This is a genomic window from Micromonospora sp. NPDC002296 (assembly GCF_040296145.1).
Lineage (GTDB): Bacteria > Actinomycetota > Actinomycetes > Mycobacteriales > Micromonosporaceae > Micromonospora.
The window spans coordinates 1-57671 of the sequence record NZ_JBEOWQ010000017.1 but is presented as its reverse complement, the minus strand read 5'-3'; the positions used below and the strand labels follow the sequence as shown (position 1 = coordinate 57671).

The following is a 57671-nucleotide window of genomic DNA, read 5'->3' as shown; positions in this document are numbered from 1 at the left end:
CCCCGACCCACTCCGGCCGCTCATCCCGCCGACGACGGACGTTGCGGAGGTCGCCCGCCGGGTGCGCGCCGACTGCACCGCCGTCGGGGCGCAGGCCGTCTGGCGGGACGGCCGCTGGTGGCACACCGCCCTGCGTGCCGGCGAGCCGGTGGAGACGCTGGTCGAGCAGCCCACGGGGCAGGTGGTGCGCCGGGCCCGGGTGCCGCTGCGCCGGGCGGCCGAGCCGCCGGACCCGCCGTGGCTCGGCGAGCCGGCGCCCTGGCGGCCCTGCCCGGACTGCCGCCCGGCGCGGCCGTCGGCGCTGACCTGCGCCACCTGCGGCGGCACCCGCCGATTGCACCAGGCGGCCCTGGTCACCCTGACCGACCTGCGGCACCGGGTGGTGCACCTGACCTGGCGGGCCGGCACGCCGGAGGCGGTGCCGGCGGTCAGCGTCCGTCCGGGCGGCCGGGCCGTCGTCCGGCTCCCCGAGCGCTACCGGCTGGGTGCCTGGGCGGCCGTGTTCGGCGTACGCCCGGAGGACCTCGCCGAGGCCGACGGCGGCCACGACATCCCACCGGACGTACGCGAGGGCTACGTCGCCCTGCCCTGGGTGGGCGCGGACCCGGTGGGGGAGCAGGTGCGCGCCGTCGGCCCCGCGCTGCCCGCCGCGCGCCTGCTGGTGACCGCGGTACGCCCCGAGCCGCCGCCGCTGGCCGTGCTGCTCCGGCTCGCCCTCGGCCTGGACCTGGCCCTGGTGGTGAACGTGCTCGACCTGCGCCGGCATCCGGCGGCGCCGATGCGGGCACACGGCGTGCTCTGGTCGGTCGAGCTGCGCCCGCCGGCCGCCCCGGTGCACCCTGACGACCTGCCGTGCCGGCCCAGCCTGGAGGCGGCCGTGGCGTACTGCCTCGACGGCCTCGACGTGGCCCTCCCTGAGACCGTGCCGGAGGACCCCGGGGTGGCGGTGCCGGTGCCCCGGTCGGCTCCCCGCCCGCTGCCGCCCGACCCGGTTCCAGGGCTGCGGCGGCTGGCGGGGTGGCACGCAGGCAGCCCACTCAGCGTCCGATTCAACCGGTCCGGCTGCGCCGTCTACCGCCACGACGACGACGGCCCTTTGTTGCTGGCCGAGGGCGGCGACCTGCGCGATCTCCGGTTGACGTGAGTTACGGGGAACAGATGGACCGGGCAACACTCCCTGCTCAACCCGCCGGCCGCCGAGCCATGGACCTGCCCGATCTGCCGGGGCCCTGCCTCACCCCCCACCAAATGTCCGAAGAGCCCCGATAACGAATAGCGGTGACTATCTGGGCAAGGACTACGGTCTGCGCCCCGAGGTTGTTGTAGGTGTCGCTACCACCGCCTATGGTGAACGTCAGTTTGGGGAGGGACAAGGCGTGACCACTGATAACAAGGCACCCGTGCCGGTATGGACACTCGCTACGGAGGCCGTCAGCGTGCCGGACGTGCTAGGCGATGAGGGCATGACACCGGCCCGACTCGCAGAGCTGAGAACAGTCCTGGCAACGCTTGCGGATTCCCCCATCGCCACGCTGGAAGCCCATCCGGTGTCCACCAGGCGCGATCGGAACGGCGGGATTCCGCTTCACGCAGCCAGTCCGCTCGCCCAGCAGTTGTCGCAGCTCGTGGCTCAGACAGCGAAATCAGCGACTCCGACGCTGAACATCGCCGCTACGGGTGACGTGCTCTACCGAATGGTGGTGCCGGCAAAGGTTGCCGCAGAGTTCGGTAAAGGGCTTGTACGGCCCATGGTCGCGAGGGCATCTGCAGGAGGTATTCACAGCGCGCTGGTCAGCTCCACCGGCATCGCAGCCCATGCCACGTTCGTGCCCGTTGCTGGCAAGACCGCTGTCGCAGGTGCCGCAACCGGCTCGGCCGCCACAGCTGGTGTGGCCGTGGCCAGCGCCGGAGCGTTGACAGTGGCCGCGCCACTTGTGCTGATGGCCGTCGCGGTCGGCGTCAGCGCCTACGCCGATCACCAACGCCAGAAAGCAATCGAGCGAATCACCGATCTCCTGGAGCAGTTACACGAAAACAGCCTCGAGAGCGAACGCGGCGAGCTGGACGGTTGCCGTGACGCGATCGATAAGGCCACGTCGATTCTCCTCGACCAGGGCCGAATTGGCCTGTCGTTAGGACTGGACTCCTCGTCGTACGCGATCAGTACGGCGATCGAACGAACCAAGCGCCGGCTCGCAAAATGGCAAGGCGCGCTAGCGGCGCTGCCCGACGGCCCGGTTGAGGTCGGTGCACTGACGAAATCATTCCCCGGCATCAACGAGGAAGGCGGCGAATTCCGCGCGCACTTGGAGCTTGCGCGACTCGCCATTGCTCTCAAGCGCCGAGTGCTCGTGCTTCAAGCAGTTGAACACGCTCAACTGGTGGAGGCGAGCAATCCGTTCAAGAGATTTATCGGTGCGTTGCGCGACGATGAGCGTCGCGTCGACGAGTTGGAGTCAGGCCTCAACTCAGTCCTACTTCGACTGTCGACTCTTGAGTTGAGGCGTTACGGCGGTTTCCGGAGCATTATGTTCACGCAGGGCGAGGTCGACGATCTACTCAAAGCCGCATATCGCCTTCGCGCCTTGGGTGACGGCCTGAACGTGGGAATCCACCAGGGTGACGTTGCGATTGAGATCGAACGAGGCAGCGACGGATCGCTCGTAGTTTTCCCTGCAGTCGCTGCCTGACCGGACCCCGCGCGCGTCCAGCGCCCGTCACGCGGCTGAGCTGGGGCTCCTCCGACGAACGGAGGAAACGCCCGCCGTTGGTCCACTATGGTCCCGTCGGCCGGACCGCAAAATGGCCAACCAGTGCGGTACCCGAGCAATCGGGTCGATGGGTAGCGTGTCGGGCACCTGGGGAGCTGGAGGAACATTGGCGACGCTGCTGCGCGACCTGATCGACATCCCGACGTCCGTGGGCGAGGGCGACTTCGTGGTGAAGGCGGCCGAGGGTGCCGACCTGAGCCGGTACGTCGTCACCGACCAGCTTCGGGAGAGCTTCGCCAAGGCGCTGGGGCGGATCGGCCACGCCGTCACCACCGGCCGCTCCCAGGCGCTGTTCCTGCACGGCTCGTTCGGCTCCGGCAAGTCGCACTTCATGTCGGTGCTGCGGGAGATCCTCGCGCACAACCCCGGGGCCCGGAAGATCCCCGGGCTGGACGGTGCGGTCGTCGCCGCCGGCGACTGGCTGCCGGACCGGAAGTTCCTCACCCTCACCCTGCACATGCTCGACGCGCGCTCCGTGGAGCAGGCGATCCTTGAGGGATACCTGCGTCACGTCACCGTCGCCCACCCGGACGCGCCGCTTCCCGCCGTACACCGGTCGGACGCGCTGCTGGAGAACGCCGCCGGCCTGCGCCGGACGCTCGGTGACGACAAGTTTTTCGAGGCCCTGGGCGGCGGCACCGTCACGGGCGGCGGCCTGGCGGCGATGCGGGCCCAGGCCGAGGGCTGGACCCCGCAGCGGTACGCCGAGGCCGCCGCGCAGCCGCCCGGCACCAAGGAGCGCGATGCGCTGGTCAGCGCCCTCACCCAGGCGTTCTTCAGCGGCGCGGTGCACAGCGCCGAATACCTCGACCTCGACACCGGCCTCGCCGTCATCACCCGGCACGCCAAGTCCCTCGGGTACGACGCGATCGTGCTCTTCCTCGACGAGCTGATCCTCTGGCTCTCCGGCCGGATCGCCGACCACACCTTCGTCAACACCGAGGGCGCCAAGCTCAACAAGCTGGTCGAGTCCGCCGACGCCACCCGCCCGCTGCCCCTGGTCTCCTTCGTGGCCCGCCAGCGCAACCTGGAGGAGTTCCTCGGCCCGCAGGTCGGCGGCACCGAGCGGGAGGCGCTGGCGCAGGTGATGCGCAGCGTCCAGGGGCGGTTCGGGGAGATCGTCCTCGCCGACACCAACCTGCCCGAGATCACCGAGGGGCGGCTGCTCAAGCCGAACGACGAGACGGCCCGCGCGGTCATCGACAACGCCTTCGCCGCGGTCCGGCACAACCGCGAGGTGTGGGACACCCTGCTGCTCGGCGCGCAGTACGGCGACGCCGGCATCGGCTCCGACGCCACCGCCTTCCGGCAGCTCTACCCCTTCTCGCCGGCCCTCGTGGCCACCCTCGTCGCACTCTCCCAGGCGTTGCAGCGGGAGCGGACGGCGCTGAAGGTGATGACGGAGCTGCTGGTCGAGCGGCGGGACACCCTGCGGGTCAACGACCTGATCGGGGTCGCGGCCCTGTTCGACCCGCTGGTGCTGCACGGCGAGCTGCCCGACCGCCCGGAGCTGCGCCAGAAGTTCGAGGCCGCCCGCACACTCTACCTGCGCAAGCTGCGCCCGATCCTGCTCGCCCTCAGCGGCATCGACGAGGAGAAGACCGCCTCGCACACCCAGTTCCAGCTCGACGACAAGCTGGTCAAGACCATCCTGCTCGGCGCGCTGGTGCCCGAGGTGCCGGCCCTGCACAACCTGACCGCCGCCAAGCTGCACGCGCTGAACTTCGGCTCCATCGCCGCGCCGATCCCCGGCTACGAGAACACGATGGTGCTCAACCGGCTGACGAAGATCCAGCAGGACGCCGGCGAGCTGCACCTGACCGACGACCACGACAAGGTCGTGTCCCTCAAGCTGCACACCGTCGACTTCGACAAGTTGCTCGACCTGGTGCCGCACAACGAGACCTCGGCCGGCGTGCGGCAGCAGTTGCTCCGGGAGCTGATCAGCGCCGAGATGGGTCTCGCCGGCAGCGAGGGCAGCCACGGCGAGCTGCAGCAGCCGCGCGACTGGCGGGGTCGGCGGCACGTCGTCCAGGTCAAGTTCGGCAACGTCCGGGACCCCGACACGATGCCGATCGCCGCGCTGCTCGCCCCCGACGAGTCCTGGCGGATCGTCGTCGACTACCCGTTCGACCCGCAGGACTACCCGCGCAGCGCCGACCGGGCCCGGATCGAGGAGCTGCCTCGGGGCTCCAACACGGTGTTCTGGCTGCCGCTCTACCTCACCGACGACCTGATGGGCCGGGTCGCCCAACTCGCAAAGATCAACTACCTGCTCGGCCTCGGCGGTGCGGGGGAGCGGATCAACACCCTCGCCGCAGATTGGCCCAAGGCCGACCGGCAGCAGGGCCGGGTCTACCTGCTGCAGCGGCAGACCCAGCTCCGCGAGGGCCTGATCACCGCGCTCAAGCAGGCGTACGGCGCGGCCAACGCGCTGCCCTCCGACGTGCACGACGACACCGTCGGGGTGCTGCACACCCTGGCCGAAGGACTGCGCATCGGCGACCCCCGGGGCGGGACCCTCGCCGACGCGTTCAAGAACCTCACCGCCGAGCTGCTGGAGTGGTCGTACCCGGGCACGCCGGCCCTGCCGGTGGAGGAGAAGCCGCTCACCCGCGGCGACCTGGCCAAGGTCTTCGAGTACGCGAAGCTGGCCGCCGCCGACCCCACCGGTGGCGTCTCCGTCGCAACCCCCGCCGACCAGCGGGTGCTCCGCCGGATCTGCAATCCGCTGCAGCTCGGCGAGCTGATCGACAACCGTTACGTGCTCACCATGGGCACCTGCTACTGGAGCCGGCACCTGCTGCAGGAGGCGGCCAAGGAGGACTACCGGGACCACTTCCCCGTGCACCGGCTCCGGGGCTGGCTGGACGTGCCGAAGCGGCGCGGCTTCGACCGCGACCTGCAGAACCTGATCATCGCCGTCTTCGCACTCGAACAGCAGTTGAGCTGGTACGACGGCGTTCGGAAGGTCAACGTCGGCGTGGTGAACGGCGTGGAGGACCGCTTCGAGCTGCGGCACCCGCCGATGCCGACGGAGGAGGCGTGGAAGGCGGCCGTCCAGTTCGGGCAGCCCTTCTTCGGCGAGGTGCTGCCCCGGTTCCGCAACCCGGCCAACCTCGTGGACCTGGCCGGGAAGATGCGGAACGTCGCCACCACGTACGCCGAGACCTCCGGGAAACTCGTGGCCAGTCTGAAGGAGCACGCCGCGCTGCTCGGCCTCAAGCCGGACGCGCAGGCCGGCCGGCTCGCCACCGCCCGGCGGGTCGCCGAACTGCTCGCCCAGGTCAAGGACGAACAGGACGACGTGGTGCTCGTCGGCGTGGTCGCCGAAGGGGAGAAGCGCCTCGGCGGCCTGGACGGCCTGGCCGCGAGCAGCGTCTACAAGCAGGCCGGGAAGCTCGGCACGGCGCTGGCCGCCACGCAGTGGCCGCTGATCAGGGCCGTGGAGCAGCGGGCCACGTCCGACTCGCGTGCCCAGTCCATCCTCGACCGACTTCGGGCCGCAGCCCAGGACGAGCAGCACGGCTCCGACCTGGCCAGGACGTTGCAGGAGGCTGTCGACGCCGCAGCCGCCCTGCTGGCCGAGAACAACCAGCCGGTCGTACCCCCGAGGCTGCCGGTCGTCGATCCGCCGCCGGTCATCTCGAACCCGCCGGTCGTCGACCCGCCGCCCGTCATCTCGAACCCGCCGGTCGACATCCCGAAGCCGCGCGATCCCAGGGATCCGGTTCCTCCGCCGCCCGCCGCCCGCCAGGCGATCGTGACCGGCACCGAGGAACTGGACCGGCTCGTCGGCGCGCTGCGGGTCGAGGTCGACGCCGGCAGGCGGGTCACCGTCACCTGGCAGGTCGAGGAGTCGGAGCGGCAACCGTGAGCCTCACCCGGGCCGCCGTCCGCCCGGCGGCCGTACGGCGCAAGGTCGAGGCGTGGCTCGCCGAGCGGGACGACAGCGACGCCATCGTGCTGCACGCCCGCCCCGAGTGGACCGACGAGCCGGTGCTCACCGTGGGGGACACCCCGGTGCGGATCGTGCCCTGCCCGACACCGATCGCCGCGCGGGCCGCGCTCGCCGACCGGGCCGCGAACGAGAAGCTCGTCCTGCTGACCGACCTGACCGACATGGAACTGGGCGACGGCCTGCTGACCCACGTCAGCATGCAGAAGGGGCGCAGCGTCGACCCGTGGGACGTGGTCACCCAGGTGTTCGGCGGCCAGGTGCGGCTCGACTCGACCCTGGTGCGCACCGGCCGCTGGGTCGCCGACGCCCTCACCGATCTCGCCCCGGTCGCGGGCTGGGCCCCACCCGCAGGCCTCATCCTCACCAGGGATCACGCCCTGCGGCACCTCGCCGGGGCGGTGCTCGGCCTCGACCCTGACGAGCTGGACGGAGCCGGCCTCCTCCAGTGGAGCACCGACGCACGCACCCAACTGCGCTTCGTCGACCTGCCCACCGAGTGGACCGACGGGATCGCCGCGTTCCTCGCCGAGGTGGCCGGCCCGGTCGCCGTGCCGGTCCTCGCCGCCGTCCGGGCCGGGCACGGCATCGACGCCATCCCGCTCGGCCTGCTCGCCGGGGTGCTCCGGCCCCGGGGTGCCGAGCAGCGGCCCGACGTGGAGCTGGTGGTCGCCCGGACCCGGCTCGAACCGCGCTTCGGCGGTGCCCGGCTGACGGAGGCGCAGGCGACCGCGTTCGGGGAGGCCACGGAGGCATGGATCTACCGGGCCCTTGACGGCGACGACGCCGTACGCCACGACGCGCATCGGATGCTGCGCCGGGCGGAGGGGATCGCGGCCGAGATCGACGTCGCCGGGCGGCTCGCCGCGTCGGCCCTGCTGCCGGCCGGCTTCACCCAGCGGATGCGCGCGTTCGGGGCCGCGGTGCGGCTCGCCGTCCCGATGGCCGGGCCGGGGCCAGCCGCTGAGCTGATCGAGCGGGTGCAGGACCGGCTCGCCGAGGTCGAGGCACACCGGTCGGCCGACCGGTCCCGGGTGGAGACCGCCAGGATGGGCGTCCGGCTGCTGCGGTGGCTGGCCGTGCCCGAGGGAGCCGCCCCCGCCACCATCCTCGACGCCGTGCACCGCCAGGTCCGCGACGACGGGTGGGTCGACCGCGCCCGGCTGGACGTCTTCGCCGGCGACGTCGACCAGCAGGTCGCGCAGGCGTACCGGCTGCTGCATGCGGCCGTCGATGCCCGTCGCGCCCGACACGACCGCCAGTTCGCCGAGCTTCTGCAGGACATGACCGGTGCAGAGCGGGAACCCGGTGCCCTGTTGCGGGTGGAGGATGTGCTGGACCGCGTCGTCCGTCCCGTCCTGGACGGCGGGCGCCGGGTCCTGATGCTCGTCCTCGACGGCATGGGTACCGCGGCGGGCATCGAGATCGCCGACTCACTCGGCCGCAGCGGCGTCTGGACCGAACTGACCCCCGGCGGTGGTCCTCGGACCGGGGTCCTCGCCGCGCTGCCGACGGTCACGCAGGTCAACCGGTGCAGCCTGTTCAGCGGGCGGATCGCCGTCGGCGACCGTAGCGCCGAGTTGCGTGTCTTCCGCGAGCAGTTCCCGGGCAGCGTGCTGCTGCACAAGTCCGACCTGCGCACCCCGGCCGGGCAGGCCGTCGACCCCGAGGTGGCCGCCGCCATCGCTGACCCCGCCGTCCCGCTGGTCGCCGCCGTCATCAACACCATCGACGACGCCCTGGACCGCAGTGACCCCGGAACCACGGAGTGGAGCACGGACACCGTCAACGGGCTGCGGGACCTGCTCGCGGTCGCGCAGGACCGGGTCGTGGTGCTGGTCTCCGACCACGGCCACGTCGTCGACCGGGGCACCGAAGCGGTCCTCCTGCCCTCCGACTCCAGCGAGAACCGGTGGCGCCCGGCGACGGGCGACCCCGGTGACGGCGAGCTGCTCTTCCGGGGCAGCCGGGTGGCGCTCGCCGGTGGGAAGGCGATCCTGCCCTGGCGGGAAGAGCTTCGGTACGGCCCGCGCAAGGCCGGCTACCACGGGGGTGCCGCTCCAGCCGAGGCCGTGATCCCACTGCTGCTCTTCGCGGTGCACGACGAGAACGCCGTCCCAGGGTGGGCGGGAGCGCCGGTGTCCAGCCCCGAGTGGTGGCGCGAGCCGCTGCGGCCGGCGGCGGGAGAGGCAACCACCAGCGAGGCCGCCCAACCGGAAAGCAGGCGTTCCATTCGCCGCCCCGCCCGGCCCGCCGTCCAGGACGAGGGCCTGTTCGACCTGCCCGCCCCGACTGCCGCGCCGGCCCCGCCCGAACCGCCGGCCGCAGCCGACCCCGCGACGGTCCTCGTCGATGCCCTGCTGGCCAGCCCGATGTACGCCGACCGCCGGGGCACCCGGGCACCCCTGCCCGACGAGCGGGTGGCCGCCATGGTCGTCACCCTCATCGCCGGCAACGGGCGGGCGACCCTGGAGACGCTGGCAACCAGGGCCGGCATACCCGTGCACCGGGTCACCGGCACGTTCACCGTGCTGCGCCGCCTGCTGCAGGTCGAGGGGTACCCCGTGCTCAGCCTTGACCCGGACGGGCAGACCGCCAAGCTCGACATCGCCCTGATGATCGAGCAGTTCGGGCTGGAGACCCCGTGGCGGTAGAGGTCAGCGCCCGGCGGCGCAGGGACATCGTCGACGCCCTCCGCCGGGGCGCGGTGCCCGGCAACGGTCTGGACGCCCTCGCCGTCGGACTGGACCGCTTCACCTCCACCCTCGACGAGGAACTGGACCGGGTCGCCGGTGGCGGCAGCGTGTTCAAGGCCGTGCGGGGCGAGTACGGTGCCGGGAAGACCTTCCTCACCCGGTGGCTGGGGGAGCGGGCGAAGCGCCGGGGATTCGCGGTGGCCGAGGTGCAGGTCTCGGAGCTGGAGACGCCGCTGCACCGGATGGAGACCGTCTACCGCCGGCTCGTCGAACAGTTGACGACCGAGCAGTTCGCCCCGAGCGCGCTGCGTCCGGTCCTCGACGGGTGGATCTTCGCTCTTGAGGAGGACGTGCTGGCCGCCGGCACGGCCGCCGAAGCCGACGCGGACGGGCTCGACCGGGCAGTCGGCGAGTTGCTCGAGCGCCGGCTGGCGGACATCTCCCGGAGCACACCCGGCTTCGCCGCCGCGCTGCGCGGCTACCGGGCGGCCATCGCCTCCGGCGACCAGGTGACCGCCGGAGGGCTGGCCGCCTGGCTGGGCGGTCAGCCCCACGTCGCAGCCTCGGTGCGACGGGCTGCCGGGGTCAAGGGGGATCTCGACCACTTCGGGGCGCTCAGCTTCCTGCAGGGCCTGCTGACGGTGCTCCGCGACAGCGGGCATCCCGGCCTGCTCCTGGTCCTCGACGAGGTCGAGACCCTGCAGCGGGTGCGGTCGGACGCCCGCGACAAGGCGCTCAACGCGCTGCGGCAACTGGTCGACGACATCTACGCCGGGCGCTTCCCGGGCCTGTTCCTGCTGATCACCGGCACCCCGGCGTTCTTCGACGGCCAGCAGGGCGTGCAGCGGCTCGCGCCGCTGGCCCAGCGACTCGCCACCGACTTCGGCCCGGAACCGCGTTGGGACAACCCCCGCGCCACCCAGCTCCGCCTCCCCGGGTTCACCGAGGCCGCCCTGGTCCAACTCGGGATACGGGTACGCGAGATATACGGCAGCGACCGGGTCACCGGGGTGGTCGGCGACGACTATCTCGCTGAACTCGCCCGGGCCGTCGCCGGCCGGCTGGGTGGTCAGGTCGGGGTTGCTCCGCGCGTCTATCTCAAGAAGCTCGTCGCCGATGTCTTCGACCGGGTGGACCAGTTCGCCGACTGGAGTCCCCGGGAGCACTACGCGCTGACGCTGCGCTCCGACGAACTGACGGAGGTCGAGCGGAACGCCGCCTCAGCCGACGACGTCGACCTGACCCTGTGAACGAAGAGGGCCTGCTCGACCCGGTGGTGCTGCACCACGTCGTCAACAGCCTCGGCTGGCCGGAACTGCGCCCGCTGCAGCGGGCCGCGATCGGGCCGCTGCTCGACGGGAACGACGCGCTGTTGCTTGCCCCCACGGCGGGCGGGAAGACCGAGGCGGCCACGTTTCCCCTGCTGTCGCGGATGGCGCGGGATGGCTGGACCGGCACCTCTGTGCTCTACCTGTGCCCGCTCAAGGCGCTGCTCAACAACCTGCACCCCCGACTCGAGCGGTATGCCGGCTGGCTGGGCCGCACCGTCGCGCTCTGGCACGGCGACGTCCACACCGCAGCCCGACGCGCGGTGCTCTGGCAGCGTCCCGACATCCTGCTCACCACGCCCGAGTCCCTGGAAGCCATGCTGGTGAGCGTCAACGTCGACCACCGGGACTTTTTCGCCGGGCTGCGGGCGGTGGTGGTCGACGAGGTCCACGCCTTCGCCGGGGACGACCGCGGCTGGCACCTGCTCGCGGTGCTGGAGAGGCTGACCCGGGTCGCCGGCCGGACCCTGCAACGGGTGGGGCTCTCCGCGACCGTCGGGAACCCGGCGGAACTACTGACCTGGCTGCAGGGCTCGGCGGCGGGCAGCCGGCCGGGGCGGGTGATCGCTCCCGACGTGCCCGCTTCCGCTTCCGCAAAGACTGCCGGCCCGTTGCCCGGCGAGGTCGAACTCGACTACGTCGGGTCGCTGTTCAACGCGGCGAAGGTGATCGCCGCCCTGCACTCCGGCGAGAAACGCCTGGTCTTCTGCGAATCTCGGCAGACCGTCGAGGAACTCGGCCAGTTGCTGCGGGAACGCGGAGTGACCACCTTCCTGTCACACGCCTCGCTCTCCGCCGACGAGCGACGCCGCTCCGAGCAGGCGTTCGCGGAGGCGAGGGACTGCGTCATCGTCTCCACCAGCACACTTGAGCTCGGCATCGACGTCGGCGACCTGGACCGGGTCATCCAGATCGACGCGCCCACCACCGTGGCGTCGTTCCTGCAGCGACTCGGCCGCACCGGCCGCCGCTCGGGCAGCACCCGGAACTGTCTGTTCCTGTGCCGTACCGGGCAGGAACTGACCCGGGCAGCGGCCCTTCTGTCGCTCTGGGGGCGTGGCTGGGTGGAACCGGTCGTCCCACCGCCCGAGCCCCGGCACATCGTCGCCCAGCAGATGCTCGCGCTCTGCCTGCAGGAGCACCGGGTCGGTGACCGCCTCTGGCCGCAGGCTTGGAACGCCCTCCCACCCTTCGGCCCTGGTGCCGAGCCGATCGTCCGTCACCTTCTCAACCACGGCTACCTCGACAGCGACGGGGGGATGCTGTTCATCGGGCCGGAGGCGGAGCGACGATTCGGCCGGCGGCACTTCATGGACATGACGGCGGTCTTCACCGGACCGCCCGAGTTCACCGTCCTGCACGGCCGCCAGGAACTGGGCCGGATCGACCCCAGCCTCCTCACCGAGGAGGCGCGGGGAGAGCGTCGTCTGCTGCTCGGCGGGCGGAGCTGGCAGGTCACGTATGTCGACTGGCGTAGACGGCGCTGTTTCGTGGAACCGGCCGATGGCGGTGGCCGGGCCAGGTGGACCTCGGCGGGCTGGCTCGGATCGAGCCACTCGCTCACCCGCGCGATGCGGGACGTCCTCCTCGGGGCGGACCCGCCGGTCCGGCTGACCAGCAGGGCGACGGACCGGTTGGCGGCCGAACGCGCCGACCGGGCCGCCGTGGTCCACCCTGGGGGGAGCCTCGTCGTCCGGGCACCGAACGGCGACCTGACCTGGTGGACCTGGGCGGGCCTGCGGGCGAACGCGACCCTGACGGCGACCCTGAGCGAGGTCGTCGATCCGATGCACCGGTTCGACGACCACACGATCCGGCTCCGCGCGGACCTGACCCGGGCGGAGTGGCGATCCCTGGTCGCCGACGCGGCACAGCGGATCTGCCTGCCCGAGGTCAGTGCCCGCGCCCTGGCCGGGCTGAAGTTCAGCGTCGCGCTCCCGGAGCGGCTCGCCCGCGCGACCCTCGCGGCACGCCTCACGGACGTGTCCGCAGCGGTGGGCGTCCTGGAGGAACCGGTCCGGTTCGTCGCCCTGACAAGTTGATCGCTTCCCGCAACTGCCGGACGTCGGCTGATGCGCCCTGAGCAGTTCGTGTCCGGCACCCCGAGGCCCGCCCGCCCCCGATCGTCGGCAAGGATCTACCAAGATCAGGCGGGCCGTCGTGCCGGGAGACCGGTCTGCGGAAGGCGCCGCACACCGAGGGGGAGCCATGATCGCGGAGCACGTGCGGGACGCGTCGGCCACAGCAGTCGTGTTCGGCTTCTTCGCATCGAGCTGGTTCGGCTGGGCCCAGGAGGCACCGCCCCGGAGTTGGCGTCCGGTGCTCGCCGTCGGATCGGTGCTCTCGCTGCTCACCGCCGTTGCCGGCGGGATTCTCACCTGGCGTCGCTGGTCCGACCCGACGGCCTTCGACGCCGACACCAGCCGCACCTTCGGCCTGGTCGTCGGCATCGAGTTCGGCGTCGCGGCGCTCGGTGCCGGGCTACTCGCCCTGCGAGGCCGCCGGGAGCTGATCCCCGTCTGGGTCGCGCTCGTGGTGGGGGTGCACCTGTTCCCGGTCGCGGCGCTGCTCGACTATCCGCTGATCCACGTGGTCGCCGCCCTGGTGACGGCGGCGGCGCTGGCGGCGGTTCCGGTCGCCCGGGCCCGCGCCGTGCCGGCGAGCGCGGCGGTCGGGATCGGCGCGGGCGGGGTGCTGCTCGCCGCCGCGGTGTCGTCGCTCGTCATCGCCCTGGTCGGGTACTGACCCGGTCAGCCACCGTGAGCATTGGCGTAAACGACTCAGCTCCATAGGTGCCGCCCCACGGCATCGACCGCCGCGCCCACAGCTCCGCCCCGGGCCATGGTCCCCGAGCCGACCAGGGACCGTGGCCGCGACAACGCAACGACCCTGCCTCTTACTCCGGGACGCGGCGGTAGGCGCCGTCGCTGGCCGAGGTGGCCATCGAGGCGTACGCGCGCAGCGCCGCCGACACCGGCCGCTCGCGGTCGACCGGCGTGTACGGCTTGGCGCGCTTCTCCTGGGCGATCCGGCGGGCCTCCAGAGCGTCCTCGGCGACGTTGAGTGAGATCGACCGGGCCGGGATGTCGATGACGATCTCGTCGCCGGGCTCGACCAGGGCGATCAGGCCGCCGGAGGCCGCCTCGGGGGAGGCGTGCCCGATGGACAGCCCCGAGGTGCCGCCGGAGAACCGGCCGTCGGTGAGCAGCGCGCAGGCCTTGCCCAGGCCCCGGCCCTTGAGGAACGAGGTGGGGTAGAGCATCTCCTGCATGCCGGGGCCGCCCTTCGGGCCCTCGTACCGGATCACCACCACGTCCCCGGCCACGATCTCCTTCGCCAGGATCGCCGTGACCGCGTCGTCCTGCGACTCGTACACCTTTGCCGGCCCGCGGAAGGTCAGGCACTCCTCGGGCACCCCGGCGGTCTTCACCACGCAGCCCTCCGGGGCGATGTTGCCGTGCAGGATGGCCAGCCCGCCGTCGGCGCTGTAGGCGTGGGCGAGGTCCCGCACGCAGCCGCCGGCCGCGTCGGTGTCCAGCGACGACCAGCGGTTGGTGGTGGAGAAAGGCTCGGTGGTGCGCACCCCGCCGGGGGCGGCGTGGAACAGCTCGACCGCCTCGGAGGTGGCCGAGCCGCCCCGCACGTCCCAGTCGGCGAGCCACCGCGCAAGGCTGGGGGAGTGCACGGCGTGCACGTCCCGGTGCAGCAGGCCGGCGCGGTCCAGTTCGCCGAGGATGGCCGGGATTCCGCCGGCCCGGTGCACGTCCTCCATGTGGTACTGCGGCGAGTTCGGGGCGACCTTGGCCAGGCACGGCACCCGGCGGGAGATCGCGTCGATGTCGGCCACCGAGAAGTCCATCTCGGCCTCCCGGGCGGCGGCGAGCAGGTGCAGGATCGTGTTGGTCGACCCGCCCATCGCCACGTCCAGGGCGACCGCGTTCTCGAACGCGGCCCGGTTGGCGACCCGCCGGGGCAGCACCGAGGCGTCGTCGCTGTCGTACCAGCGCTTGGCGATCTCCACGACGGTGCGGCCGGCCTCGACGAAGAGCGACCGGCGCGCGGCGTGGGTGGCCAGCGTCGAGCCGTTGCCGGGCAGGGCCAGGCCGATCGCCTCGGCGAGGCAGTTCATCGAGTTCGCGGTGAACATGCCGGAGCAGGATCCGCAGGTCGGGCAGGCGGACCGCTCGATCTCGCCGAGCTGGTCGTCGGTGACCGCGTCGTTGGACGAGGCGACCATCGCGTCGATCAGGTCGATCTTGGAGTGCACGATCCCCTCGATCGCCATCGTCTTGCCGGCCTCCATCGGGCCGCCGGAGACGAAGACGGTGGGGATGTTCAGCCGCAGCGCGGCCAGCAGCATGCCGGGGGTGATCTTGTCGCAGTTCGAGATGCAGACCAGGGCGTCCGCGCAGTGCGCGTTGACCATGTACTCCACCGCGTCGGCGATCAACTCCCGGCTGGGCAGGGAGTAGAGCATTCCGCCGTGACCCATGGCGATGCCGTCGTCGACCGCGATCGTGTTGAACTCCCGGCCCACCCCGCCGGCCTCGGCCACCGCGTCGGCGACGAGGCCGCCCATGTCCTTGAGATGCACGTGGCCGGGCACGAACTGGGTGAAACTGTTGGCGATGGCGACGATCGGCTTGCCGAAGTCGTCGTCGGTCATCCCGGTGGCCCGCCACAGGGCCCGGGCGCCGGCCATCGTCCGGCCGTGCGTGGAGGTTCTCGACCGCAGCTCAGGCATGCGTACCAGTCTTGCACCGTCGGCCGGGGTGCTCCCAGGGGTGCCGCGCCGTGTCCCAACAGTTGCGCACCCGGCCCCCCACGCCGAGCGGGCATCCGGCACAGTTGAGGACGTGCGCTTCCCCCCGGGCATGATCGCTGTGGCGGTGCTGAGCGGCCTCGTGGCCGCCTGCGCCACCGCGCTGCTGGTCGTCCTCGCCCCCCGGGCGGGGCGAGGGTGCGGGCAGGCCGTCGTGCTGGTCGCCGCCGCCGGGGTGTTCGCGCTGTTCAGCCTGCTGATCGGGTGGGCGGTGCCGCTCGGCGGCGGCGCCCACCTGGCCGATCAGCAGGGGCTGCGCGTCGGCTGGGCCACCCTGGTCTCCGTCGGCACCGCGGTGAGCGCGTTCGCCTTCGGCGCGGGCCTGCTCCGGCTGACCTGCGCGGGGCCCACCCGGGCGGCGACGGCCCGGCTGGTGCTCGACGGCCTGATCATGGCGACCGCGCTCTGGTTCGTCGGCTGGGTGCTCCTCTCCGAGCCGACCCGGCTGCTCGCCACCGCCATCCCGGCGGCCTGCGCGCCGATCCTGCTGGCCAGCGTCAGCGTGGCGTTCACCGCCGGGCTCACCCTGATCGTGCTCATGCGGGCCGCCGCGCCCCGCCGCCGGCTGGCCTGGCTCGGCGCCGGCATCACGGCGGTCACCTGCGGCGGGTTGGGCATCGCCGGCGGGCTCTGCCAGGCCGTGCCCGGCATGCTGCTGGCCGGCACGGTCCTGCTCGCGGCCGGGCTGCTGACCGCCGCGCTGGCCGTGCACCGGGCCGTGCACCGGGCCGCCCCGCCCGGGCAGCTCGACGTCGACCTGATCCGCCGGGACGGCGAGTACGCCTTCGTCCCGATGGTCGCGATGGCCGCCTCCGCGATGTACCACCTGCTCCAGGGCGGCCGGTTCGACGCGCTGGGCATCGTCGCCGGCAGCGTCGAGGGGTTCGCGCTGGTGGCCCGGCAGTACCTCGCCCTGCACGACGTGCGCCGGTACGCGAGCCGGCTCGCCGAGCGCGAGGCGCACTTCCGGGAGCTGGCCCACACCGACCCGCTGACCGGCCTGGCCAACCGGCGGGGGCTGCTGCGCGCCCTGCAGGACAGCACCGGCTCCGGCGTCCCGTGCGTGCTGCTCGGCCTCGACCTGGACGGCTTCAAGAACGTCAACGACATGCGCGGGCACGACGTGGGCGACGAGGTGCTGGCCGAGGTGGGCCGGCGGTTGCGCGGCAACCTGCGCCCCGGCGACCTGGCCGCCCGGCTGGGCGGTGACGAGTTCGCGGTGCTCATGCCCGGCCGCCCGCCCGACGCCGGCCGGGTCGCCGAGCGGCTGCTCGGGCTGCTCGGCCGCCCGTACGAGCAGCCGGGCGGGCCGGTCTTCCTCTCGGTCAGCATCGGGGTGGCCGGGCAGCCCGACGAGCCGGACACCGAGCTGCTGCTGCGCCACGCCGACCTGGCCCTGCGCTACGCCAAGCAGCGCGGCAAGAACCGGATCGAGCACTACGACGCCACCTACGACGAGTTGCTGCGCCGCCGCACGACGCTGGAGCACGAGCTGCGCGGCGCGATCGAGCGCGACGAGCTGCGGTTGGTGTTCCAGCCGGTGGCGTCGCTGCCGTCGGTGCGCCCGGTGGGCGCGGAGGCGCTGCTGCGCTGGCGCCACCCGGAGCTGGGCAACGTCCGCCCGGACGAGTTCATCCCGCTGGCCGAGGAGTGCGGGATGATCGCCAAGCTCGGGGCGTGGGTGCTGCACCAGGCGTGTCACCAGCTCTCCCGCTGGCTGGCCGACGGGCACGACGTGTGGGTCTCGGTGAACGTCTCCCCCCGGGAGCTGCACGCCCCCGAGTACGTGGTCCAGGTCGCCGAGGCGCTGCGCGCCCACCACGTGCCGCCGCAGCGGCTGGTGCTGGAGGTCACCGAGCACGCCGTGGCGACCGACCTCGACGAACTCGTCCGGCGGCTGACCGCGCTGCGGCGCACCGGCGTCCGGATCGCCCTGGACGACTTCGGTGCCGGGTACTCGTCGCTCGGGCAGCTACGCCGGCTGCCGATCGACATTCTCAAGATCGACCACAGCCTGGTCGCCGAGCACGAGCCGGTCCGCCCGGTGGGCACCGACGGCCCGGCCTTCGCCCCGATGGTCGACATCGTCATGCGGCTTGGCCATCAGCTCGGGATGGAGGTGATCGCCGAGGGGGTGACCACCCCCACCGAGCTGGCCGCGGTGGTCGCCGCCGGTTGCCGGTGGGGCCAGGGCGCGCTCTTCGGCTGGGGGGTGCCGGGCGAGCACCTGGAGGCGATGCTGGAGGCCGCCACGTCCGGCGGCGCGCGTCCCGCCCCGGTGTCGGCGCCGCCCGCCGGGCCCCCCGCCGCCGTGCCGGCCCCACCCGCGGCGGCGCGTCCACGGCGCCTGCCGACGATGCCCGCCCAACGCCCGGACGGGGGCGCGTCCGCGCAGCTAGGGGCGGTCGGAGGCGGTGTGTCGGAGAGCACGTCACCGACTCCCGTGAACCAAAATGTGGGATCAGTTGACTCATCGCGTGAGATGCGGCAGGCTTGACCGCATGCCGTCGACCTCTCCGCGAGTACTTACCTGAGCGCACTCTCCGTCGTCGAGAGTGCGCTGGCCCCGTGCATCTGCACGAGGGCCGTTTTTATTGCCGTCGGATCCATCCGGGTGGACCCCGCCCGCGTTGCACCGCCTGAAGAGCATCAGCCACTCCAGCCGAAGGCCTGAACCGCCATGACGAGACCCACGCCAGAGACCCTCGCCCACTCCGCCCGCCGGACCCGTGCCGGCGCCGAGCCGGCGACCGCCGACCAGGTCGCGCCGTCCGCCCCGGCGGTACGGCAGCCCGCGCCCGCGCAGATCTCCGGAGCCGGGTCGCTCGTGCGGTCCCTGGAGGCGCTCGACGTCGACGTCGTCTTCGGCATCCCGGGCGGGGCGATCCTCCCGGCGTACGACCCCCTCTACGACTCCACCGTCCGGCACATCCTGGTCCGGCACGAGCAGGGCGCCGGACACGCGGCCACCGGGTATGCCCAGGCCACCGGCAAGGTCGGAGTCTGCATGGCCACCTCCGGCCCGGGCGCGACGAACCTGGTCACCCCGATCGCCGACGCGTACATGGACTCGGTGGCCATGGTGGCGATCACCGGTCAGGTGGCCCGGCCGTCGATCGGCACGGATGCCTTCCAGGAGGCCGACATCCAGGGCATCACCCTGCCGATCACCAAGCACAACTTCCTGGTGCAGACGCCGGAGGAGATCCCGCAGGTGCTCGCCGAGGCGTTCCACCTGGCCTCGACCGGCCGCCCCGGCCCGGTGCTGGTGGACATCCCGAAGGACGTGCTCCAGGCGCAGACCACCTTCTCCTGGCCGCCGACGCTGGACCTGCCCGGGTACCGGCCGACCCTGCACCCGCACGGCAAGCAGATCCGGGAGGCCGCCCGGCTGATGACCTCGGCCCGCCGGCCGGTGCTCTACGTCGGCGGCGGGGTCCTCAAGGCCGGCGCCACGGACGGGCTGCGTCGGCTGGCCGAGCTGACCGGCATCCCGGTGGTCACCACGCTGATGGCGCTCGGGGCGTTCCCCGACTCGCACCCGCAGCACCTGGGCATGCCGGGCATGCACGGCACCGTGTCGGCGGTCTACGGCCTGCAGAAGTCGGACCTGATCGTGGCGCTCGGCGCCCGGTTCGACGACCGCGTCACCGGCCAGCTGGACTCGTTCGCCCCGGATGCGACCGTCGTGCACGCCGACATCGACCCGGCCGAGATCGGCAAGAACCGGCACGCGGACGTGCCGATCGTCGGCGATGCCCGGCACGTGATCGACGAGCTGATCGCCGCGGTCACCACCGAGCGGTCCGCCAGCAGTCCGGCCGATCTCGGCGACTGGTGGGCCCAGCTCGACGAGCTGCGCAAGCGGTACCCGCTGGGCTACGAGGAGTCGGCCGACGGCTCCCTCTCCCCGCAGTACGTGATCGAGCGGCTCGGGAAGATCGCCGGGCCGGAGGCCGTCTACGTCGCCGGCGTCGGCCAGCACCAGATGTGGGCGTCGCAGTTCATCTCGTACGAGCGGCCGGGCACCTGGCTCAACTCCGGCGGCCTCGGCACCATGGGCTACGCGGTCCCGGCCGCCATGGGGGCCAAGGTGGGCAGGCCGGACACGGTGGTCTGGGCGGTGGACGGCGACGGCTGCTTCCAGATGACCAACCAGGAACTGGCCACCTGTGCGCTGGAGGGCATCCCGGTCAAGATCGCCGTGATCAACAACGGCAACCTCGGCATGGTTCGGCAGTGGCAGACGCTGTTCTACAACGAGCGGTACTCGAACACCGAGCTGGGCACCCACAAGCACCGCATCCCGGACTTCGTCAAGCTCGCCGAGGCGCTCGGCTGCGTCGGCCTGCGCTGCGAGAGCGCGGCCGACGTCGACAAGACGATCGAGGCGGCGATGGCGATCAACGACGCCCCCGTCGTGATCGACTTCGTGGTCGGCAAGGACGCGATGGTCTGGCCGATGGTGGCCGCCGGCACCAGCAACGACGAGATCATGTTCGCCCGCGGCGTCCGCCCGAACTTCGACGAGGACGATATCTAATGAACCTGCACACCCTGTCCGTGCTCGTGGAGAACAAGCCGGGCGTCCTGGCCCGGGTCTCCGGGCTGTTCTCCCGGCGTGGCTTCAACATCGACAGCCTCGCCGTCGGCGAGACCGAGAACCCGGACGTCTCCCGGATCACCATCGTGGTCAACGCCGAGTCTTCCCCCCTGGAGCAGGTCACCAAGCAGCTCAACAAGCTGGTCAACGTGCTCAAGATCGTCGAGCTGGACCCGCAGGTCTCGGTCGCCCGGGAACTGCTGCTGGTCAAGGTCCGCGCCGACCGGGCCACCCGTGGCCAGGTGCTCGAGACGGTCAACCTGTTCCGCGCCCGGGTGGTCGACGTCGCGCCCGACACGCTGACGATCGAGGCCACCGGCACCCCCGACAAGCTGGACGCGCTGCTGCGCGACCTCGAAACGTTCGGGATCAAGGAAATGGTCCAGTCCGGCACGGTGGCGATCGGTCGCGGCTCGCGTTCGATCACCGCCGGCCCGGCACTGAGGGCCGCCTGAGCCCCTTGCCCGCCACACCACCCGCACAAGCCACGACGGGCCGCCCGGGCCGCCGTACGAAAGGGAAGTCAATGAGCGTTGAGGTGTACTACGACGACGATGCCGACCTGGGCCTGATCCAGGCCAAGAAGGTGGCGGTGATCGGGTACGGCAGCCAGGGCCACGCCCACGCGCTGTCGCTGCGGGACTCCGGCGTCGACGTGGTGATCGGCCTGCCGGCGGGCTCGAAGAGCCGGCCCAAGGCCGAGGAGCAGGGCCTGCGGGTGCTCACCCCGGCGGAGGCCGCGGCCGAGGCCGACGTGATCATGATCCTGGCCCCGGACACCGCCCAGCGGACCCTCTACACGGAGGCGATCGCGCCGAACCTGGCGCCCGGCAAGGCGATCCTGTTCGGCCACGGCTTCAACATCCGGTACGACCTGATCAAGCCGCCGGCCGACGTGGACGTGGCGATGGTCGCCCCGAAGGGCCCGGGTCACCTGGTCCGCCGCCAGTACGTCGACGGCAAGGGCGTGCCCTGCCTGGTCGCCGTCGAGCAGGACGCCACCGGCACGGCCCTCGCGTTGGCCCTGGCGTACGCGAAGGGGATCGGCGGCACCCGGGCCGGCGTGATCCGGACCACCTTCAAGGAGGAGACGGAGACCGACCTGTTCGGCGAGCAGGCGGTGCTCTGCGGCGGCGCGGCGGCCCTGGTGCAGACCGGGTTCGAGGTGCTCACCGAGGCGGGCTACGCCCCCGAGGTGGCCTACTTCGAGTGCCTGCACGAGCTGAAGCTGATCGTCGACCTGATGTACGAGGGCGGCATCGCGAAGATGCGCTACAGCATCTCCGACACCGCCGAGTACGGCGACCTCTCCCGCGGCCCGCGGGTGATCGACGCCCGGGTCAAGGAGGAGATGCGCAAGATCCTCGGCGAGGTCCAGTCCGGCGAGTTCGCCCGGGAGTGGGTGGCCGAGGACGAGGCCGGCCGGCCCAACTTCGCCAAGTGGCAGGCAGAGGGCGCGGCGCACCCGATCGAGGAGACCGGCAGCAAGCTGCGGGGCATGATGAGCTGGGTCGACCGGCCGATCACCGAGACCGCCTGAGCCGTACCGCACGCGACGACCCGCCCGCCGCCCTCCCCGGCGCCGGGCGGGTCGCCGCTGTCACTCACCCGTCCGTAGCCCCGCTGACATGTCGGGTTTGTGAGGGCCCTCACCCCGCAGTCCGGGGTACGCCGGCCGGCCCGCGCCCTAACATCGCGGGTAGGTGCGTAGCCGCCACCTGACGGCCATGGCACGACTCGGCGCAGGGCGCAGCGCGGCGCCCCCACGTCCCGGCCGACCGCCACACGACCTCTACGAGGACCGATGACTCCTGTCGTACTGATCGCCGAAGAACTCGCCCCCGCCGCCATCGAGGTGCTCGCCCACGACTTCGACGTCCGTCACGTCGACGGCACCGACCGTCAGGCCCTGCTCTCCGCGCTCTCCGAGGCCGACGCGGTGATCGTGCGCAGCGCCACGCAGATCGACGCCGAGGCGATCGCCGCCGCCCCGCGGCTGAAGGTGGTCGCCCGGGCCGGTGTGGGTCTGGACAACGTCGAGGTTCCGGCCGCCACCGCGCGGGGCGTCATGGTCGTCAACGCCCCCACCTCCAACATCGTCTCCGCCGCCGAGCAGGCCGTCGCGCTGCTGCTGGCCGTGGCCCGCAACACCGCCAGCGCCAGCGCCGCGCTCAAGGCCGGCGAGTGGAAGCGGTCCAAGTACACCGGCGTCGAGGTGCAGGGCAAGACCGTGGGCGTTGTCGGCCTCGGCCGGATCGGGGTGCTCTTCGCGTCTCGGATCGCCGCCTTCGGCACGCGGCTGATCGCGTACGACCCGTACATCCAGCCGGCCCGCGCGGCGCAGCTCGGGGTGCGCCTGGTCGGGCTGGAGGAGCTGCTGCGGGAGAGCGACTTCATCTCGATCCACCTGCCGAAGACCCCGGAGACCGTGGGCCTGATCGGCGAGAAGGAGCTGGCGATCGTCAAGCCGGGGGTGCGGATCGTCAACGCCGCACGCGGCGGACTGATCGACGAGCAGGCCCTCGCCGACGCGCTCGCCGAGGGCCGGGTGGGTGGTGCCGGCGTCGACGTGTACGTCAAGGAGCCGTGCACCTCCTCGCCGCTGTTCGCCTTCGACAACGTGGTGGCCACCCCGCACCTGGGCGCCTCCACCGCCGAGGCGCAGGACAAGGCCGGCCTGGCCGTGGCCAGGAGCGTGAAGCTGGCGTTGCAGGGCGAGTTCGTGCCGGACGCGGTCAACGTGCAGGCCGGCGGCGTGGTCGCCGAGGACGTCCGCCCGCTGCTGCCGCTCGCCGAGAAGCTCGGCCGGGCGTTCACCGCCGTGGCCGGCGGGGTGGCCGCCAGCGTCACCGTCGAGGTGCGCGGGGGAGTCGTCAACCACGACGTCTCGGTGCTCAAGCTCGCGGCCACCAAGGGACTGTTCAGCTCCGTGGTCGAGGAGCAGGTCACCTACGTCAACGCGCCGCACCTGGCCGCCGAGCGTGGCGTCGAGGTCAACCTCGCCAGCCAGGCCGACACCGCCGAGCATCCGACCCTGGTGACCGTCCGCGGCGCGCTGCCGGACGGCCGTACGGTCAGCGTCTCCGGCACGGTCACCCACGCCGGCACCCGCGACGTCCTCAAGCTCACCGAGGTGGACGGCTTCGACGTGGAGATCGGCGCGGAGGGCATCCTGCTCTTCCTGCGCTACGCGGACCGGCCGGGCGTGGTCGGCACCGTCGGCACCCTGCTCGGCGAGGCCGGTATCAACATCGCGGCGATGCAGGTGGCCCGCCGGGAGGCCGGCGGTGAGACGCTGATGACCCTCACGGTCGACCAGGCGCTCGGCGCGGACCTGCTCACCTCCGCGGCCGACTCGATCGGCGCGACCTCGGCCAGCGCCGCCGACCTGCGCGACGAGTAGGTCCATCCAGGAATCGAGTGACACGGCGTCCACGCAGGACGGATCGGGGGCCCGGCCGAACGGCCGGGCCCCTCGCCGTCAACCGGTCAGCGGCGCGCCGGGGCGGGTGGCGGGTAGACCGAGCCGTCCTGGTAGTCGAACAGCATCAGGTGGCACTCGCCGGCCAGCCGCTCGATGTCGAGCAGCACCTGGTCCTCGCAGGCCGGGTTGAGGTTCATCTCGATGTGGTCGTTGGCCGCGTGCAGGGGCGCGACCTCCCACGGGGAACCCGGGCCCGCCGGTCGGTCCGGATAGCGGGCGGTGATCGCCCGGTAGAAGGCGACGACCCGCGGGTCCGGGTAGCGGTCGTCGTGCTGCCCCTGTCGGCACCTTTGCACCGCTGCCCGCACGTCCATGGGCGTGGCCCTGTCCGGGAGGGCCCACACGCTCAGATCGAAACTCACGGCGGACAGCGTGCCATCCCGGGCCGGGGAAGTCACCGTGACCCCGCCGCAGGTCAGTCGCGAAACTTCCGAGCGTCCTTCGGAGACGGTCCGCAGTGGAGACCCTTGCATCGAGTGACGGCGATTCGCTAGCGTACTCGTGCGGTCACTGGTTGAGTTCGGCGTCGGCCCGTCTTCGGGTGACGCGGTTGACGTCCGCCCCGGCCCGGGTCCGCACCCCTCGATTGCGCGAGCCACGCGCACTCGTCGCTGACCGGCCCCCACGGCCGTTGCCGAGACCGTGGGGGCCGATCGCGGGTCACCCACGGCCGGGATGCGAAGACCGGCCGCCGAGGGTGGCCCGGTCGGATCTCAGCGGCGGCGGTGCGCGAAAAGCACCCGGTAGTCCGACTCGTCGTGGAACCAGTCCAGCCCCGCCGGGCCCGCGGCGTAGAGCGCGGTGGCGTAGGCGTCGGCCACCGCCAGGTCCGGCCCGATCACCGTGGCGGCGTCGAGATGGTCGGCGGGCTCCCCGGTGTGCGGGTCGACCACGTGCCCCCGTCGCCCGGTCACCCCGGAGGTGCCCACCGCGCCGGCCGTCATCTCCAGCACGAGCGGAGGCCGGCGCGGGTCGGTCGGGTGGTGCACGGCCACCCGCCACGGGCCGCCGTGCGCGGCGTGCCCGCGTACCACCAGGTCGGCACCGGTGAGCACGGCGTAGTCGTGGATGCCGGCGGCGCGCAGCCGGGCCGCTGCCCGCTCCACCGCCCAGCCGCCGAGCAGGCCGCCCGGGTCGAAGCCGCCGGGCACCGCCCACGCGTCGAACCAGCCGTCGGTCGCCGCCCGCATGGCGGCGCACCGGTCCACCAGGTCGGCCAGCGGTGGGTACGACTCGGGGCTGATCTCTCCCCGGCGCAGCCGGGAGACGAGGCTGTCGCGCCGGTTCGGGCCGTAGGTGAGGTCGATGGCGCGCAGTTCGGCGACCGCGTCGGCGAGCGCCTCGCCCACCCCGCGCCGGCCCAGCCAGCTCGGGGCGTTGAGCAGCAGGGAGTACTCGGCCGTGCTGGTGCCGACGGTGTGCCGCACGGCGATCCGGTCGACGGCGGTGCCACCGGCCCGGTCGAGGCGGTGGGTGCGGCTGCCCAGGCGCAGGTCGGGGCGGCGGCTGGCGAATGTCGACTGGTCCACCCACTGCGTGCGGGGCTGCTCGTCGACCCACCGGTGCCGGGGCTGTTCCTCGATCCGCATGGCAGTTGCTCCTTCGCTGACGGCGCCGCAGCGCCGCGACGAATCCCGTCCGGGCCCCGTGACCCGTTCACCATCGACTCTAAGCAGCGAAGTTGGCCGCATCATGAATCCCACCTGGGAGCCTGCTGTGCGTTCCGTTTCCCAGAATGCGGAAGCATCGTACCGGGAGGCGGGACAGAGTCGTACCGTTGCGGAAGACGACGAGGCGAGGGAGCTCACGACGTGGCACGGATCGCGGTGGTGGCCGGGGACGGGATCGGATCCGAGGTGGTCGCGCAGGCCCTCAAGGTCGTCGACGCCGTGCTCCCCGGGGTGCAGACCACCGAGTACGACCTCGGTGCGGCCCGCTACCACCGCACCGGCGAGGTGCTGCCGGACTCCGTCCTGACCGAGCTGGCCGGGCACGACGCGATCCTGCTCGGCGCGGTCGGCGACCCGAGCGTCCCGCCGGGCGTGCTGGAGCGCGGCCTGCTGCTCAAGCTCCGGTTCGCCTTCGACCAGTACGTGAACCTCCGCCCGTCGCGGCTGTGGCCCGGCGTGGCCGGCCCGCTGGCCACCGTCAAGCCCGGCGAGGTCGACCTGGTCGTGGTCCGGGAGGGCACCGAGGGGCTCTACGCCGGTGCGGGCGGCTCGCTGCACCGGGACACCCCGGCCGAGGTGGCCACCGAGGAGAGCCTGAACACCCGGCACGGGGTGGAGCGGGTCATCCGCGACGCGTTCGCCCGGGCGTCCCGCCGCGAGCGGCGCAAGGTCACCCTGGTGCACAAAACCAACGTGCTGACCCACGCCGGGTCGCTGTGGGCCCGCGCCTTCGCGGCCGTGGCCGCCGAGCACCCGGACGTGGCCACGGAGTACCAGCACGTCGACGCCGCCGCGATGTTCCTGGTCACCCAGCCCCAGCGGTACGACGTGGTGGTCACCGACAACCTCTTCGGCGACATCCTCACCGACATCGCCGCCGCGGTCACCGGCGGCATCGGGCTGGCCGCCAGCGGCTGCATCAACCCCACCGGGGCGTACCCGTCGATGTTCGAGCCGGTGCACGGCTCCGCGCCGGACATCGCCGGCCAGGGCATCGCCGACCCGGTGGCCGCCGTGCTCTCCGCCGCCCTGCTGCTCGACCAGCTCGGGCACGCCGACGCCGCGGCACGGGTTACCGCCGCCGTCGGCGCGGAGCTGGCCGGCCGCGCCCCGGGGGTACCGCTGCGTACCGCCGAGGTGGGCGACCGCCTCGCCGCGCACGCGGTGGCCTGACCGGCGGTCCGCCCCGCCCAGATGCCCCGATGAAGGGGCATCTGAACAGCCGGAACGCCCGTTCGGGGCGTCCGTTCCGCCGTTACGCGGCTACCCGCTGAACGACCGTTCGGGGTAAGTTGCTGGCACCAGTGAATCCGGCGCGCGGTCCCGGCCGCCGTCGTCCCAGGGAGGTCCGCGCGATGAGCGGTGGTGACATGCTCGACTTCGAGATCCGTCCGAATTCCACGCCGGTATCCGCCGCGGACCGGGCCGCCCTGCTCGCGAACCCGGGCTTCGGCCGGGTCTTCACCGACCACATGGTCACCATCCGGTACGCGGACGGCAAGGGCTGGTACGACGCCCGGATCGAGGCGCGCGCGCCGATCCCGATGGACCCGGCCGCCGCGGTGCTGCACTACGCGCAGGAGATCTTCGAGGGCCTGAAGGCCTACCGCACCGGCGACGGCGCGGTGACCATGTTCCGGCCGGAGGCCAACGCCGCCCGGTTCGCCGAGTCGGCCCGCCGGATGGCGATGCCGCAGCTGCCGCCGGAGGCGTTCGTCGAGTCGCTGCGCCGGCTGGTCGAGATCGACCGGGAGTGGATCCCCGAGGGCGACGGGAGCAGCCTCTACCTGCGACCGTTCATGTTCGCCAGCGAGGTCTTCCTCGGCGTCCGCCCGGCCAACGAATACCTGTACGTGGTCATCGCCTCCCCGGCGGGGGCGTACTTCTCCGGCGGGGTCAAGCCGGTGACGGTGTGGGTGTCGCCGGACTACACCCGCGCGGCCCCGGGCGGCACCGGCGCGGCCAAGTGCGGTGGCAACTACGCCGCCTCGCTGGCCGCCCAGGCCGAGGCGATCGAGGCCGGCTGCGACCAGGTGGTCTTCCTCGACGCCGTGGAGCGGCGCTTCGTCGACGAGCTGGGCGGGATGAACGTCTTCTTCGTCTACGACGACGACACCCTGGTCACCCCGCCGCTGACCGGCACCATCCTGCCGGGCATCACCCGTGACGCGATCCTCACCCTGGCCGCCGAGGCGGGCCACCGGGTCGAGGAGCGGCCGGTCAGCTTCGCCGACTGGCAGGCCGACGCGGCCAGCGGCCGGCTGCGCGAGGCCTTCGCCTGCGGCACCGCGGCCGTGGTCACGCCGATCGGCAAGGTCCGCTTCACCGACGGCGAGTTCCTCGTCGGCGGCGGCGAGCCGGGCCGGGTGACCACCGACCTGCACCGACGGCTGGTGGACGTCCAGCGCGGCCGGGCCGCCGACCCGCACGGCTGGGTCACCCGGGTCCTCTGAGCACCGGCTCCGACTCCCACCCGCCCGGGCATTCTTCGGTGTCCCACCGCGGCCGTCGCCGGGTCGGGGGGAGCGGCCGGGTCGGAGGTCAGGCCAGCAGGTGGTCGCGGAGGGCGGTGAGCTGGGCGCCGGTGACGCCGGCGTGCCGCAGGTACCCCTCGACGGAGCCGTGTCCCGCGCGCAGCTCGGTCAGGAACAGCGACATCGCCTCGGCCGGGGACGCCAGGAACGGCGCGGGGAGTTCCTCCGCCTCGGGGGCGGTGGCGGCCACCCAGGCGCTGAACCGCGCCGACGCCTCCGTGCTCAGCGCGTAGTCGGCGGCGATGTCGGCGTCGCTCACGCCGAGCACCGAGAGGGTCAGCGCGCAGACGATGCCGGTGCGGTCCTTGCCGGCCACGCAGTGCACGACGACCGGGGCGGCGGCGCTGTCGGCGATCAGCCCGACCGCCTCGGCCAGCCCGGCGGCGCCGGTCCCGGCGAGGGCGGCGTACCGGTCGGCGAGGTAGCGGGCCAGGCTTGAGCCGGGCTCGTACTGCGACTCCGTCCACGGGGTGTGCTCCGGGTGGATGTGCCGGTAGGTGAGCCCGTCCAGCTCCGGCACCCGGCCGTCCCGGGCCACCTCGTCCGGGCGGCGCAGGTCGATCACGGTGCGGACGCCGAGGGCGACGAAGGCGTCCCGGTCGGCGCCGTCGACGCGGTGCGGTGAGTCCGAGCGGTAGAGCCGTCCCCAGGCGACGGTGCGCCCGTCGCCCGCCGGGTAGCCGCCGACATCACGGAAGTTGAACATCGCGGAGAAGGGAATCCTGCGGGTTACTTCGATCGAGTCCACCCTGACACGGTAACGGCCGGTGGGGGTGAACCCCACCGGCCGTGACGGTGAATCGAGCCCCGCCGGCCGGGCCGGCGGCCCCGCTCAGCGAGCGGTGCCCGGGGGCAGGTTGCCGTAGCTCTCGTCGTAGTAACCGCCGAGCTTGTCCCGGTACGCCGGGTCGCTGTGGCTGTTCTCGTCGTACTCGGGCGCGGCCTTGATCTGGTCCTTGTCGCGGTCGACGTGCACCTTGCGCTCGTCGTGGTCGACGTGGTTGACCGTGCCGGCCGGCAGCATGACCTTCTTGCCGAAGATCCACGGGCCGGTGTCGACCACGAGGTAGCTGCTGCCGACCTCGTGACTCGCGCTGTCGATCTTGCCGATGCTGCCGTCGGTGGCCTCGACCTTGTAGCCGACCAGGTCGGCGTCGGCCGCCGACGCCCGGTCGCGGTAGCTCCACGGGTCGAACGCACCGGCGGGGGCGCCGCCGGCGACCGAACCCTGCCCGCCGTGGGTCAGGGGCTCCGGGGTGCCGTGTGTGGTGTGCGGGTCGAGCCTGTCCATGGGGTGCTCCTGCCTCGACTGTCGTAGTCGTCTCGGAGGGGGATGTTCTCGCTGTCCGAAATACACCTACCCAGCCCCGTCGGGCCCTACACACGTACCGCCGGAAACGCCGACTCCGCCGGCACCGCGGTAACGGCGTCGGCGGAGTCGGGGCGGCGGGCTCAGGCCAGCGCGGCCTGCGCGTCGAGCGCCACCGCGGCGGCGTGCACCACGGCGGCGATCCGCAGTCCCTCGTGCACCTGCTCGCGGGTGAAGCCGGCCCCGCGCAGCGTCTTCTCGTGCGACTCCAGGCAGACGCCGCAGCCGGTGATCGCCGAGACGGCGAGGCACCAGAGCTCGAAGTCGCCCTTCTCCACACCCGGTCGGGCGATGATCTGCATCCGCAGTCGGGCCGGCATCGACGCGTACTGGTCGTCGCCGATGAGGTGCTTGGCCCGGTAGTAGACGTTGTTCATGGCCATGATCGTGGCGGCGCCCTTGGCCGCCTCGACCGCCTCGGGGGTGAGGTGGCCGGCGGCCTCGGCGGCGATCTCCCGAAGCACCACCGGGTTGCGCGCCGCGACGGCGCAGGCCAGCGCGGTGCCCCAGGCCTGCTCCGGCTTCAGCGTCGAGGCGCCGACGGTGGAGCCGAGGTTGAGCTTGATGTCCTTGGCGTACTCCGGCAGGGCTGCCTTGACCGCGTCGAGACCCATCGTCAGGCCCCGGCGCCGGCGAGCAGCCTGGTGGCGTCGAGGGTGTCGCCGCCCTTGTTCCAGTTGCACGGGCACAGCTCGTCGGTCTGCAGCGCGTCGAGCACCCGCAGCACCTCGGAGACGTTCCGGCCGACCGAGCCGGCGGTCACCATGGCGAACTGGATCTCGTTGTCCGGGTCGACGATGAAGGTGGCGCGCTGGGCCACGCCGTCCTCGCCGAGCACGCCGCAGTCGGCGGTCAGCTCGCGCTTGATGTCGCTGAGCATGGGGAAGGGCAGCTCGCGCAGGTCCGGGTGGTCCTTGCGCCAGGCGTAGTGGACGAACTCGTTGTCCACCGACACGCCGAGAACCTGGGCGTCCCGGTCGGCGAACTCGCCGTTCAGCCGGCCGAACTCGGCGATCTCCGTCGGGCAGATGAAGGTGAAGTCCTTCGGCCAGAAGAAGACAACCCGCCACTTGCCCTGGTGAGACTTGTGGTTGATCGACTCGAACGCGTTGTCGGCGTCGAGGGACACGCAGGCGGTGAGTTCGTACTCCGGAAAGCGGTCACCGACAGTGAGCACGGGGTCCTCCTTGACAGCGGCACGAGGCCGGTAACTGGATCTGTTCCAGATACTGCCGCAGCGGCGTTTCGGCTTGATGGCGGCCAGGTGACTTGTGAACCCGATCACCGGCGGCGGGTTCTGCCCTGCAGGTGGGGGCGGATGAGGTATCGCAACCCTCCGTCACCGTCCCGTCATGTGGATTGTGCCTCCCAAAACCGTGGGGCGGGTGGCAGAGTGGTGATCGTGACCAGCAGCGTCGTCATTATCGGCACCTAGCGCGCCCGGCCCCCTCCGCCGAGCGCGCAGACCTCCCGCATCCGCGGGAGGTCTTTTTGTTGGTCCCGCCCCGCCCCGCCGTCCCGTCCCAGTCCGCGCCCGAGAGGACCCCCCATGACGTTCCAGGTCTACGACACGACGCTGCGCGACGGCGCCCAGCGAGAGGGGCTCACCTACTCGGTGGTCGACAAGCTGGCCGTCGCCCGGCTGCTCGACGAGTTCGGGGTCGGCTTCATCGAGGGGGGCTGGCCGGGCGCCGTGCCGAAGGACACCGAGTTCTTCCGCCGGGCCCGGACCGAGCTGGACCTGAAGCACGCCCAGCTCGTCGCGTTCGGGGCGACCCGCAAGGCCGGCGTCGCGGTCGCCGACGACCCGCAGGTCCGGGCGCTGCTGGACGCGCGGACCCCGGCCGTCGCGCTGGTCGCCAAGGCCGACCTGCGGCACGTCGAGCGGGCGCTGCGCACCACCGCCGCCGAGAACCTGGCGATGATCCGGGACACCGTGACGCACCTCGTCGGCGAGGGTCGGCGGGTCTTCGTCGACGGCGAGCACTTCTTCGACGGCTACCGGCACGACCCGGCGTACGGGGCGGAGGTGGTGCAGACCGCGCTGGCCGCCGGCGCCGAGGTGATGGTGCTCTGCGACACCAACGGCGGGATGCTGCCCTCCCAGGTGACCGCCGCGATCGCCGACCTGGTCGCGCGGACCGGCGTCGATCCGGGGCGGCTCGGCATGCACGCCCAGAACGACACCGCCTGCGCGGTGGCCAACACCATCGCGGCCGTCGAGGCCGGCGTCCGTCACGTCCAGGGCACCGCCAACGGGTACGGCGAGCGCCCCGGCAACGCCGACATCTTCGCCGTCGTCGCCAACCTCCAACTCAAGCTCGGGCTGCCGGTCCTACCGGACGGCTGCCTGGAACAGATGGTGCGGGTCTCCCACGCCATCGCCGAGATCGCCAACATCGCCCCCGACACCCACCAGGCGTACGCCGGGGCCGCCGCCTTCGCCCACAAGGCGGGGCTGCACGCGAGCGCGATCAAGGTGGATCCGCTGCTCTACAACCACGTGGACCCACTCGTGGTGGGCAACGACATGCGGATCCTGATCACCGAGATGGCCGGCCGGGCCAGCGTCGAGCTGAAGAGCCGCGAGCTGGGCCTGGACCTGGCCGGCCATCCGGAGACCCTGTCGAAGGTGACCGGCCGGGTGAAGGAGCTGGAGGCCGAGGGCTGGTCCTTCGAGGCCGCCGACGCCTCCTTCGAGCTGCTGGTCCGCTCCGAGCTGCCCGGCGCGGCGCCGACCCGGCCGTTCGCCCTGGAGTCGTACCGGGTGCTCGTCGAGCACCGGGAGGACGGCGCGGTGGTGTCCGAGGCCACCGTCAAGATCCGGGTGCGCGGTGAGCGGGTGATCGCCACGGCCGAGGGCAACGGCCCGATCAACGCCCTGGACGAGGCGCTGCGGGTCGGCCTGTTCCGGCACTACCCGGAGCTGCGCGACTTCGAGCTGGCCGACTACAAGGTGCGCATCCTGGAGGGCAGCCACGGCACCGGCGCGGTCACCCGGGTGCTGGTGGAGACCGCCGACGGGACGGGCCGGGACTGGACGACCGTCGGCGTGCACCCCAACGTGGTCGAGGCGTCCTGGCGCGCCCTCGTGGACGCGCTCACCTACGGCCTGGACCGCGCCCACGTCTGAGCGGGGGCACCGCGCCGACGCACAGCGGGTGCCCGCTCACCCACCCGCGGGCACCCGCAGCCCCGCCAGAACCGCACGGTGGTCACTGCCCGGCACGGGGTGCACCGCCACCGACCGGACGGCGATCCGCCGGTCCACCAGCACGTGGTCGATCGTCACCGGCGGGATCAGGTCACCGTCGTAGGGGCCCCAGGTGCCGGTGAGCCCGGCACCGGCGGCGTCGGCCGCGTCGGCGTACCCGGTCGCCAGCAGGGCGCGCAGCGGGGCGTGGTCGAGGGTGGCGTTGAAGTCCCCGGCCAGGATCGACAGCCCCGCCGCCGGGGTGGCCGCCGGCTGCGTCTCCAGGTCGGCACGCCAGGGACCGACCTGGTCGATCGCGTACGGGGCCGCCGGGTGGGCCGACTCGATCCGCACCGGCGGCCCGCCCGGCGGCGTCACCGTGCCGTACGCCTGGCTGAAGCCCCAGCCGCCGCGGTTCTGCCGGATCCCGCCCCCGGCGATCGGGAAGCGGGCGTAGAGGCCCGAGCCGGTGGTGCCCACCTGCGGGTTGAGCTGCCGGTGGGGCAGCAGGTCGGCCAGGCCCAGCCGGTCCAGCTCGGCCGCCGCGCCCGGGGTGAACTCCTGCACGGTCAGCACGTCGACCCGGTGCGCGCGGACCAGGTCCACCACGGTGCGGGCGTCGGCCGCGCCGGCCAGCAGGTTGGCGGTGAGCAGCCGCAGCTCCGGCCCCTGCGCGGCGGGCTGCCCACCGGGCAGCGCCCGGGGCGCGACCGTCCCGATCAGCGCCACCGCGACCAGGGCCGCGACCGCCGCCGGCCAGCGGCGCCGCAGGGCGAGCGCGAGCAGCAGCGGCACGGGTGACCAGGCCGCCACGTACGGGGTGAAGGCGACCGCCTGCACGAGCGGGCCCCGTTCCAGGCCGGTCAGCCGGACCACCGCCCAGGCCAGCCCGGGCGCGACCGCCAGCCAGCAGAGCCACGCGCGGACCTGGGCGGCCCGGTCGGATCCGGGCGGCGCCTTCTCGGACGTGTTCACGGCGACACGCTAGCGCCCGCGTCGGACGCCCGGCGCCCCGGACGTCTTTCGTGAATTGTCCAGCCCTCACGTTTCGCAATTTCCAGATCGCCCGAACAAATCTGAAACGCCGCAGCAGTCTATTGACCCGGCACTTTTCCCGATGCTACTTTCCACCTGGTTCCAGCCCTGACGCTCTTGGTAGTAATGGCTGCTCAGAGGTTGTCTAGCGGCCCGTCCTTCCGGCATCGTCAATGTGTCGGAGGTGGCTGTGGCGACGCTTTTCCGGAGCGCCGATCGGGCTCGGAAGCAATCCGACTCGTCGCCTGACGAGCCGGTCGTTTCGACACGGTCAACAAAAGGGGAACCTGTCATGGCGAGATTCATTTCCGGTAGGGCGGCCGCGGTCACGTTCGGCGTGCTGGCGCTGACGCTGGCCGGCGGCGGCTTCGCCGCCGCCCAGGCGACGACGGCGAAGCCCGCAGCCCAGACCGGGCAGCCGGGTGCCCGCCCCGCCGCGCGGGTGGGCCAGCCGGCGGTGACGCCGGCCGAGGCGGCCCAGGCCAAGGCGGCGCTGCGGGAAGGCGTGAGCCCGTCGTTCGTGGCCGGCTCCACCTCCTTCGCGGTGGTCAGCAGCGCCGGCGTGCTGCTCCGTGGGCACGACGCGGTCTCCGCGACCAGGTACGGCCCCGGCCAGTACCAGGTCATTTTCAACCACAGCCTGGTCCGGGGCGCGTACGTGGCCAACATCGGCGACGCCGCCAACTGCTGCATCCCGCCGGCCGGCGAGGTCTCGGTCGCGCCGCGGCTCGGCACGCCGAACGGCGTGTTCGTGCAGACGGTCGACTCGACCGGTGCCCCGTCGGACCGACCCTTCCACCTGGCGGTGCACACCCCCTGACCCGTGCCGCCCGACGACGCCGGCCCGCCCGGGCCGGCGTCGTCGCGTCCGCTACCGCACCCTCGGCGTGCTTCGCGGCGGATGGCGACAGTCGCCCCGGTCAGGGGGACAAAGGGCCCCGAGTGGCGTAATTTCCGACGTTTGCCGGACCGCCGCCCGGGAAGCAAGCACCGTGACGGACATCTCGGACACCCTGGCCAGCCTGCCCAGCCCGGTCGATCCCGATCCGACCGGCGCCGAGCTGCAACAGACGCTCTTCGAGGTCAAACGCGTGATCGTCGGGCAGGATCGGCTCGTCGAACGCCTGCTCACCGCGCTGCTCGCGAACGGTCACTGCCTGCTGGAGGGCGTCCCCGGCGTGGCCAAGACGCTCGCCGCGCACACCCTCGCCACCGTGGTCGGCGGAACCTTCTCCCGGATCCAGTTCACCCCGGACCTGGTGCCCTCCGACATCGTCGGCACCCGCATCTACCGGGCCTCGAAGGAGAGCTTCGACGTCGAGCTCGGCCCGATCATGGCCAACCTGCTGCTCGCCGACGAGATCAACCGCGCCCCGGCCAAGGTGCAGTCCGCGCTGCTCGAGGCGATGGCCGAGCGGCAGGTCTCCATCGGCGGGCGGAGCTGGCCCGTCCCCGACCCGTTCCTGGTGCTCGCCACCCAGAACCCGATCGAGTCCGAGGGGGTGTACCAGCTCCCCGAGGCGCAGCGCGACCGGTTCCTCCTCAAGATCGTCGTGGACTACCCGGGGGACGCCGACGAGCTGGCCATCCTCTACCGGATGAGCGCCGGCCGGCCGAGCCCGCGCCCGGTTCTCGACCCCGGCCGGCTTCGTGCGCTGCAACGCCGGGCCGGCGACGTCTTCGTGCACCACGCCCTCGCCGAGTACGTCGTCCGGCTGATCCTGGCCACCCGGGACCCGGGCCGGTTCGGGCTGCCCGAGATCGCGCCGTTGCTGGCGTACGGGGCCAGCCCCCGGGCCACCCTGGGCCTGGTCGCCGCCGCCCGGGCCCAGGCGCTGCTGCGCGGCCGGGACCACGTGTTGCCCGAGGACGTCCGGGAGTTGGCGGTGGACGTCCTCGCCCACCGGCTGGTGCTCTCCTTCGACGCGGTCGCCGACGGGGTCTCCGCCGAGGCGGTGGTGCGCCGGCTGGTCGACGCGGTGCCGCCGCCCCGGATCACCACCCACCACACCGGGTACGCCACCGACCTGGCGGCGGCGTGAGGGGCCCCGCCGTCCCGCCCGCGCGGGGCGGGACCACGCGGGCGTCGACCGGGACCACCCGGGCGTGGAACGGGGCGACCCCGGCCGACCCGACCCTGGCCGACCTCGCGCCGGGCGGGCGGCTGCGCCGGCTGGAGCTGACCGTCACCCGCCGCCTGGACGGGCTGCTGCACGGCCAGCACCGCGGGCTGCTGCCCGGTCCGGGCAGCGAGGTCGCCGGCAGCCGCGAGTACCGGCCGGGCGAGGACGAGGTGCGCCGGATGGACTGGGCCGTCACCGCCCGGACCACCGTCCCGCACGTCCGCGAGGTCGACGCCGACCGGGAGCTGACCACCTGGCTGCTGGTGGACGCCAGCCCCAGCATGGAGTACGGCACCGCCGAACTGGACAAGCGCGAGCTGGCGGTGGCCGCGGTGGCGGCGGTCGGTTTCCTCACCGCAGGCGCCGGCAACCGGCTCGGCGCCCAACTGCTGGCCCCGGACGGGCTGCGCCGGTTCCCCGCCCGCAGCGGCCGGACCCACCTGCTCGGGCTGCTGCGCACGTTGCTGTCCGCGCCGCGCGTCGGCGGGTACGAACCGGACACCGCGCCGCTGGCGCCCCCGGACCTGACCGACGGGTTGGCCGCGGTGGCACGGGTCGCCACCCGACGGGGCCTGGTCGTGGTGGTCTCCGACTTCCTCGACGGGCTGCCCGACGACCCGTCGGCCCCGCCGCCCTGGGAGGCGCCCCTGCGCCGGCTCGCCGTGCGGCACCAGGTGCTCGCCGTGCAGGTGTCCGACCCGCGTGAACTGGAGCTGCCGGACGTCGGCCTGATCACCCTGGTCGACCCGGAGACCGGCCGGCGGCGGGAGGTGTGGACCGGCGACCTCCGGCTGCGCGAGCGGTACGCCGAGGCCGCCGCCGTCCAACGTGACCAGGTCAGCCAGGCGCTGCGCCGGTGCGGTGCGGGCCACCTGCCGCTGCGCACCGACCGGGACTGGTGCGCCGACATCGTCCGGCACGTGCACGCCCAGCGCCGGCTCGCCCTGGCACCGGCGGCGAGCGGAGGCGGCCCGACGCGGGGGCCGGGCCCGACGCGGGGAGGTGCCGCGTGAACTGGCAGTCACCCGCCCGGCTCTGGTTGCTGCTCGGGGTCGCCGCGCTGGCCGCCGGCTACCTGCTGGCCCAGCGCCGCCGCAGCCGGTACGCCGTCCGCTTCACCAACCTGCGGCTGCTCGACCGGGTCGCCCCGCACCGTCCCACGTGGCGCCGGCACCTGCCGGCCGGCCTCTTCCTGGCCATGCTCGCGCTGCTGGTGGTGGGCTTCGCCCGGCCGCACGACGAGGTGCGGGTGCCCCGGGAACGGGCCACCGTCATGGTGGCCGTCGACGTGTCCACCTCGATGCTCGCCTCCGACGTCGAACCGGACCGGCTCAGCGCGGCCAAGCAGGCCGCCCGGCGGTTCGTCGACGGCCTGCCCGACGAGTTCAACGTGGGGCTGGTCGCGTTCGCCGGCAGCGCCGCCGTGCTGGTGCCGCCCAGCACCGACCGGGAGGCCCTGCACGAGGGGATCGACCGCCTCGCCGAGGGCGCCACCGGCGTGCAGGGCACCGCCATCGGGGAGGCGATCAACACCTCGCTCGGCGCGTTGAAGGGGCTGGACAGTCAGGCGGCCAAGCAGCCACCGCCGGCCCGGATCATCCTGCTCTCCGACGGGGCGAACACCTCCGGCATGGACCCGATGGAGGCCGCCGACGAGGCGGTCGCGGCGAAGGTGCCGGTGCACACCATCTCGTTCGGCACCCCGTCCGGGTTCGTCGACCGGGGCGGGCGGCCCATCCAGGTGCCGGTGGACGGGCAGACCCTCAGGGCGGTAGCCGACTCCACCGGGGGCGGCTTCCACGAGGCGACCAGCAGCGCGGAGCTGCGGGCGGTCTACGACGACATCGGCACCTCGGTCGGCTACCGCCGCGAGCGGCAGGACGTCTCCGCCCGGTTCATCGGGCTCGGGCTGGTCCTGGCGATGGGGGCCGCGGCGGGGTCGATGCGGTGGTTCTCCCGGCTGCCCTGAACCGGTTGGGCGCGGGACCCGGCGCGTCGGCAGGCCGACCCCTCCGGTTTTCCGAGACGGACATCCGCGGTGACAAGGACGTGAGGAGCGCACGCATGGCAGTGCAGACCGGACTGGGCGAGCCGCGCGGACCGTGGTTCGTCTCGCCCGAACTCGACCCGGACGGACGGGGCCGGTGGGACGTACCCGGTCAGGAGGAGGGCGGCCGGCGGCGCGGCTGGCGGGACCGGCTGCTGGCCGCGGCCGGGGTGGTGGCACTGTCCACCCTGTCCGGCGCGGCGGCCGGCATGTGGGTCGCCGACCAGGCCGGCGCGCCGGGCCCGGCGGCGGCGTCGGCGGCACCGGTGCCCGCCGAACTGGTCACCGCCGCCGAGCGGACCGTGCCGGGTGTGGTCTCGGTGCTGGTCGGGGGCGGCTCCGGCGCCGCGGCGACCGGCTCCGGCTTCGCCATCGACGACCAGCAGCACCTGATCACCAACGACCACATCCTGGCCAAGGGCGGCGCCACAGCGGTCACGGTGGAGCTGCCGGACGGCCGGCGGTTCCCCGCCGAGGTGGTCGGCCGGGAGCCGGGCAGCGACCTGGCCGTGCTCCGCGTGCCCCCGGACGCCGGCCTGGCCCCGCTGCCACTGGCCAAGCCGGGCGCCACCCGGGTCGGCGAGCCGGTGCTCGCGGTCGGTTCCCCGCTCGGGCTGGCCGGCACCGTCACCGCGGGCATCGTCAGCGCGCTCGATCGCCAGGTGCGGCTCGGCACCAACCGGCACCGGGCGGTGCAGACCGACGCGTCGATCAACCCGGGCAACTCCGGCGGCCCGCTGGTCAACGCCCGGGGCGAGGTGGTCGGGGTGAACACCGCCATCGCCACCATCGACGGCAGCGGCTCGATCGGCATCGGCTTCGCCATCCCGATCGAACAGGTGCAACAGACCGCCGACACCATCATCGGCAAGGGCGGCTGAGTCCCCGGCCCCTCGGGGGCCCATGCCCGACCACCGGCGCGGGTGGGGCGCTAGCCTCGGGGCGTGGACGACGGACTGCGGGTGACCGACCGACTGGTCGTGCCGGACGCCGAGCTGCGCGAACGGTTCTCCCGCTCGTCGGGGCCGGGTGGGCAGGGCGTCAACACCACCGACTCGCGGGTGGAGCTGAGCTTCGACGTGGCCGGCTCGCCGAGCCTGCCGGAGCCGCTGCGCGCCCGGGCGCTGCAACGCCTGGCCGGCCGGCTGGTCGACGGGGTGCTCACCATCGCCGCGAGCGAGCACCGGGCCCAGCTCGCCAACCGGGAGGCGGCCCGGGAACGGATGGTGGCGCTGCTGCGCGAGGCGGTGGCCCCGCCGCCCCCGCCACGTCGCCCGACCCGCCCGTCGCGGCGCGCCAAGGAGCGCCGCCTCGCCGACAAGAAGCGCCAGTCCCAGCGCAAGCGCGACCGCCGGGCCGACGACGACTGACGTGCCGGCGGGAAAATCGGGGAGGCCGTTGAGGGACGGGCGGCGATCTGGTGGAATAGCCCTGGGAGCAACCGGGCCGTCACCGACCGCACGACGTCACGTGACAGGAGCCCCCTCACCATGCTTCGAAGGCCAATCGTTCCGGCCCTGCTCGCCGCCCTCGCGGCCGTTTCCCTCACCCTGTTGACCGGGCTGTTCGCCGCAACGCCCACCCTCCCCGCGTCCGCCGCGCCGGCCGTCGCCGCACCGGTACGGATCATGCCGCTCGGCGACTCGATCACCGGCTCGCCCGGTTGCTGGCGGTCCATCCTCTGGAACCGCCTCCAGTCCACCGGCCACACGAACATCGACTTCGTCGGCACGCTCGGCCCGCAGGGCTGCGGGCAGGCGTACGACGGTGACAACGAGGGCCACGGCGGGTACCTGGTGACGAACGTCGCCAACCAGAACCTGCTCCCCGGCTGGCTCTCCGCCACCCACCCCGACATCGTGCTCATGCACTTCGCCACCAACGACGTGTGGAGCAACATCGCGCCGGCGACCATCCTGGCCGCTCACTCGAAGCTGGTGGACCAGATGCGGGCCAGCAACCCGGCGATGCGGGTGATCGTCGCGAAGATCATTCCGATGGCCCCGGCCACCTGCGCCGAGTGTGGGCAGCGGGTGGTCGCGTTCAACAGCGCGATCGACGGCTGGGCGGCGGGGAAGACCACCGCACAGTCCCCGATCGTGGTCGTCGACCAGTGGACGGGCTTCAGCACCGCCACCGACACGTACGACGGGGTGCACCCCAACGCCGCCGGCGACCAGAAGATGGCGGACCGCTGGTACCCGGCGCTGGCCGCCGCGCTCTCCGGCACCACCCCCACCCCCACCCCCACCCCGACAGGCACGCCGACGCCCACCACCACGCCCACGCCGGGCCCCACCTCGGGGGGCGGCTGCACGGCCGGCTACCGGATCGTCGGGCAGTGGCAGGGCGGCTTCCAGGGCGAGGTGATCGTCCGCAACACCGGGACCGCCCGGACGGTCGGCTGGACGGTCGGCTTCACCCTCCCCGACGGCCAGCGGATCAGCCAGGGGTGGAACGCCGAGCTGACCCAGACCGGCGGCGCGGTCACCGCCCGCAACGTGAGCTGGAACGGGACGCTCGCCCCGGGCGCGGAGGCCACCTTCGGCTTCCTCGGCAGCAGCACCGCCGCGCCCACCGTCCCCACCCTGAGCTGCACGGCGAGCTGAGGCCGGGAGGCTGAGGAGGGGCCCCTGCCGCGCCACGGGCGTCTAGGAGGGGCCCCTCCGCTCAGCCGAGCGCGGCGAGCAGCCGGGCGCGCAGGACGGCGGCCCGCTCGGCGAAACCGCGCTGTGCGGCGGCGTACTCGGCGCGGCCCTCCGGCGTCTCCACCCGCACCGGCGGGTACCCGAGCGCGGCCAGGTCGTACGGGCTGGCCCGCATGTCCAACGTGCGGATCTCCCGGGCCAGGGCGAAGCCGTCGGCCACCAGCTCCGAGCAGACCAGCGGGGACAGCTTGTACGCCCACTTGTAGAGGTCCATGTTGGCGTGCAGACAGCCCGGCTGCTCCAGGTCGTGCTGGCTCTCCCGGGTCGGGGCGAGCAGGTTCAGCGGCCGGGCCGGCGCGGTGAAGAACCGGTACGCGTCGAAGTGGCTGCACCGCACGCCCCGCTCCTCGACCACGGCTGCCGTCTCCGCCGGGCTGAGCCGCAGCGGCCACGCGTTGTGGCGTACCTCCTCCTGGGTCTGCCGGTAGACCATCGCCCACTCGTGCATCCCGAAGCAGCCCAGGTGCGCCGGCCGGCCGGCGGTCGCCGCGAGCAGGGCGCGGATCCAGTCCACCGAGCCGGCCCGCCGGGCGCGTACCGCGTCGGTGTCGAGGGTGAGCCCGGCGGCGTCGGCCCGGTAGTCCGGGCCGAACTCGGCCGGGTCCGCGCCGCGCAGCACCACGCCCGCCCCGGGATGCCAGCGGCGGAGCTGGGCGGGGCGGTGCGAGTAGTAGGTGAAGAGGAAGTCCTCCACCGGGTGCTTCGCGCCGGTGCGGCGGCGGGCCAGGTGCGGGGCCAGCCACCCGTCGACCCGCTCCTCGTGGGCACGCCGCCGGGCCTGCCAGTCGGTCAGGTCCAGCGGTGCGGCGGGGGCGAGGGCGGCGGTCACCGTCCCAGCGTACGACCGCCGCCCACCCACCTTTACGGCCCTGGGTCAGGGCACGTCCACCCGGACCCCGGCGGAGAACACCCCGCTGCGCAGCTCGAGCTGCTTCGGCCGGGCCGGGCCGTCGACCGTGAACACCAGCGGCAGCACCAGCCGGCTGCCCGCGGCGAGCGGCTGGGCGAACACGTCCCGCCCCTGGTTGGCCAGCCGGGTCGCCGCCTCGTCGGTGCTGACCCAGGTGCCGCCCGGCAGGTACGCCCGCTGCATCTGACCGTGCCAGGTCTGCTGCTGCGGACTGACGTTGCGGACCCCGACGGTGGCCTGGCACTGCCCGCCGGCGACCGGCCTGCTCGGGCAGGCGACCCGGTAGACGGTGAACTCCAGCGCCTGCTCGCGCAGCGGCACGCCGACCACCCCCGTCGCGCTGCGCCCCACCCAGGCGCCGCTGGTCGGCTGCTTGGTCGTGTCGATCGCGGCGACCCGCCGGGTGGCGGTCAGCGTGGCCGCGAGGACCACCCCGGCCAGGAGCGCCAGGGCCGCCCCCACCAGCAGCCAGACCGGGGGCCTGCGGCGGCGGGCCGCGGCCGTCGGCATGGCGGGCCGGGGGTACACGGTCCCCCGGTCGCTCGTCCCCGGCACGGCCGCCCCGGCGGTCCCGGCCGGCGCGGTGGCCCCGGGCTGCCGGGCACCGGAGCGCACGCGTCGGCGCCGCTGCCACCACCACAGCCCGCCGAGCCCGATCAGGAGAACCACGGCCAGCGCGGCGAGCAGCACCGGGGGCCGGCGCCACGGCGGGGCCGCGGTGACCTCGGCCGCCGGTACCGTCGCGCCGCTCCAGGTCGCGGTCGCGCAGTCGTACGGCCGGTTGCCGTCGCTGGTGAAGGCGCAGGCCGGCGCGGTGAGCGGTCGGCCCGGCGCGGCGGCGGAGAGCGCGGTGTGCAGCGTGGTGGTGCTGCGGGCGGGCAGGTTGAGCTGCCAGGTCACCTCGGTGCTCGCCGCCGAGCGGGTGGCCCGCCCGCCGGGGGTGATCCAGGTCGCGGACGTCCCGGCGGGCAGCTCCTGGCGCACCGTGGTGGCCAGTGGCCGGCTCCCGGTGTTGCGGACCTGGACCTGGTAGCCCGGCGCGGGTGTGCCGGCCGGCGTGACCGCCACCGTCACCGGTGAGGGTGCGCCCTGGGTCGGCACCACCACGGACGGCGAGACCAGCGGCGGCGGCGCGGGCGCCGCCGGCGTCGGCGCCGTGGCCGAGTCGGTGGGTGTCGGGGTCTCCGTCGGTGTGGCGACGACCGCCGCCGGGCGGGCCGCCGCTGCCGGCGTGGCCGCCTCCGGGGCTGCCGTGGGCAGTGCCGGCACGGCGGCGAGGATGCCGAGGCAGTGTACGAACACCGCGAGGGCCCTGTGGTTTCGTGTCGATGCAGGCATACGAACGAACCTCCGGTAGCCGACGCTAGGCGCGACGCCACGTCGTGCGGGTACGAAGTGGCGAACCCTGCCCGTGTCGGCGACGGACCACGTAGGGTGGCCGCCCCGGGCTCTCTCCCGACCCGCCCGCCCGCCGCCCGGGGTGCCCCCGTGCGTAGCAGGAGGGCCGCGCCGCCCTGGCGTGCCCGTCGGCGCGGCCGGGCGTCGTCCCGGGGCTAGATTGGCCTGGTGCGTATCGCTCGTTTCGCTCATGCCAAGGGAATGTCGTTCGGGGCCGTCGAGGGCGAGCCGGAGGCGGGCCCACAGGGCCTGACCATCGCCGAGATCGAGGGCCACCCGTTCGGGCAGATCCAGTTCAGCGGCGCCCGGTGGGCGCTCTCCGACGTCCGACTGCTCTCCCCGATCCTGCCCAGCAAGGTGGTCTGCGTCGGCCGCAACTACGCCGAGCACGCCGCCGAGCAGGGCAGCGCGGTGCCGAAGGAGCCGCTGCTCTTCCTCAAGCCGTCCACCTCGGTGATCGGCCCGCGCGACGCCATCCGGCTGCCGATCTTCTCCAAGCGGGTCGAGCACGAGGCCGAGCTGGCCGTGGTGATCGGTGCCCCCGGGGCCCGCCGGGCCGACCGGGCCGCCGCCGAGCGGGCCATCTTCGGCTACACCTGCGCCAACGACGTGACCGCCCGCGACCTCCAGCGCTCCGACGGGCAGTGGACCAGGGCCAAGGGCTTCGACTCGTTCTGCCCCATCGGGCCCTGGATCACCACGGACCTGGACGTCACCGATCTGGAGGTCCGGTGCGAGGTGGGCCGCAACCCGGAGGAGATGGAGGTGCGGCAGCTCGGCCGGACGCGGGACATGGTCTTCGACGTCCCGGCCCTGGTGTCGTACGTCTCGCACGTCATGACGCTGCTCCCCGGCGACGTGGTGCTCACCGGCACCCCGGCGGGGGTTAGCCCGCTCGTGGAGGGGGATACCGTCACCGTTCGTATCGAGGGGATCGGGGAGCTGACCAACCCGGTGGTCCCGGTCAGCTGACTCGTCGGGGGCCCGAAACCGCAGCACAGCACGGGTTCCGGGCCCCCGATTTGGCCCAGCCGGGGCCGGGAGGGTAAAGTTTCTCTCCGGTGCCGCAAGGCACCGAACGGCGCCGTGAGGTGCCAATGGGGTATGGGGTAATTGGCAGCCCAACTGATTCTGGTTCAGTTAGTCTAGGTTCGAGTCCTGGTACCCCAGCAACCGGTGGTCGCGAGAGCGCCGGTCGCTGGATCCCGCTGGAGAGCGCTCCGGTCGCCCGCAAGGGGGCTGGAAGAATCTCTGGTAGAGTTCGGCGGCACCGCCCGGCAGGGCGGTGCAGGAGAAGGTTCTGGCCCCGTCGTCTAGTGGCCCAGGACGCCGCCCTCTCAAGGCGGTAGCGCCGGTTCGAATCCGGTCGGGGCTACAGTTCCGGTCAGCCCGTCTCACTTCGGTGAGGCGGGCTGTTTCGCGTTCCGGGCCCGGTCGTGAGCCTCCCGGGGCCGGCTCACGAACGATCCCGCAGCTGGGCCGTGGTGGGGAAGCTGCGCTGAAATCCGCCACCCACCCCCTGCGCGCCCGCGAGGGATCCGCCGCTAGACTACAGCGGCGCCGCCCGTCAGGCCGGCGATGCAGGAAAAGTCTTGGCCCCGTCGTCTAGTGGCCCAGGACGCCGCCCTCTCAAGGCGGTAGCGCCGGTTCGAATCCGGTCGGGGCTACAACTCCACTCGGCCCGTCTCACCCCGGTGAGACGGGCCGTTCCCGTCCCACCCCGAGGCGGGGTGGGGGAGCGGGGTGGGCTAGAGGCCGGAGAGGCGTTGGCCGGCTCTCACCACGGCCATGGCGTGACGTTCGCCGGGACGGCGGCCGAGGCGCTCGATCGGGCCGGAGATGCTGATCGAGGCGATCACCCGGCCCGTGCGGTCGCGGATCGGGGCCGAGACGCTCGCCACACCCGCCTCCCGCTCGGCGACGCTCTGCGCCCAGCCCCGCCGGCGTACCTCGGCCAGGGTGCGGCCGGTGAACTTCGACCGGGGCAGCAGCGGCATCACCGCCTCCGGCGGCTCCCAGGCCAGCAGGATCTGCGCCGCCGAGCCCGCGGTCATCGGCAGCACCGAGCCCACCGGCACGGTGTCCCGTAGGCCGCTGGCCCGCTCGGCGGCGGCCACGCAGATCCGCTCGTCGGCGCGGCGCAGGTAGAGCTGGGCGCTCTCCCCGGTGGCGTCGCGCAGCGCGGCCAGCAGCGGCTCCGCCGCTGTCAGCAGCACGTCCGGCGCGGCGTTGGCGAGCTCACCGAGTCGAGGGCCAGGGCGCCAGCGGCCCTGGGTGTCCCGGACCAGCATCCGGTGGATCTCCAGCGCCTGCGCCAGCCGGTGCGCGGTGGCCCGGGGCAGCTTGGTGCGTTCAACGAGTTCGGCCAGGCTGGCGCCGTCGACGCAGGCGGCCAGGATGACCACCGCCTTGTCGAGAACGCCGACACCGCTCATACTGTGTCCCACAAACCGAAACTTACCTCCCAGAATTTAGGATGTCCAGATGGTGGGAGTCACTCGACCGAGGACCCTGGCCGAGAAGGTCTGGGACACGCACGTCGTCCGGTCCGCCGAGGGCGAACCGGACCTGCTCTACATCGACCTGCACCTGCTGCACGAGGTCACCAGCCCGCAGGCCTTCGACGGGCTGCGGCTCGCCGGCCGCCGCGTGCGCCGCACCGACCTCACGCTCGCGACCGAGGACCACAACACCCCGACGGGGTACGCGGATCCGGCGTTCCAGCAGCGGCGCGGCGACCTGCTCACGATCGCGGACCCCACCTCCCGCACCCAGATCGAGACGCTGCGCCGCAACTGCGCCGAGTTCGGCGTCCGGCTGCACCCGCTCGGCGACGCCAACCAGGGCATCGTGCACGTCATCGGCCCGCAGCTCGGCGTCACCCAGCCCGGCATGACGATCGTCTGTGGCGATTCACACACCGCGACCCACGGGGCGTTCGGCGCCCTCGCGTTCGGCATCGGCACCAGCGAGGTCGAGCACGTGCTGGCCACCCAGACGCTGCCGCAGGCCCGCCCGAAGACGATGGCCGTGAACGTCACCGGCCAACTCGGCCCCGGCGTCACCGCCAAGGACCTGGTGCTCGCCCTGATCACCCAGGTCGGCACCGGCGGCGGGCGTGGGCACATCGTGGAGTACCGGGGCGAGGCGATCCGCGCGTTGTCCATGGAGGGGCGGATGACCGTCGCCAACATGTCCATCGAGTGGGGCGCCAAGGCCGGCATGATCGCGCCGGACGAGACCACCTTCGCGTACCTCAAGGGGCGGCCGAACGCGCCGCAGGGGGCCGACTGGGACGCTGCGGTCGACCACTGGCGGACGCTGCCCACCGACGAGGGGGCGACCTTCGACGCCGAGGTGACCCTCGACGCGAGCCGGATCACCCCGTTCGTCACCTGGGGCACCAACCCCGGTCAGGGCGCCCCGCTGGGCGCGGTCGTGCCGGACCCGGAGGAGTTCGGCACCGACTCCGAGCGGGCCGCCGCCCGCCGGGCCCTGGAGTACATGGACCTCGCGCCGGGCACCCCGCTGCGCGACCTCTCCGTCGACGTGGTCTTCGTCGGCTCCTGCACCAACGGCCGGCTGGAGGACCTGCGCGCCGCCGCCGACGTGCTGCGCGGGCAGAAGGTCGCCGACGGCGTACGGATGCTCGTGGTCCCCGGCTCCGCAGCCGTCCGGGAGGCCGCCGAGGCCGAAGGACTGGACAAGGTGTTCACCGCCGCCGGGGCCGAGTGGCGGTTCGCCGGCTGCTCGATGTGCCTGGGCATGAACCCGGACACGCTCTCCCCGGGGGAGCGTTCCGCCTCGACCTCCAACCGCAATTTCGAGGGGCGTCAGGGCCGGGGTGGCCGCACCCACCTGGTGTCGCCGCCGGTCGCCGCCGCCACCGCCGTGGTCGGCCGGCTGGCCGCCCCCGCCGACCTGTAGAAGGGCAGCCGCGACAGATGGACAAGTTCACCGTGCACACCGGCACCGCCGTGCCGCTGCGCCGTTCCAACGTGGACACCGATCAGATCATCCCCGCCGTGTACCTCAAGCGGGTGACCCGGACCGGATTCGCCGACGGGCTGTTCAGCGCGTGGCGGGAGGACCCGTCATTCGTGATGAACGATTCCGTGTATTCGGGCGCGTCGATTCTCGTGGCCGGCCCGGAGTTCGGTACGGGGTCGTCTCGGGAGCACGCCGTCTGGGCGCTGCGGGACTGGGGGTTCCGGGCGGTGATCTCGCCCCGGTTCGGCGACATCTTCCGCGGCAACGCCCTCAAGGAGGGTCTGCTGCCGGTCGAGTTGGAATTGAAAGCCGTCGAGGAGTTGTGGCGCCTCGTCGAGTCCGACCCCACCACCGCCGTCACCGTCGACCTGACCTCCCGCGAGGTCCGGGCGGGGGATGCCGCCTGGTCGTTCCCCCTCGACGACTTCAGCCGCTGGCGGCTGCTGGAGGGGTTGGATGACATTGGACTCACGCTCCGCCACGAGGCCGAAATCACCTCGTACGAGCGCGGTCGACGGCCGTTCCTGCCCGCCGTGGCATAGCCGTACGCCCGATCCGGCATCGCTTTCCGCCCCCACCGGCCCGCCCAGTGGGGGCGAATCCGTTGCGACACAAGGCCTTTTTTCCACCGAATGTTTGTGTCCAGGCAGCACAGGGCATACCGTGCGCGCAGAATGGCTCGCGTCGAGTCAGTTGCACAATCGGGAGGAAGTCGTGAACAAGGCCGAGCTCATCGAGGCGCTCGCCGTTCGCCTGGGGGACCGGAAGACGGCGACGGCCGCGCTCGACGCGGTCCTCGCTGAGGTCCAGGCGGCGGTCACCAAGGGCGAGAAGGTGGCGATCACCGGATTCGGAGCGTTCGAGAAGCGCGTCCGGGGAGCCCGAACAGCGCGCAACCCGCGGACCGGCGAGGCGGTGAAGGTCAAGAAGACATCCGTCCCGACCTTCCGGCCGGGTGCCGGGTTCAAGGAGATGGTGGCCAGCGGCAAGGTGCCGAAGGCCACGGCGGCGGCGAAGAAGACCGCCACGGCCGCCACCAAGACCACGGCCGCCAAGGCGACCGGGGCCAAGGCGACGACCGCGAAGGCCGCGACGGCCAAGGCGGCGGGTGCCAAGGCGACCGGTGCGAAGGCCACCGGTGCGAAGGCTGCCGGGACGAAGGCGGCCGGGACGAAGGCCGCGACGGCCAAGGCGGCGGGTACGAAGGCCACCGGCGCCAAGGCCACCGCCGCGACGAAGAAGGCGGCCCCGGCCAAGGCGACCAAGACAACGGCGTCCACGGCCGCCACCAAGAAGGCCGCCACCGCGAAGAAGACCGCGGCGGCGACCAAGTCGACCACGGGGAAGAAGACCACCGCGGCGGCGACCAAGAGCACGGCGAGCAAGAGCACGGCGGCCAAGAAGGCGCCGGCGAAGAAGTCCTCGGCCAAGAAGGCGGCTACCAAGCGCTGACCGGCCGAACCGTTCGGAAGGGGCGCCCACCGGTCCGGTGGGCGCCCCTTCGCTTGTCCGGGTACGGGTTCCGGCCCGTTGACCGACGGCGTGCGGCGCGCGCAGAATCGCCGGACCCCCACCGGTCGGCGAAAGGCAGCCCGTGCGCTACCGCCACCTCCACACCGCCACGCTCGCCCTGGGCATCGTCGTCCTGGTCGACGTGCTGCGGGTCTTCCTCCCCTCGGTCATCACCATCTTCGGGCAGGCCGCCGCCACCCCCGCCGAACTGCTGGGGGCGTTCGCGCTCGGCTGGTTCGTGCTCGCCCTGGCCTTTCCCCCACTGCTGCGCCGGTTGGGCGCCCGCCCGGTCACGCTGGTCGCCGCCGTGGCGCTGGCCGGTCTCCGGCTCGCCCTCACCGCCGCCCCGGGCGGCCGGGCCCAGCTCTGGCTGGCCACCGCAGGCCTGGTGGCCGGGCTGCTCTGGCTGGCCGGCGCCGCGGCCGGCACCCATCGGCCGGTGCCCGGGCTGGCGCTGGGGCTGGCCCTCGGCGCGGTCGTGCACGCGGGGCTCGGCACGTACGACCTGGTCTGGCGGGGTGGCTGGGCCGGGTGGGCCGGCAGCATCGTCCTCGTGGGGCTCTTCCTGGCCGCGACGGCCCGCCCCACGCCGCCGGTGGAATCGACCCCGTCCGCGTCGCCGGTGGAACCGGGCGGCGGTGCCCGCGCGTGGCTGCTCGCCGGCCCGGCGTTGCTGTTGACCGGGATGGTGGCGCTCTCCCCGGCGGTGGCGGAGACCGCGTCCTCCTACCGGCGTGGCCCCGGCGACGGCCTCGCCCACTCGGCGGCCGGTGACGTGTCCGCCCTGTTCAGCTACGCAGTCGCCTTCTTCCTGCTCGCCGCGCTGGCCCGGCCGCCGCGCGGGTGGGCGCGGCTGCTCGGCCCGCTCGCGCTGATGCTCGGGGTGGTGCTGTTCGCCGCCGGGGAGCCGGGCTGGCTGGGGCCGGCGGTCCTGCTGACCGCCGCCGGCGTCGGCGCGTGCCTGAGCCTCGCCGGGGCCGCCGCCCCGGCCGCCGCCGCCGCCCCGGCCGCCGCCACCGCCGTTCCCGATCCCGCCGGCGCCCCGGACGCCTCCGCCTCCGCCGGTACCGCCGCCGTCTCGGCCTCCGCCGGGACACCGGGCCGGCCCGACCGGTCGCCGCTCGCGGCGGTGCTGGGCATGCTGCTCCTCGCCGTCGCCGCCGTCGGCTACTACGCCGCGTACGACCTCGGCTATCCGAACGCGGCGGTGCCGGTCGTCGTGGCCGGCCTCGTCGCCGCCGTGGCGCTCGCCCCGGCCCTCCGGGGCGGGACGGCCGTGCCGGCCGGGGCGGCGTCCTCGACGTGGGCGAGAGGTATCGCCGCGGTCTCCGGGTTGGTCACCCTCCTCGTGACGAACCTGCCGGCCGCCGAGGTCGCCCCGTTCCGGCCCGGCAGCCCGCCCGCCGACGTGCGGGTGGTGGCGTACAACGTCCGGATGGGGTTCGGGCTGGACGGACGGTTCGACCCGGACGGGCTGGCCCGGGTGGTCGCCGCCGAGCGGCCGGACGTGGTGGTGCTCGGCGAGGTGGACCGGGGCTGGCTGCTCAACGGCGGCCACGACACCCTCACCCTGCTCGCGGCGCGGCTGCGCATGCCGTACGTGTTCGCGCCCGCCGCCGACCCGGTGTGGGGCGACGCGGTGCTCAGCCGGTTTCCTGTGGAGTCGCCCCGGACCGTGGCGCTGGCGGCGCTCGGCGCCCCCACCGGCGCCCAGGCGCTCGGCGTCACCGTCGACCTCGGCGGCGACGCGCGCCTCGCGGTGGTCGCCACCCACCTGCAACCGCCGCCCGGCCGGGAGCCTGTGGCGCAGGCCCGCGCGGTGGCGCGGTTCGCTCTGGAGTACGCCGCCGACCGGCCCCTCGTGGTCGCCGGGGACCTGAACACCGAGCCGGGCGCCCCGGCGTACGCGGAGTTCACCCGGGCCGGGCTGGTGGACGCGTTCGCCGCGGCCCGGCCCCTGTTCACCAGCCCGGCCGACGACCCGCGCGAGCAGATCGACCACGTCCTGGTCTCGCCGGGCATCGTGGCCGGTGGGCCGGTGGCGCCGCGCAGCACCGCCAGCGACCACCTTCCGGTCGCGGTCACCCTTACCCTGCCACCCACCGCCGCCGGCTGAGACCCGTGCCGAACCCCGTCGGCCGTGCCCTTCGTCAGGGGCGGCCGGCTGACGCCGTCACAGGGGGTCGGCGGCGAGAAGGCGGTCGGCGGCGAAGGCGAGCAGCCAACCGCCGCCCTTCGGTGTGGTGAAGTCGCCGGCGCGGCCGGTGAGGCGTTCCATCGCCCCGGGGATCACCTTGCCCTGGGTGCACACCCCGGCCCTGGCCCCCTCGGCGGCCAGCTCGGTGAGGCAGGCCGCGGCGGCCAGCGCCCGTTCGTCCGGGTCCTGGCCGGGCTGCGGCTCGTCGAGGTCGCCGGCCACCTCGATCGGCAGGTCCAGCAGGGCCGCCGCCGGGTCCAGGGTCTGCACGCAGCGGCGGGCCGAGGCCGACAGCAGCCGGGCCGGGCGGACCAGGGCCACCAGGGGCGCCAGGGCGTGCGCCTGCGCCCAGCCGGTGTCGTCTAGCGGTCGGCCGGCGTCCGGGCCGGACCAGGTCCCGCGCCTGCCGGCGTGGGCGTGCCGGACCAGCGCCACCGTCGCGGTGACCGGAGGCAGGGCGGCGAACGCGGCCAGCACCTCGGCGTCGTGCGGGTAGCTGACCAGGCGCGTCGCCTCCCCGGCGGGGAGCCAGCGGATCCCGTCGACCTCGGTGTCGGGCTGGAAGCCCCCGTCGGCGACCGCCCGCATCGACCAGTAGTCGACCGCCTTCGGTCGACCCTCACTGCGGTACCGCATGGTGGGCAGCCGGACCTGGGGCACCGCCCGCACGTCGGCCTCCTCGGCGACCTCCCGGACGGCGGCCGACAGCGGATGCTCGCCCGCCTCCAGCTTGCCCTTGGGCAGCGACCAGTCGCCGTACCGGGGGCGGTGCACCAGGCAGACCAGCACGCCGTCCTCGTCCGGGCGCCAGACCACCCCGCCTGCGGCCCGGATCATCCGTTCCCCCTCCGACATCCGCTCAGCCTAGGCTCAACCGGGGGTGCCGCCGACGCGGCGCAGCAGCAGGTCCTGCAGATGGGTCAGCGGACCGCCCGGCGCTCCCGTCCGCCGGGTCCAGGAGCCGTCCCCGGCCAGCTCGAACGCCTCCACGTCGGGGCTGAACGCCGCGGCCAGCACGTGGTCCAACTCGGCCCTGGCCACCGGGTCGCTCACCTGCACCAGTGCCTCCACCCGGCGGTCCAGGTTGCGGTGCATCAGGTCGGCCGAGCCCATCCAGAACTCGGCAGCTCCGTTGTTGCCGAACCGGAAGATCCGGGAGTGCTCCAGGAACCGGCCGAGGATCGACCGGACCCGGATGTTCTCCGACAGCCCCCGAACTCCCGGGCGCAGCGTGCACATGCCCCGGATCAGCAGGTCCACGTGCACCCCGGCCCGGGACGCCCGGTAGAGCGCGTCGGTGACCTTCTCGTCGACCAGCGAGTTCACCTTGAACTGCACCAGCCCCGGCATGCCGAGCCGGACGTGGGTGATCTCCCGCTCGATCCGCTCGATCAGCCCCCGCCGGATTCCCTGCGGGGCCACCATCAGCCGCCGGTACGCGGTCTGCCGGCTGTAGCCGGTGAGCACGTTGAACAGGTCGGTGAGGTCGGCGCCGATCTCCGGGTCGGCGGTCAGCATGCCGAAGTCCTCGTACAGCCGGGCGGTCTTCGGGTGGTAGTTCCCCGTGCCGATGTGGCAGTAGCGGCGGATCTGGGCGCCCTCCTGGCGTACCACCAGGGCGGTCTTGCAGTGCGTCTTGAGGCCGACCAGGCCGTACACCACGTGGCAGCCGGCGCGCTCCAGCGTGCGCGCCCAGCCGATGTTGGCCACCTCGTCGAACCGGGCCTTCAGCTCCACCAGCACCACCACCTGCTTGCCGGCGGCGGCCGCGTCGACGAGCGCGTCGACGATCGGGGAGTCCCCGCTGGTGCGGTAGAGGGTCTGCTTGATGGCCAGCACGTCCGGGTCGGCCGCCGCCTGCTCGACGAAGCGCTGCACGCTCGTCGCGAACGAGTGGTACGGGTGGTGCACCAGCACGTCCCCGTCCCGCAGGGTGGCGAAGACGCTGCGCGGCACCTCGCCCTCGGTGAGCCGGGGGTGGGTGGCCGGCACGAACGGCGGGTCCTTCAGGTCGGGGCGGTCGGCGTCGCCGTAGAGCTGCCACAGGGCGGACAGGTCGAGCAGGCCACGGACCCGCAGCACGTCGTGGCCGTCCATGTCCAGTTCGCGAACCAGCAGCTCCAGCATGTGGTCGGAGATGGAGGCGGCCACCTCCAGCCGTACCGGCGGGCCGAACCGGCGGCGGGCCAGCTCCCGCTCCAGGGCTTGGAGCAGGTCCTCGTCGCGGTCCTCGTCGACCTCCACCTCGGTGTTGCGGGTGACCCGGAACAGGTGACACTCGACGACCTGCATGCCGGAGAAGAGCTGCTCCAGGTGCACCGAGATCAGTTCCTCGACCGGGAGCACCTGTACCCCGGGGGCGTCCCGGCCGACCCGGACGAACCGGGGCACGTTGTTCGGCACCTTGACCCGGGCGAACAGCTCCGAGCCGCCGTCGGGGTCGCGGACGGCGACGGCCAGGTTCAGCGATCGCCCGGAGATGTACGGGAACGGGTGCGCGGGGTCGACCGCGAGCGGGGTGAGCACCGGGAAGATGTGCTGGCGGAAGTAGGTGCGCAGGCGCTCCCGCTCGGGCGCGTCCAGGTCCGACCAGCGCAGGATCCGGATGTTCTCGGCGGCGAGCTTCGGCAGCACGTCGTCGACGGAACAGGCGGCGTGCCGGCCGACCAGGTCGGCGGTCCGCTCGGTGATCAGCTCAAGCTGGGTGCGCAGCGGCAGCCGGTCCCCGCCGCGTACCGGCAGCCCCGCCGAGAGGCGGCGCTTCAGCCCGGCCACCCGCACCATGTAGAACTCGTCGAGGTTGCTGGCGAAGATGGCCAGGAACTTCGCCCGCTCCAGCAGCGGGGTGCGCGGGTCCTCGGCCAGGGCCAGCACCCGGGCGTTGAAGTCGAGCCAGGACAGCTCCCGGTTGAGGAACCGGTCCTCGGGCAGCGGCTCCGGCGGCGTCGGCTCGTCGTCGTCGGGGTCGAGCCGCACCGCGGGCTCCTCGCTGGGCGCGTCGAGCACCTCCTCCAACCCGGTGGAGGCCGTGGCGGCGGAGGGGCCGGACGCCGTCACCTCGTCCTCGGCGGTCTCCCGGGGGCGGAAGCGGCCGTCGACGCCGCGCAGGCGGGACCCGTTGCGGACGGGCGTGGGGTCGACGGCTTCCCGCCCACCGGTGGGGCGGTCGTCGGCGGGTGGGTGGTCGTCGGTGGACGGGCCGGTGGGATGCTCGCGAGGGGTGCTCACCCGCTCATAATGTCCCGGAACGGGTTAACGCAAAATGAACTTGGGCGGGTAGCTCACGGCATCGTCGGCAACGTCACCCGGACGATCTCCCCGACGGTGTCGGTCTCGATCCGGACCCGCTGGCCCAGCCGGAGCAGCCGCAGCCCGGAGGCGTCGAACGCCCGGGCCGGGAAGGCCAGCTCGGTGCCGTCGTCGAGGAGCAGCACGCCGCTTCGCGTCGCCGCGTCGTAGGTGGCCACCGTGCCCTGCATGGCAGCACCGTACACCCCGCCCCGGGCCGGTCGGGTCAACCCGGGTGGGCGGCCGGCCGGTCGACGCCGGCCAGGGCGGCGGTGCGCGGCCCGAGCCCCAGCCGGGCGGCGGCGGCCAGATCGGCGGCCGTGTCGACGTCCCGGCGCAGGGTCGGCCAGTCACCGGTCAGCGGCAACGCGCCGCCCGCCAGGTGGGCCGCCGCCGAGCCGACCCCGAACCGGGGGGCCAGCGGCACGCCGGGCGGCGCGGCGAGCAGCACGGTGCCGCTCCCCGGGGCGTCGGCCACGAACCGGCGTACCCCGGCAGGGCCGGCGGCGACCGCGTCCAGCGCGGCGGCCAGCTCGGCCGGGCGCAGCGCCGGCAGGTCCGCGGTGAGCCCGGCCACCCACCCCCCGCCGCCGGCGGTCGCGACCTCGGCGCCGTGCCGGAAGGCGGCGTTCAGGCCGGCGTCCGGCGCGTCCGGCACGGCCCGCGCGCCCGCCGCGCCGGCCACCGCCGCCACCAGCGGGTCGTCGGTGACCACCACCACGGCGGCCACCGCCGGGCACGCCCGCACCGCGGCGACCGTGTCGGCCGCCAGGGCCAGCGCCAGATCCTCATGGGGTACGCCGGGCAGCGCCCCACGCAGCCTGCTCTTCGCCGCGCCGAGACGCTTCACCGGCACCACCACCGTCCAGGTCCGCTGCCGCACGGCACAATCCTGCCAGTCGAGCGGCGGCACCCGCACTGGCCGTACCCGGGGCGAGCAGGCATGATTTCGCTGCGGGCGGCGTGGGCGGGTGCGGCGCGGGTCGGGGCTACGAGGAGGCAGGGTGACACGGCGCAGGCTGGGGTTCTGGCAACGGTTCGCCGTGCTGCTGGTGAAGCCCGTGATGGTGGTCTGGACCCGGCGCACCTGGCGGGGCATGGAGCACCTGCGCAGCCCCGGCGGAATCATCATCGTGCCGAACCACCTCTCGCACGCCGACCCGCTGGTCTCCGCGCACTTCGTCTACGACGCGGGGCGCTGGCCCCGGTTCCTCGGCAAGGCCAGCGTCTTCCGGGTGCCGGTGGCGGGCTGGATCCTGCACCGGTGCCGGCAGATCCCGGTGGAACGGGGCACGGCGGATGCCGTCAAGTCGCTGGACACCCTGGTCGCCGCGCTCTCCGAGGGGGGCGCGGTGGTGATCTACCCGGAGGGGACCACCACCCGCGAGCCGGAGCTGTGGCCGATGAAGGGCAAGACCGGCGCCGCCCGGCTGGCGCTGGCCACCGGCGCCCCGGTGGTCCCCGTCGCCATGTGGGGCCCGGAGAAGCTCTTCGACCCGCGGACCAACCGGTTCAGCCTGCGGCCCCGCATCCCGGTGACCGTGGTCGCCGGCCCGCCGGTCGACCTGAGCCGGTGGGCCGGCTCGACGCCAACCAAGGCCACCCTGGAAGAGATGACCGAGGCCATCATGCTGCGCCTGCGCGACCAGCTCGCCGAGATCCGCGGCGGGACGCCGCCACCGCTGTGGGAGCGGCAGCCCCGCCCCGCCGGCCCCCGCTCCCTGCCGGCCGAGGGGGGTGCGGCGTGACCGGCCATGTCGCCGTGCTGGGGGCCGGGTCGTGGGGGACGGCGTTCGCCAAGATCCTCGCCGACGCCGGCCGGGACGTGACGATCTGGGCCCGGCGGCAGCCGGTGGCCGAGGCGATCCGGTCGCGGCGGCACAACCCGGAGTACCTGCCGGACCTGCGGCTGCCGGAGCGGGTCACCGGCACCGCCGACGCCGCCGAGGCGATCACCGGCGCGGAGATCGTGGTGCTGGCCGTGCCGTCGCAGACGCTGCGCGGCAACCTCGCCGAGTGGACCGGCCACCTGCACCCGGACTCGACGCTGGTGTCGCTGATGAAGGGCATCGAGCTGGGCACCACCAGGCGGATGAGCGAGGTGATCGTGGAGACCGCCGGGGTCACCCCGGACCGGGTGGTGGTGGTCTCCGGCCCGAACCTCGCCCCCGAGATCGCCGCCGAGCAGCCCGCCGGCACCGTGGTCGCCGGCACCGACGACCGCCGCGTCCAACTCGTCCAGTCGTCGATCCGGACGTCGTACTTCCGGCCGTACACCAACGACGACGTGATCGGCTGCGAACTGGGCGGGGCGGTGAAGAACGTGATCGCCCTCGCGTACGGCATCGCCACCGCGATGGGGTTCGGCGACAACACCCGGGCGATGCTGATGACCCGGGGGCTGGCCGAGACCGCCCGGCTCGGGGTGGCACTCGGCGCGGACCCGATCACCTTCGCCGGGCTGGCCGGGATGGGCGACCTCGTGGCGTCCTGCTCGTCGCCGCTGGCCCGCAACCGGACCTTCGGCGAGCACCTGGGCCGGGGGGAGACCCTGGAGCAGGCCCAGGCGGCCACCCGGCAGACCGCCGAGGGCGTGAAGAGCTGCCTCGCCATCCGGGACCTGGCCCGGTCGCACGGGGTGGAGATGCCGATCACCGAGCAGATCGAGCGGATCTGCCACGAGGGGACGGACCCCCGGCTCACCGTGGACCTGCTGATGAGCCGCACCGCCAAGCCCGAGTCGTACGAGTGAGGCCCGCATGAGCGCGCCGACCGGCGACGGCGACGGCACCCGGTGCGTCCGGGCCGGCCTGCCCGAGCCGACCCCGGGGCAGCCGTTCCTGCCCGGACCGGTCTTCGCCGCGACGTACCACCTCGACCCGTGGCAGGGGCCGGCGGCGACCCCGAACGGGTACGGCCGGCCGGACAACCCGACCCGCCGGCTGCTGGAGGCGGCCATCGGTGAGCTGGAGGGCGGTGACGTCCGGGTCTTCGCCAGCGGGCAGGCGGCCATCACCGGCCTGCTGCTGGCGCTGCTGCGCCCCGGCGACACCGTGCTGCTCCCCGCCGACGGGTACTACCCGATGCGGGCGTTCGCCACCGACACCCTCGCCGGGATCGGCGTGCGGGTGCTGTTCGCGCCGACCGCCGGGCCGTACCCGTCGTTCGCCGGGGTCCGGCTGGTGCTGCTGGAGACCCCGGCCAACCCCGGCCTGGACGTCGCCGACATCGCCGCGCTGGCCCGGGACGCGCACGCCGCCGGCGCCCTCGTCGCGGTCGACAACACCACCGCCACGCCGCTCGGCCAGCGCCCACTGGATCTCGGCGCCGACCTGGTGGTCGCCTCCGGCACCAAGGCCCTGACCGGGCACTCCGACCTGCTGCTCGGCTACGTGGCCACCCGTACGCCGGAGCTGCTCGACCCGGTCACCGCCTGGCGCACCGTCACCGGCGCGGTGCCCGGGGCGTTCGACGCCTGGCTGGCGCACCGCTCGCTGGCCACTCTCGACCTGCGGCTGGCCCGGCAGTCCGCCAACGCCGAGGCGCTGGCCCGGCTGCTCGCCGGCCGTTCCGACGTGGCGGGCCTGCGCTGGCCGGGCCTGCCCGACGACCCCGCGTACCCGGTGGCGGCGGCGCAGATGCGCCGGATGCCCGGGATGCTCGCGTTCGATCTGGGCGACGCCGAGCGGGTCGGCCGGTTCGTCGACGCGGCCCGGCTGGTGGACGCGGCCACCTCGTTCGGCGGCCTGCACACCACGGCGGACCGCCGGGCCCAGTGGGGTGATGACACCGCCCCCGGCTTCGTCCGGCTCTCCTGCGGGGTGGAGGACACCGCCGACCTGCTCGCCGACGTCACCGCCGCTCTCGACGCCTGAGCGGAAGCCCCCGCCTGCGGTCGCCGGTGCGCGGGGGTGGAGTGTGGGGGTGGCCCACCCGCCGGCCGGCGGTGCGGACCGGGCGGCGGGTGGACCACGGCGAGGGGCCGGCGGGTGCCGGCCGGGGTGGGCCGCGCCGGCCGGCCGGGGCGGGACCCCC

At 73.5% G+C, this 57671-nt stretch carries 45 protein-coding genes and 3 tRNA genes (1 of these 48 running past the window's edge); 33 read left to right on the top strand and 15 right to left on the bottom strand.

The window, feature by feature from the left end; all coding sequences use genetic code 11:
• The 7 genes from ABT023_RS15760 to ABT023_RS15730 form a co-directional block, all read left to right on the top strand.
• On the top strand, positions 1-1144 hold the 3' portion of the coding sequence (locus ABT023_RS15760; protein ID WP_350885881.1) for a hypothetical protein. 830 nt of this gene lie to the left of the window's left edge; 1144 of the gene's 1974 nt are visible here — the last part of the coding sequence; its start codon lies beyond the left edge, outside the window; the stop codon is at positions 1142-1144.
• Positions 1145-1376: 232 nt separating this feature from the next.
• Positions 1377-2690, top strand: a complete 1314-nt coding sequence (locus tag ABT023_RS15755) for a hypothetical protein (RefSeq protein ID WP_350885879.1) — start codon at positions 1377-1379, stop codon at positions 2688-2690.
• Positions 2691-2838: 148 nt separating this feature from the next.
• Complete coding sequence (locus ABT023_RS15750; protein WP_350885877.1) at positions 2839-6648, top strand: DUF6079 family protein; 3810 nt, start codon at positions 2839-2841, stop codon at positions 6646-6648.
• Positions 6645-9383, top strand: a complete 2739-nt coding sequence (pglZ, locus tag ABT023_RS15745; RefSeq protein WP_350885875.1) for a BREX-2 system phosphatase PglZ — start codon at positions 6645-6647, stop codon at positions 9381-9383. Before ABT023_RS15750 ends, pglZ begins: the two co-directional genes overlap by 4 nt.
• Entirely contained in the window at positions 9374-10675 is a 1302-nt protein-coding gene (brxD, locus tag ABT023_RS15740; protein ID WP_350885873.1) for a BREX system ATP-binding protein BrxD, read from the top strand. Before pglZ ends, brxD begins: the two co-directional genes overlap by 10 nt.
• The gene (locus ABT023_RS15735) at positions 10672-12795 is read left to right on the top strand and encodes a DEAD/DEAH box helicase (RefSeq protein WP_350885872.1); all 2124 of its coding nucleotides are present in this window, start codon (positions 10672-10674) and stop codon (positions 12793-12795) included. The genes brxD and ABT023_RS15735 overlap by 4 nt, the downstream gene beginning before the upstream one ends.
• Positions 12796-12961: 166 nt before the next feature.
• Complete coding sequence (locus ABT023_RS15730) at positions 12962-13498, top strand: hypothetical protein (protein WP_350885870.1); 537 nt, start codon at positions 12962-12964, stop codon at positions 13496-13498.
• A gap of 151 nt (positions 13499-13649) precedes the next feature.
• Here the strand turns inward: ABT023_RS15730 and ilvD are convergent, their stop codons facing one another.
• On the bottom strand, positions 13650-15497 hold the full coding sequence (gene ilvD, locus ABT023_RS15725; RefSeq protein ID WP_350885868.1) for a dihydroxy-acid dehydratase: 1848 nt from the start codon (positions 15495-15497) through the stop codon (positions 13650-13652).
• A gap of 112 nt (positions 15498-15609) precedes the next feature.
• Here ilvD and ABT023_RS15720 point away from each other — a divergent pair, with 112 nt between their 5' ends.
• From ABT023_RS15720 to serA, 5 genes are all read left to right on the top strand, one after another.
• A complete protein-coding gene (locus ABT023_RS15720) occupies positions 15610-18072 on the top strand; it encodes a putative bifunctional diguanylate cyclase/phosphodiesterase (protein ID WP_350885866.1) in 2463 nt (820 codons plus the stop codon).
• A gap of 183 nt (positions 18073-18255) precedes the next feature.
• Positions 18256-20118 carry an acetolactate synthase large subunit gene (locus ABT023_RS15715; RefSeq protein WP_350885864.1) on the top strand — a complete coding sequence of 621 codons (1863 nt, stop codon included), beginning with the start codon at positions 18256-18258 and terminating at the stop codon, positions 20116-20118.
• Complete coding sequence (gene ilvN, locus ABT023_RS15710; protein WP_350885862.1) at positions 20118-20633, top strand: acetolactate synthase small subunit; 516 nt, start codon at positions 20118-20120, stop codon at positions 20631-20633. The genes ABT023_RS15715 and ilvN overlap by 1 nt, the downstream gene beginning before the upstream one ends.
• 71 nt (positions 20634-20704) lie before the next feature.
• Positions 20705-21718, top strand: a complete 1014-nt coding sequence (ilvC, locus tag ABT023_RS15705; RefSeq protein ID WP_350885860.1) for a ketol-acid reductoisomerase — start codon at positions 20705-20707, stop codon at positions 21716-21718.
• A 264-nt stretch (positions 21719-21982) separates the two neighbouring features.
• Complete coding sequence (gene serA, locus ABT023_RS15700) at positions 21983-23581, top strand: phosphoglycerate dehydrogenase (RefSeq protein WP_350885858.1); 1599 nt, start codon at positions 21983-21985, stop codon at positions 23579-23581.
• 86 nt (positions 23582-23667) lie between these two features.
• Here the strand turns inward: serA and ABT023_RS15695 are convergent, their stop codons facing one another.
• Positions 23668-24024: a hypothetical protein gene (locus ABT023_RS15695; protein WP_350885857.1), complete on the bottom strand. Its 357-nt coding sequence runs from the start codon at positions 24022-24024 to the stop codon at positions 23668-23670.
• A gap of 351 nt (positions 24025-24375) precedes the next feature.
• The gene (locus ABT023_RS15690; protein ID WP_350885855.1) at positions 24376-25251 is read right to left on the bottom strand and encodes an FAD:protein FMN transferase; all 876 of its coding nucleotides are present in this window, start codon (positions 25249-25251) and stop codon (positions 24376-24378) included.
• A 222-nt stretch (positions 25252-25473) separates the two neighbouring features.
• On the opposite strand from ABT023_RS15690, the gene ABT023_RS15685 reads away from it, so the two are divergent.
• Both ABT023_RS15685 and ABT023_RS15680 read left to right on the top strand, forming a co-directional pair.
• Positions 25474-26505, top strand: a complete 1032-nt coding sequence (locus tag ABT023_RS15685; RefSeq protein ID WP_350885853.1) for a 3-isopropylmalate dehydrogenase — start codon at positions 25474-25476, stop codon at positions 26503-26505.
• Positions 26506-26687: 182 nt separating this feature from the next.
• The gene (locus ABT023_RS15680; protein ID WP_350885851.1) at positions 26688-27785 is read left to right on the top strand and encodes a branched-chain amino acid aminotransferase; all 1098 of its coding nucleotides are present in this window, start codon (positions 26688-26690) and stop codon (positions 27783-27785) included.
• Between the two features lie 88 nt (positions 27786-27873).
• Here the strand turns inward: ABT023_RS15680 and ABT023_RS15675 are convergent, their stop codons facing one another.
• From ABT023_RS15675 to ABT023_RS15660, 4 genes are all read right to left on the bottom strand, one after another.
• Complete coding sequence (locus ABT023_RS15675; RefSeq protein WP_350885849.1) at positions 27874-28614, bottom strand: tyrosine-protein phosphatase; 741 nt, start codon at positions 28612-28614, stop codon at positions 27874-27876.
• 84 nt (positions 28615-28698) lie between these two features.
• A complete protein-coding gene (locus ABT023_RS15670) occupies positions 28699-29157 on the bottom strand; it encodes a PRC-barrel domain-containing protein (protein ID WP_350885847.1) in 459 nt (152 codons plus the stop codon).
• Between the two features lie 161 nt (positions 29158-29318).
• Complete coding sequence (gene ahpD / locus ABT023_RS15665; protein ID WP_350885845.1) at positions 29319-29849, bottom strand: alkylhydroperoxidase, AhpD family; 531 nt, start codon at positions 29847-29849, stop codon at positions 29319-29321.
• A 2-nt stretch (positions 29850-29851) separates the two neighbouring features.
• Complete coding sequence (locus ABT023_RS15660) at positions 29852-30412, bottom strand: peroxiredoxin (protein WP_350885843.1); 561 nt, start codon at positions 30410-30412, stop codon at positions 29852-29854.
• A 372-nt stretch (positions 30413-30784) separates the two neighbouring features.
• Between ABT023_RS15660 and cimA the strand changes: the two genes are divergently transcribed.
• Positions 30785-32368 (top strand): citramalate synthase, encoded by a 1584-nt coding sequence (gene cimA, locus ABT023_RS15655; RefSeq protein WP_350885841.1) that lies wholly within the window; start codon positions 30785-30787, stop codon positions 32366-32368.
• A gap of 36 nt (positions 32369-32404) precedes the next feature.
• On the opposite strand, the gene ABT023_RS15650 is transcribed toward cimA, so the two are convergent.
• Entirely contained in the window at positions 32405-33334 is a 930-nt protein-coding gene (locus tag ABT023_RS15650; RefSeq protein ID WP_350886008.1) for an endonuclease/exonuclease/phosphatase family protein, read from the bottom strand.
• A gap of 421 nt (positions 33335-33755) precedes the next feature.
• On the opposite strand from ABT023_RS15650, the gene ABT023_RS15645 reads away from it, so the two are divergent.
• From ABT023_RS15645 to ABT023_RS15615, 7 genes are all read left to right on the top strand, one after another.
• A complete protein-coding gene (locus tag ABT023_RS15645; RefSeq protein WP_350885839.1) occupies positions 33756-34283 on the top strand; it encodes a hypothetical protein in 528 nt (175 codons plus the stop codon).
• Positions 34284-34455: 172 nt separating this feature from the next.
• A complete protein-coding gene (locus ABT023_RS15640; RefSeq protein WP_350885837.1) occupies positions 34456-35505 on the top strand; it encodes an AAA family ATPase in 1050 nt (349 codons plus the stop codon).
• A 95-nt stretch (positions 35506-35600) separates the two neighbouring features.
• The gene (locus ABT023_RS15635; RefSeq protein ID WP_350886006.1) at positions 35601-36599 is read left to right on the top strand and encodes a DUF58 domain-containing protein; all 999 of its coding nucleotides are present in this window, start codon (positions 35601-35603) and stop codon (positions 36597-36599) included.
• Positions 36596-37555, top strand: a complete 960-nt coding sequence (locus ABT023_RS15630; protein WP_350885835.1) for a VWA domain-containing protein — start codon at positions 36596-36598, stop codon at positions 37553-37555. Before ABT023_RS15635 ends, ABT023_RS15630 begins: the two co-directional genes overlap by 4 nt.
• Before the next feature lie 95 nt (positions 37556-37650).
• A complete protein-coding gene (locus ABT023_RS15625; RefSeq protein WP_350885833.1) occupies positions 37651-38514 on the top strand; it encodes a S1C family serine protease in 864 nt (287 codons plus the stop codon).
• Between the two features lie 63 nt (positions 38515-38577).
• Positions 38578-39003, top strand: coding sequence for an alternative ribosome rescue aminoacyl-tRNA hydrolase ArfB (gene arfB / locus ABT023_RS15620; RefSeq protein WP_350885831.1), 426 nt, complete (start codon positions 38578-38580; stop codon positions 39001-39003).
• 120 nt (positions 39004-39123) lie between these two features.
• Positions 39124-40242 carry a cellulose binding domain-containing protein gene (locus ABT023_RS15615; protein WP_350885829.1) on the top strand — a complete coding sequence of 373 codons (1119 nt, stop codon included), beginning with the start codon at positions 39124-39126 and terminating at the stop codon, positions 40240-40242.
• A 61-nt stretch (positions 40243-40303) separates the two neighbouring features.
• On the opposite strand, the gene ABT023_RS15610 is transcribed toward ABT023_RS15615, so the two are convergent.
• The gene (locus ABT023_RS15610; protein ID WP_350885827.1) at positions 40304-41170 is read right to left on the bottom strand and encodes a 3-methyladenine DNA glycosylase; all 867 of its coding nucleotides are present in this window, start codon (positions 41168-41170) and stop codon (positions 40304-40306) included.
• Between the two features lie 45 nt (positions 41171-41215).
• The gene (locus ABT023_RS15605; RefSeq protein WP_350885825.1) at positions 41216-42589 is read right to left on the bottom strand and encodes a hypothetical protein; all 1374 of its coding nucleotides are present in this window, start codon (positions 42587-42589) and stop codon (positions 41216-41218) included.
• A gap of 228 nt (positions 42590-42817) precedes the next feature.
• Here ABT023_RS15605 and ABT023_RS15600 point away from each other — a divergent pair, with 228 nt between their 5' ends.
• The 4 genes from ABT023_RS15600 (at position 42818) to ABT023_RS15585 (ending at position 44316) form a co-directional block, all read left to right on the top strand.
• Positions 42818-43621 (top strand): fumarylacetoacetate hydrolase family protein, encoded by an 804-nt coding sequence (locus ABT023_RS15600; protein ID WP_350885823.1) that lies wholly within the window; start codon positions 42818-42820, stop codon positions 43619-43621.
• Positions 43622-43747: 126 nt separating this feature from the next.
• Positions 43748-43819: transfer RNA gene (locus ABT023_RS15595), tRNA-Gln, on the top strand.
• A 132-nt stretch (positions 43820-43951) separates the two neighbouring features.
• Positions 43952-44024 (top strand) — tRNA-Glu (locus tag ABT023_RS15590).
• A 219-nt stretch (positions 44025-44243) separates the two neighbouring features.
• Positions 44244-44316, top strand: a tRNA-Glu gene (locus tag ABT023_RS15585).
• 81 nt (positions 44317-44397) lie between these two features.
• Here ABT023_RS15585 and ABT023_RS15580 read toward each other — a convergent pair.
• Positions 44398-45084, bottom strand: coding sequence for an IclR family transcriptional regulator (locus ABT023_RS15580; RefSeq protein ID WP_091671614.1), 687 nt, complete (start codon positions 45082-45084; stop codon positions 44398-44400).
• Positions 45085-45133: 49 nt separating this feature from the next.
• Here ABT023_RS15580 and leuC point away from each other — a divergent pair, with 49 nt between their 5' ends.
• The 4 genes from leuC to ABT023_RS15560 all read left to right on the top strand — a co-directional run bounded on the left by leuC (position 45134) and on the right by ABT023_RS15560 (position 50267).
• Positions 45134-46576: a 3-isopropylmalate dehydratase large subunit gene (gene leuC, locus ABT023_RS15575; protein ID WP_350885821.1), complete on the top strand. Its 1443-nt coding sequence runs from the start codon at positions 45134-45136 to the stop codon at positions 46574-46576.
• A 17-nt stretch (positions 46577-46593) separates the two neighbouring features.
• Positions 46594-47181, top strand: a complete 588-nt coding sequence (leuD, locus tag ABT023_RS15570) for a 3-isopropylmalate dehydratase small subunit (RefSeq protein WP_350885819.1) — start codon at positions 46594-46596, stop codon at positions 47179-47181.
• A 172-nt stretch (positions 47182-47353) separates the two neighbouring features.
• Positions 47354-48091, top strand: coding sequence for an HU family DNA-binding protein (locus ABT023_RS15565; protein WP_350885817.1), 738 nt, complete (start codon positions 47354-47356; stop codon positions 48089-48091).
• A gap of 142 nt (positions 48092-48233) precedes the next feature.
• Positions 48234-50267, top strand: coding sequence for an endonuclease/exonuclease/phosphatase family protein (locus ABT023_RS15560; RefSeq protein WP_350885815.1), 2034 nt, complete (start codon positions 48234-48236; stop codon positions 50265-50267).
• Positions 50268-50324: 57 nt separating this feature from the next.
• Here ABT023_RS15560 and ABT023_RS15555 read toward each other — a convergent pair whose 3' ends face one another.
• Genes ABT023_RS15555 through cofC form a run of 4 tightly spaced genes read right to left on the bottom strand, consistent with a single transcriptional unit; the run spans position 50325 to position 54519 of the window.
• Positions 50325-51203: an NUDIX hydrolase gene (locus ABT023_RS15555; RefSeq protein ID WP_350885813.1), complete on the bottom strand. Its 879-nt coding sequence runs from the start codon at positions 51201-51203 to the stop codon at positions 50325-50327.
• A 15-nt stretch (positions 51204-51218) separates the two neighbouring features.
• Positions 51219-53576 carry an RNA degradosome polyphosphate kinase gene (locus ABT023_RS15550; RefSeq protein WP_502890684.1) on the bottom strand — a complete coding sequence of 786 codons (2358 nt, stop codon included), beginning with the start codon at positions 53574-53576 and terminating at the stop codon, positions 51219-51221.
• A gap of 53 nt (positions 53577-53629) precedes the next feature.
• The gene (locus ABT023_RS15545; RefSeq protein ID WP_350885811.1) at positions 53630-53827 is read right to left on the bottom strand and encodes a cold-shock protein; all 198 of its coding nucleotides are present in this window, start codon (positions 53825-53827) and stop codon (positions 53630-53632) included.
• A gap of 35 nt (positions 53828-53862) precedes the next feature.
• Positions 53863-54519 (bottom strand): 2-phospho-L-lactate guanylyltransferase, encoded by a 657-nt coding sequence (gene cofC, locus ABT023_RS15540; RefSeq protein ID WP_350885809.1) that lies wholly within the window; start codon positions 54517-54519, stop codon positions 53863-53865.
• Between the two features lie 121 nt (positions 54520-54640).
• Between cofC and ABT023_RS15535 the strand changes: the two genes are divergently transcribed.
• The 3 genes from ABT023_RS15535 to ABT023_RS15525 are packed head-to-tail and all read left to right on the top strand — an operon-like array spanning position 54641 to position 57511.
• Entirely contained in the window at positions 54641-55384 is a 744-nt protein-coding gene (locus ABT023_RS15535) for a lysophospholipid acyltransferase family protein (RefSeq protein ID WP_350885807.1), read from the top strand.
• A complete protein-coding gene (locus tag ABT023_RS15530; RefSeq protein ID WP_350885805.1) occupies positions 55381-56388 on the top strand; it encodes an NAD(P)H-dependent glycerol-3-phosphate dehydrogenase in 1008 nt (335 codons plus the stop codon). Before ABT023_RS15535 ends, ABT023_RS15530 begins: the two co-directional genes overlap by 4 nt.
• A gap of 7 nt (positions 56389-56395) precedes the next feature.
• A complete protein-coding gene (locus ABT023_RS15525; protein WP_350885803.1) occupies positions 56396-57511 on the top strand; it encodes a cystathionine gamma-lyase in 1116 nt (371 codons plus the stop codon).
• Positions 57512-57671 lie beyond the last annotated feature (160 nt).

What these genes read in the sequence shown, in the direction of transcription:
- leuD (WP_350885819.1), top strand. Translation starts at nt 46,594, where the DNA reads ATGGACAAGTTCACCGTGCACACCGGCACCGCCGTGCCGCTGCGCCGT.
- ABT023_RS15525 (WP_350885803.1), top strand. Translation starts at nt 56,396, where the DNA reads ATGAGCGCGCCGACCGGCGACGGCGACGGCACCCGGTGCGTCCGGGCC.
- leuC (WP_350885821.1), top strand. Translation starts at nt 45,134, where the DNA reads ATGGTGGGAGTCACTCGACCGAGGACCCTGGCCGAGAAGGTCTGGGAC.
- ABT023_RS15670 (WP_350885847.1), bottom strand. Translation starts at nt 29,157, where the DNA reads ATGGACAGGCTCGACCCGCACACCACACACGGCACCCCGGAGCCCCTG.
- ABT023_RS15615 (WP_350885829.1), top strand. Translation starts at nt 39,124, where the DNA reads ATGCTTCGAAGGCCAATCGTTCCGGCCCTGCTCGCCGCCCTCGCGGCC.
- ABT023_RS15625 (WP_350885833.1), top strand. Translation starts at nt 37,651, where the DNA reads ATGGCAGTGCAGACCGGACTGGGCGAGCCGCGCGGACCGTGGTTCGTC.
- ABT023_RS15605 (WP_350885825.1), bottom strand. Translation starts at nt 42,589, where the DNA reads ATGCCTGCATCGACACGAAACCACAGGGCCCTCGCGGTGTTCGTACAC.
- ilvN (WP_350885862.1), top strand. Translation starts at nt 20,118, where the DNA reads ATGAACCTGCACACCCTGTCCGTGCTCGTGGAGAACAAGCCGGGCGTC.
- cimA (WP_350885841.1), top strand. Translation starts at nt 30,785, where the DNA reads ATGACGTTCCAGGTCTACGACACGACGCTGCGCGACGGCGCCCAGCGA.
- ABT023_RS15750 (WP_350885877.1), top strand. Translation starts at nt 2,839, where the DNA reads ATGGGTAGCGTGTCGGGCACCTGGGGAGCTGGAGGAACATTGGCGACG.
- serA (WP_350885858.1), top strand. Translation starts at nt 21,983, where the DNA reads ATGACTCCTGTCGTACTGATCGCCGAAGAACTCGCCCCCGCCGCCATC.
- ahpD (WP_350885845.1), bottom strand. Translation starts at nt 29,849, where the DNA reads ATGGGTCTCGACGCGGTCAAGGCAGCCCTGCCGGAGTACGCCAAGGAC.
- ABT023_RS15730 (WP_350885870.1), top strand. Translation starts at nt 12,962, where the DNA reads ATGATCGCGGAGCACGTGCGGGACGCGTCGGCCACAGCAGTCGTGTTC.
- ABT023_RS15680 (WP_350885851.1), top strand. Translation starts at nt 26,688, where the DNA reads ATGAGCGGTGGTGACATGCTCGACTTCGAGATCCGTCCGAATTCCACG.
- ABT023_RS15580 (WP_091671614.1), bottom strand. Translation starts at nt 45,084, where the DNA reads ATGAGCGGTGTCGGCGTTCTCGACAAGGCGGTGGTCATCCTGGCCGCC.
- ilvC (WP_350885860.1), top strand. Translation starts at nt 20,705, where the DNA reads ATGAGCGTTGAGGTGTACTACGACGACGATGCCGACCTGGGCCTGATC.
- ABT023_RS15715 (WP_350885864.1), top strand. Translation starts at nt 18,256, where the DNA reads ATGACGAGACCCACGCCAGAGACCCTCGCCCACTCCGCCCGCCGGACC.
- ABT023_RS15645 (WP_350885839.1), top strand. Translation starts at nt 33,756, where the DNA reads ATGGCGAGATTCATTTCCGGTAGGGCGGCCGCGGTCACGTTCGGCGTG.
- ABT023_RS15555 (WP_350885813.1), bottom strand. Translation starts at nt 51,203, where the DNA reads ATGTCGGAGGGGGAACGGATGATCCGGGCCGCAGGCGGGGTGGTCTGG.
- ilvD (WP_350885868.1), bottom strand. Translation starts at nt 15,497, where the DNA reads ATGCCTGAGCTGCGGTCGAGAACCTCCACGCACGGCCGGACGATGGCC.
- ABT023_RS15545 (WP_350885811.1), bottom strand. Translation starts at nt 53,827, where the DNA reads ATGCAGGGCACGGTGGCCACCTACGACGCGGCGACGCGAAGCGGCGTG.
- ABT023_RS15690 (WP_350885855.1), bottom strand. Translation starts at nt 25,251, where the DNA reads ATGCGGATCGAGGAACAGCCCCGGCACCGGTGGGTCGACGAGCAGCCC.